This is a genomic window from Streptomyces flaveus, assembly GCF_014647675.1.
Taxonomy (GTDB): Bacteria; Actinomycetota; Actinomycetes; order Streptomycetales; family Streptomycetaceae; genus Streptomyces; species Streptomyces flaveus.
Map to the genome: position 1 here is coordinate 45606 of NZ_BMPQ01000019.1, position 55015 is coordinate 100620.

The following is a 55015-nucleotide window of genomic DNA, read 5'->3' on the forward strand; positions in this document are numbered from 1 at the left end:
AGGAGCGCGCCTCCGCCGGGCAGCCGCGATCACCCCACCCGTTCCCACTCCCCCGCAACGCTGTCAGTCCCGGCGGAAGATCGTGATCGAGTGGCCGACCTCGTCGATCGGCCTGCTGGACTCGATCAGCGCCTCGAGCGGTCCTCCGGGCTCGGCCTTGGCGACCGCCGAATTCGAGACGAGGAGCAGCCCGCGCACCTCCTCCGGCTTCGCCCTGAGCGGATCGCGGGCGTCGATGCCGTAGTACGACGGGACCCCGCTGCCCTTGTAACCGAGCCAGACCCGCTCATCGGGGTAGCGCTGCCGGAGACGCTCGGCCAGCCGTCCCAGGTCCTGACCCCAGTCGACGTTCGAGTCGTGCAGGTGCTGGCGGGTCTTCGAGGGCCCGCCGAACGCCTCGTTGGAGTACGGCAGGTAGTACGGGAAGGTCCGCAGCGAACTGACCGCGACGAACACGACCAGCGCCGCCGTCATCCCGTACGCCCACCATGTGCGGTGGATGAGTACGCCGGCCGCGGCGACGGCCAGGAACATCGGCAGGAAGATGGCGTACCGGACCCCGAAGCCGCGCGATCCGTCCAGGAGCACCGCAAGCAGCACCGCCGGGAGCAGCAGCAGGTACGGCGCCGCGGGCCGCAGGCGGCGAGCCGTCAGCAGGGTCACGGCACCGGCCGCCCACAGGGCGAGCATGCCCAGCGGTGTCTTCACCAGTACCGCGGCCGGCAGGTAGTACCAGAGCGAGCCGAAGTAGCGCCGGCCGAACAGGAAGCCGCCGCCCTTCGTCGAGTACTCGATGCCGAACTGGATGCGCATACCGTCCCGGTACGGCTCCGGCACGGGCAGCCAGGCGGTGACGAGGCCACGCTTGCCGCGGATGTCCGGCACGTTCCTCGGAGTCGTCCAGGGCGGCCGGGGGTCGACGGCCAGGTAGGTGGCCCACACCACGGCTACGGCGACGAGCGCCACACCGGCCGCCGCCAGGGCGCTGTACGCGATCAGTCGCAGCGTCCCGCGTCGGTCGAGGCCGGGTGTGCGACGGGCGGACCAGTACGACACAGCGGCCAGGAGCAGCAGGACGGGCGCCGCCGCCAGGGTGTTCATGCGTGTCGCCAGGGCCGCGCCGAGCGCCAGCCCGGCGAGCGGGAGGTAGCGGAGCGGCTGCCCGCGGGCCCGCCGGAGCAGCCACACCGAGGTCAGCAGGAAACCGGCCGCGGGTACGTCGAGTGTGGCCAGCGATCCGTGCGCGATGACGTCGGGCGAGAACGCGTACAGCGCGAGCGCCGCCACCCCGCCCGCCGCACCGACGAGATCGCGCGCGAACGCGAAGACGACCAGGCCGAACAGCAGGGTCAGCGCGATCATCGGCAGTCGCGCGAACAGCATCACGCGCCACGGATCGTTGCCCGATTCGTACAGCACATGCCGTCCGAGCGCCGTCTGGTCGCCGGTGAAGTCGGGGTCGAGGTGCACATCGGTGAACGCCAGACCGGACGCGATGATCAGCTTGCCCAGCGGCGGATGCTCGGGGTTGAAGCGCAGGTCGCGCTGGGCCAGGTAGACCTCGGCCGTCCCCACGTACACGGGCTCGTCGATGGTCGGCGTCTGCTGCACGGCCGTGGTGATCATCGCGGCGGCCATCTGGCCCAGCAGTACGGCCACGACGAGCGGGAGCAGCCATCGCCGGTGCCGCCGCAGCACCTCGATGCGGCTGCGCAGGCTCCCGACGGCCGCCGGGGCAAGGCCGTCGGAAGCGGGCGCGGTGGCGGCCGGCGCGGTGCGCCTGATCGCCATGAACAGCGGCATACCCATGACTACGTCCGTCCCGTACGGGCCTGCTCATCCCCGCGCGTGTCGTCCCGGCCATCGCCTCGTACGGAACGCCCCATCCGGCCTGGAAAGACCATCGGGATCAAGTCACTTGTCGGTTCCGGACACGGCTGTCGTCGGCGTGGACTAGATTTCAAACGCTCTCGGCCCCAAGCCTCCATCCCCGAGGGCGCTGTGAGAAGAATGCTGGAGCGGCGCATGCATGTGTCCGAAGTTCCGTCCTCGGCTCTGCCCTTGATGCAGGGAGGACTCGCCGACTCTCTCTTCGACACGGCGGAGCGCACGCCCTTGCTTCCGCAGATCGCGCGCCGTTCCGAGACCTCCCCGCCGACCTGGTCGCCGGTGACCGCGGTCGAGTTGCGGGACGAAGTGATCGACCTGGCCAGGGGGTTCATCGCGTCCGGGCTGTATCCGGGGCATCGCGTGGCCATCATGGCCCGTACGCGCTACGAGTGGACCGTGCTCAGCTACGCGCTGTGGGCGGTGGGAGCCGAGATCGTCCCGATCTACCCGACCTCCTCGCACGATCAGGTCGCGTGGATCCTGCGCGACGCGAACTGTGTCGGTGTGGTCGTCGAGGACGAGCAGGGCCTCATGACGGTCGGCTCGGCGTGCGCCGCGCTGCCGCAGCTGCGTCACGTCTGGCAGTTGGACGCCGGATCCCTCGCGCAGCTCGTGGAACTCGGCCGGTCGGTACCGTTCTCGGCCGTCGAGTCGATGCGCCGGATCGTGTTCCCCGACTCGACCGCGGCCATCGTGTACACGTCCGGCACGACAGGGCACCCCAGAGGCTGTGCCGTGAGCCATCGCAATCTGGCGAGCCCCTGCGACTCCCTGCTGGCCGGCTGGGCGCACACGACGGCGCCGCCCGGCCGGCAGCCGGCCATCCTCGCCTTCCTGCCCTTCTCCCATGTGTACGGCCTCATGGTCCAAGGGATCTGTGTACGCGGCGGATTCCTGATGGGCCATGAGTCCGAGATGCACCAGGAGGCACTGTCCGAGGCCTTCCTGTCGTTTCGCCCCACATTCATCTTCGCCGTCCCGTTCGTCTTCGAGAAGATCTACAAGAACTTCCTGCGCAAGGCCCAACAAGCAGGCCACGGCGCACTGTTCGACCGCGCGGCGCGCATCGCACGGCGATTCGCCGGCGCCGTGGAGCGGCAGCAACTGGGCACGGGCGCCGGGCCCAACCTCGAACTGCGCGCCCAGCACGCCTTCTACGAACGGACCGTCTACCGGAAGCTGCGAGCCGCACTGGGCGGAAGAGTGTGCGGCGCGTGTTCGGGCGGCTCGCCCCTGAACCGGCAACTCGCCCTCTTCTACTCGGGAATCGGGATCTTCATCCACGACGGGTACGGGCTCACGGAGACGAGTGGCGGGATCACCGCGCAGCCCGTCGGCCGGCAGAAGTTCGGCACCGTCGGACGCCCCGTGCCGGGCATGGAGGTCCGCGTGGCCGAGGACGGGGAGATCCTGGTGAACGGCCCCTCGGTCTTCCAGGGTTACGTCAATGACGTGCCCGGCACTCGGGAGGCGCTCCGCGGCGGCTGGCTGGCCACGGGGGACATCGGGCGGCTCGACAACGACGGGTATCTGGCCATCACCGGCCGTAAGAAGGACATCATCATCACGAGCAGCGGCAAGAGCGTGGCTCCGGCGGCCCTCGAAGAACGTCTGCGGGTCCATCCGCTCATCCATCAAGCGGTCGTCGTGGGTGACAACCGCCCCTGTGTGGGGGCCCTGATCACCCTGGATCCGGAGTTTCTCGCCCACTGGCGCGCGAACCTGCCCCTGGGGGGCGCGTCGAGCCGGGACGTACGGGAGCAGAACGCCCTGCGGGAAGAGGTCATGCGCGCGATCGCGGCGGCCAACAGCACGGTGTCCCGCGCCGAATCCATCCGCGTGTACCGCATCCTCCCGGAGCCCATCGACCCGGCCACCGGGCTGATGACACCGTCGATGAAGCTGCGCAGGGACGCCATCACGCACCACTTCGCGGCCGAGATCGACGCGATGTACGCGACATCGCGAGCCGCGCGACGCAGCCCGGCCGTCGAGTCCTTCGCCTGGGAGGACGACAACGTGTTCCGGTGAGGCGTCCTGGGGCGGCAGCGCACTGGTGCTCGGCATGGCCGGTCTGCTCGCCGCGGCCGGTGTCACCGCCCTCTCGGGGACGGCCGAGGCGGCCAGTACGCTCGGCGCCGCGGCGGCGGAGAAGGGCCGCTACTTCGGTGCCGCGGTCGCGGCGAACCACCTGGGCGAGTCCGCGTACGCCTCGACGCTCAACACCGAGTTCAACTCGGCGACGGCTTCATCGAGGAGGCGTTCCGCACCGCCCGGGCCGCCGATCCCGCGGCCAAGCTCTGCTACAACGACTACAACACGGACGGCGTCAACGCGAAGAGCAATGCCGTCTACAACATGGTCAGGGACTTCAAGGCACGCGGCGTCCCGATCGACTGCGTGGGCTTCCAGTCGCACTTCAACAGCGCGTCACCGGTGCCCGGCGACTACCAGGCGAACCTCAAGCGCTTCGCCGACCTCGGCGTCGATGTGCAGATCACCGAGCTGGACATCGAAGGCTCGGGCACGGCCCAGGCCAACAGCTACAGCAACGTGGTCAAGGCCTGCCTGGCCGTCTCGCGCTGCACCGGCATCACCGTCTGGGGCGTCACCGACAAGTACTCCTGGCGCGCAAGCGGCACTCCCCTGCTGTTCGACGGCAACTACAACAAGAAGCCCGCGTACAACGCCGTACTCACGGCACTCGGCGGCTCCGGCTGAGGATGACCGTTTCAACGGCAAGGAGCGCGTGGCGTGGCGATCCCGGTCGCCACGCCACGCCGCCGAGTGCGAGACCACCTCGAGAACGGAATGCCTCGGCAGGTCCCGGGCGTTGAACAGCGCATGCCCCACGACACGAGCCAGGACGCCCTGCTCAAGCTGCTCAGTGAGTACGACGGCGGGGTGCTGGTCACCCTCAAACGCGACGGACGACCTCAGCTGTCGAACGTCAACCACGCGTACTACCCCGACGAGCGGACCGTGCGCGTCTCGGTCACGGACGACCGCGCCAAGACGCACAACATGCGCCGGGATCCACGGGTGTCGTACCACGTGACCAGCGAGGACCGCTGGGCCTACACCGTCGTCGAGGGCGTCGCCGACCTCACTCCCGTCGCGAGGGATCCGCACGACGAGACGGTCGAGGAACTCATCCGGCTCTACCGCGACGTCCAGGGCGAGCACCCCGACTGGGACGACTACCGCACCGCCATGGTCCGCGACCGCCGCCTCGTTCTGCGTCTGCGGATCGAGCGGGCGTACGGAGCGCCTCGCGCCCGCTGAAGAACGGGCGCGCTCGGCACCGGCGGGGCTCAGGCTCGGATGGAGGTACGCAGCACGGTTCCGCTCGGCGAGCCCGCCGGATCCCGGGAGCCGGCATCGGCCGCCGCTGCCGTGAGCAGGCTCGCAGGCGCGGAGCCTGCCAGGGCGGGCACCGGCGCCTCGCGGGGCATCGGACGTGCCACGCGCAGACTGGGGGCGGGGGAGGTCGGGACCAGCGGAGCGCGCTCGACGGCGCGGGCCCGGCGCGAGAACCAGATGATCCTGCCGCCGGTTCCTGTGGCGCAGCAGCCCCAGCCGTCGCTCACGGCGACGATGTGGGCGAGGCAGCCCGGTTGGGCGTACTTCGCGTGCAGGTCCGCGTCGTTGTCCGCGATGGCGGTGATGAGGTGCTGGCCGGTCCACCACATCTCGATGGTGGTGTTCTTGTCCGCGGCGTGCTCGTCGATCGTGTGCAACAGCACCTCGGCGCAGTGACAGACGGACTCGACGAGGTCCTCCAGGTTCCAGTACCGGAGGTGGGCGGCCAGAATGCGCCTGACCTGTGCAACCCGTTCCGGGCTGACCTCCACGTCGAGGTGGTAGTAGCAGGGCACTACGGTCTTCATCGTCGTTGACTCCTCACCGGCGAAGCTCTCGCTCCCCTAGCCCCCGCGGGCCGAGCCCCGAGCACGAAGCGTGAGCGCTGATCGCTCCTGAGTCACTCCAGGGTGAGAGTGCTACTCCGTTCGTGCAACACGAGAGGCAGGAGCGCCCTGTCGTTCAGCCGTGTCGTTCAAGGGACAACAGGACGTTCTGTGGCGCCGCAGGCACCATGGGTGAAGGCTTCGGCCGCTGTGACCGGTCGGCGCCGCTCCGTGCACGGCCTTCACACACTGGCCAGGTGAACCGTGCGCACTCGCGAGGAGGAAGGTGACCAGTGAGATGCTGCTGCCTGCCAAAGCCGAAGTCGCCAGGCATCTGGAGCAGTACCGGGCCTGGGAACGCCTGATGCTCGCCGCCCCCACCGACCGCGCGGCGCGGGACAACTTCGAGAGCACGGGCTACACCCTGTGCGTGCTGATGAGGAAACGCTGCGCCCGCGAAGCCGCTGACGCCGCCGAGCGCTATCTGGGCGCCGATTTAGCGGTGTATTTCGGAAGCCGGGACGGCAGGACCCGCCGCCGAAACGGCGGCCGCAGGACGACCGGCGCATGTCCGACCGGGCTCGCGACGGTACCGGGGCACTAGGTACCGCAGACGCCGGCGCAGCAGGGACACACCGCCGGAACCGCGAGCGAAGGCGAACTCAAGGACGGTGTAGGTGAGACCCATTCCGCCTGCGCCGGGCGGTCCCCACCAGTCGCTCGGGCTGCCGGCGGTGGCCGTCGTGCATCGCGGCGACCGCCAGGGTCCGGGGACGCGCGGGCTCACGCCCCGGCGAGCAGCGTGGCGCCGAGGGCGATCATCGTCACGGCGACCAGGCCGTCCAGTACGCGCCATGCCGACGGCCGGGCCAGGAAGCCGCTGAGCAGCCGGGCACCGAAGCCCAGCGCGACGAACCAGCACAGGCTGGCGAGTACGGCGCCGAGGCCGAAGGTCCAGCGGAGCGGGCCTCGGTCGGCCGCGACGGAGCCGAGGAGGAACACGGTGTCGAGGTAGACGTGCGGGTTGAGCCAGGTCATCGCCAGGCAGGTGAGTACGGCCCGCCGCCGCGAGCCCGCCGACCCGGCTTCCACCCGCAGGGCCGAGGGGCGGAAGACCCGACGGGCGGCGAGGCAGCCGTAGACGAGCAGGAAGACGCCGCCGGCCAGCGCGACCACGGTGAGCGCCGACGGCCAGGCCACCACCACGGCGCCGACCCCGGCGACACCCAGCGTGATGAGGGTCGCGTCGGACAGGGCGCAGATGCCCACCACCGCGAGCAACGCCTCCCGGCGGACGCCCTGGCGCAGCACGAAGGCGTTCTGCGCGCCGATGGCGACGATGAGCGAGAGGCCGGTGCCGAATCCGGCGGCCGCGGCGGTCAGGGCGTTGGTCACGGCGTCGACGTTAGGAAGCCGGGCGGCAGGAGTACAGCTAAAGATTCTTACGTATCATTAGTGTTCGTGATGACGGAGCTTCCTCTGGACCAGGTGCGCACCCTGCTGGCCGTCGTGGACGAGGGCACGTTCGACGCCGCCGCCGCTGCTCTGCATGTGACGCCGTCGGCGGTCAGTCAGCGCGTCAAGGCGCTCGAACAGCGCACGGGACGCGTCCTGTTGATCCGTACGAAGCCGGTGCGGCCCACCGAGTCCGGCGAGGTCGTCGTCCGCTTCGCACGCCAACTGGCCCGGCTGGAACGGGAAGCCCACACCGAACTCGGCATGACCAGCTCCGAGGAACCGACGCGTCTGTCGATCGCCGTGAACTCCGACTCGCTGGCGACCTGGTTCCTGCCGGCGCTCACACGGGTACCCGAGGAGCTGCGGCTCTGCTACGAGTTGCGCCGCGAGGACCAGGACCACACGGCCGCGCTGCTGCGTGAGGGGCTGGTGATGGCGGCGGTGACCTCGTCGCCGGACCCGGTGGCCGGGTGCAGCGTCCGCAGTCTGGGCCGTATGAGCTATGTCCCGGCGGCGAGCCCCGGCTTCGCGGCACGCTGGCTCGGCGACCCGCCGGACGTGCCGTTGCGGGATGTCCTCGCCGACGCGCCCGTGGTCTGCTTCGACCGGCGCGACGACATCCAGGACGGGTTCGTACGAGGGCTCCGGCGGGGCCGGGGCGGCGCGAGCTCGCTGCGCCACCTGGTGCCGACCTCGGAGGGCTTCGTCGACGCCGTCGCCGCCGGGATGGGCTGGGGCATGGTGCCCGAGGTTCAGGCCGCGCCCCTGCTGGACGCGGGTCGACTCGTCAATCTGGCGCCGGACCGGAAGGTCGACATTCCCTTGTTCTGGCAACAGTGGAAACTCGACTTTCCGGCGCTCGCGACCGTCGCGGAGATCGTCGCGGCGACAGCCTCCGAAGTTCTTGATACGGCATGACGCAACTGTCCGGACAAATCGCCGCTCATGAGGAATCTGCTGGAAATCCGGGAAAAGAACGACGCGATCGCCAAAGACGTACATGAATTGTCAAGAGTGAGGGAATTCCCTTTTCTGGATCCTCACAAGTCCGGGACGATCCATCCTCACAAGTGCCCGATAATCTGGGCCGTCCGGCGTCAAGCGGTCGGCCCTTGCCCCGTTTCCTTCTTGAGGAAGCTCGTCACCTGGGCGGCCAGGCTGTCCCCGGCGCCCTCGGGGCGGGCGCCGACACCGACGGCCGGCTCGCGCAGGTCGACGCCTCCGGACCAGAGGTACCTGTGGGTCCACTCGTCGTCGACCTTCAGCTGGACCTGGATGTCCACCTGGCCCAGGCAGGCCTCGTCGGCCGCGGCGTACAGAACGGCCGTGACCCGGCGCAGCGGATAGACGTCGAAACCCTCGATGAACTGCGAGTTCCGCCAGTCGAGGAACGCGCTCTCGCCGTCGGTGCCGACCCGGATGTCGAGCTGGCCGTCTTCGAGGTGGATGCCGAAGTACGCCGTCGTGCGGTTCTCGACGGTCACCCGGAATCTGACGTAGGTCAGGCCCTCGGCCGCGTCGTCACGCCCCCGCGGCGGCTCCGCCTTCTCGAGGCCGTGGACGCGGACACGCAGGCCGGCATGCTCCTCGCCGTACTCCTGCCAGTCGCCCACCACGTTCGGCTCGTACACAGTCCACCTCTCCGCCTCAGAGAGCTGCTTCTTATCTGTGCGCGCGACGACGTGTCAAATGAGCGGAATGGGCTGTGGCCAGGGATTTTGCCCCACTTGATCGGCGATCAAGCCGTGGCAAGGCACGATCCGCGTCACCGGCTCCGCGGGCGGCGGTACACGCGTGCTGCACATCACGTCCCACACACGCCTCGCCCCCTGTGCGGAAGAGCCCGTGAACGACGCGCGACGAAGGGGCGGAGGCAGGGAAAGTGACGTGCGTTGAATTTGAGTCACCGACGGCCAATAGCAATGATGCGGTTGATAGTTGAAACGCTGTAATGCCACAATCCGATGCGGCCGCGCTGACCACCCCACCAGCGGGGCCGCCCGGCATGGTCGAAGCAAGGCTTCAGTGGCATTTCGGGCGAATTCCTGACCTGCGCGAACCGAAAACGTGATACCTGTTCAACAGTCGTCCCCCGCATATTCAGTGAGCAATTTCCGCGTTCAGACCGCGAACACAAGGCCTCAGACAAGGCACGGTATGCCAAGACACTCCAACTCGCCTTACAGCTCCCCACCCGGGCCATACAGCTCCCCACCCGGACAGATGCCGCCCGCCCCGGCAGCGGAGAACAGAGTCGCCTCGCATCCCGACTTCCGCTCCATACGCGGAGCCCACCGCTCGTTCGGGATCGTGGCGCTGCTGATCTCGGTCGGCGGCTTCCTGCTGCTCGTGCTGCTGTCGGGCTTCGCACCCGGAGTGCTGAACCAGGAAATGTTCGGCCATGTGACGGTGGGGCTGGCGGGTGGCATCGGCCAGTTCGCCGTGATGGCCCTGACCGCGTGGCGGTACACGGTCCACATGGAGCGGCGGATCGACCCGGCCGTCGACCGTCTGCGGGCGGAGATCGCCCGCGACGAGGCCGAGCAGGCTCGTGTCCAGCAAGCTCGTGGCCCCCAGCAGAGGCGGTTCGGTTCGTGGTGACTTACTCCGACGGCCGCATGATGACTCTCTCCGAGGGCGTCGTCGGCGGCACCAGTCTGAAGCTGACCTTCGTCCTGTTCGTGTCGGTCGTGGTCGTCAGCATGTTCTCGGCCCTCATCACCGCTCCGCAGGGCGACGAGATCAGCGACTTCTACCTGGGCGACCGGACCATGTCGCCCCTGCGCAACGGGCTGGCGATGTGCGGCGACTATCTGTCCGCCGTCACCCTCCTGGGCAGTACCGGACTGGTCGCACTGACCGGATACGACGGTCTGCTCTATCTCGTCGGCACCGTCGTCGCCTGGATGATGGTGATGCTGCTGATCGCCGAACCCCTGCGCAACTCGGGCAAGTTCACCCTCGGAGACACCCTCGCCCTGCGGCTGCCCCGGAGCCAGCGCTCGGTACGCATCGCCCTGGCCGCCTGCACACTGATCATCTGCGTCCTCTACATCGTCGCCCAACTCGTCGGCAGCATCGCCCTGTTGACCCAGTTCATCGGCGAGCCGAGCGCCACCGTCCGCACCATGTGCGTCGTACTCATCGGCACCCTGATCGTGCTGTACGTGGCGCTCGGCGGGATGCCCGGCGCGACCTTCCTCCAGATCGTCAAGGCCGTCATGCTGATCGCCGGCGTCGCGGTGACCGCCATCATCGTGCTGCACCGCTACAGCTGGAACATCGACGGCCTTCTCGGCGCCGCAGCCGACGGCAGCGGCATGGGGCAGCGGTACCTGGAGCCGGGGCTGCGCTACGGAGGCAGCACGACCAGCAAGCTCGACTTCTTCAGTCTGCAGATCGCCATCGCGCTGGGCCTGGCGGCACTCCCCCACATGACGATGCGTCTGCTCGCTCCCCGCGCCACCCGTGTTCTGCGCCGATCGGTGCTGTGGGCCACGGGCCTGGTCGGCTTCGTGTGTCTGGCGGCGGGCGTGCTCGGCCTGGGTGCGACGGCGATCGTCGGCCGCGACTCCATCGCGGAAGTCGACGCCAAGGGCGACGCGGCGGTACTGCTGCTCGCCAACTCCATCGGCGGCGCCGTACTCACCGCACTCATCTCCTGTCTGGCGTTCATCACCCTGATGGCCGTCGCGGCCGGACTCATGCTCGCCGCGGCATCCTCGCTCGCACACGACCTGTACGGGCAGGTGATCCGCAAGGGCAAGGCGAGCCAGACCGAGGAGCTGAACGCGGCCCGGCTGTCCGCCGTCGTCATCGGGGTCCTCGGCATGCTCCTCGCGCTTCTGGCGTGGGGCACGAACACCGCCAGCCTGGGATTCCTGGCCTTCGCCATCGCCGCGTCAGCCATCCTGCCGACCATGATCTACAGCCTGTTCTGGCGTCGCTTCAACGCACGCGGCGCCCTGCTGAGCCTGTACGGAGGTCTCACCACCTCCGTGCTGCTGGTCATCTGCTCCCCCGTCGTCTCCTCGACGCCCACCTCGTTCTATCCCGACGCGGACTTCGCCTTCTTCCCCCTCCAGAACCCGGGCATCGTCTCCGTACCGGCCGGGTTCCTGCTGGGCTGGCTCGGCACCGTGATGAGCCATGGCGAAGAAGAGGCCGCCGACGTGTACGAGCAGTTCGAGGTCCGCGCGATGCTCGGTACCGGCGAGCAGGAGGAGGTGCAGCAGGAGGAGCCGGTGGGCGCGCGACAGTGACGCCGGCCGGGCAACGCCCGAGCCTTCCGCCGTGACGGGTGGGGCCGGTGCCGTGCGGCACCGGCCCCACTCGTCGCCCGCGGTACACCTCGTGCCGGTTGACGAACCGGGCGTCCAAGTGCGGAGATGCTCTTGCGAGCTGACGGACGACCGCGAGGCGAGGGCCCAAGAGCAATGGCATTGCACATCAGCGCCACCAACCCGGAGCATCCCGCGCTGCTGCTCGAACTGCCCTGGGATCTGCCCCTGGAGGACTGGCCGGAGCGCCACCTGGTGCCACTGCCGCGCGGCATCTCACGGCACGTGGTGCGGTACGCGCGCGCCGGCGACGAAGTGGTGGCCGTCAAGGAGCTGGCCGAACGGCCCGCCGTGCGGGAGTACGAGCTGCTGCGCTCTCTGCACCGGCTCAACATCCCCGCGGTGGACCCGCTCGCCGTGGTCACCGGCCGCACCCGGGACGACGAGGCTCCCCTGGAGCCGGTGCTGATCACCCGGCATCTGAACGGCTCGATGCCCTACCGGTCGATGTTCGAGACGACGATGCGGCCCGCCACCATGCACCGGCTCATGGACGCGCTCGCCGTGCTGCTGGTCCGGCTCCATCTGGCCGGGTTCGCCTGGGGCGACTGCTCCCTGTCCAACACGCTGTTCCGGCGCGACGCCGGAGCGTTCGCCGCGTACCTCGTCGACGCGGAGACCGGCGAGCTGCACCAGAAGCTCAGCGACGGACAGCGCAGTTACGATCTCGATCTCGCGCGCGTGAACATCAGCGGCGAGCTGCTCGACCTGGAGGCGTCGGGGGCGCTGCATCCGTCCGTCGATCCGATCGACTTCGGTACGGAGATCTGCGGCCGTTACCAGAGCCTGTGGCAGGAGCTGACCCGTACGTCCGTGTATCCGGCGGGCAAACACCACTACATCGACCGCCGGGTCCGGCGGCTCAACGAACTCGGCTTCGACGTCGCCGAGATGCAGATCGCGCACTCCTCGAACGGTGACAGCGTGACCTTCGTGCCCAAGGTCGTCGACGCGGGCCATCACCAGCGCCAGCTTCTGCGGCTGACCGGGCTCGACACCGAGGAGAACCAGGCGCGCCGGCTCCTCAACGACCTCGAGAGCTGGATGGCCACCCAGGAGGACTACGCCCCCGGCGACCCCCTCGCCGCCCGCCCCGAGGTGCTGGCCCACCGCTGGGTGCGCGAGGTGTTCCGGCCCACCGTGCGCGCCATACCGAAGGAGCTGCGCGGCTCCATGGACGCGGCGGAGCTGTACCACGGGCTGCTCGAGCACCGCTGGTATCTGTCCGAACGGGCGCAGCACGACATCGGCCTGGACACGGCCGTCGAGGACTACGTCAAGCACATCCTGCCGAAGCTCCGGGCGAAGCTGCCGGCGCCGGACGCCGCCGCGTCGCGGGCGCCGTCAGCCTGAGCGCGGCGCTCAGGACGGCGGGACGACCGCCACCGGGCAGGGCGCGTGACGCATGACCGCGTGCGCCACCGAACCGATCCGTGATCCCACGGCCGAGCGGTGGGCGCGCCGTCCGACCACCATCAGCTGGGCCCGGGACGCCACCGACAGCAGCACCTCGCCCGCGCTGCCGATCTCGACGTGCTCGGTCACGGGCACCTCGGGGAAGCGTTCCCGCCAGGGCTTCAGGGCCTCGTCGAGGGCCTGCTTCTCGTACGGTTCCAGGCCGCCGGCCTCGTCGAGGGTTCTCAGCAGGCCCGGGCTGTACGAGTAGAGCGCAGGCAGGCTCCAGGCCCGTACGACCCGTACGGTCGCGCCGCGTGCCGCCGCGGTCTCGAAGGCCAGCTCCAGGGCCGTGGCGCTGTCGTCCGGGCCGCCCTGCTGTCCGACGACGATCTCGCGGCCCGCCGCTTCGTGTTCTGCGTGGTCGTCGGCGCGTACGTGGACGACGGGGCGTCCGGTTTCGGCGGTCACCTGCTGGCCGACGGAACCGACAAGGAAGCCGACGATCGCTCCGTGCCCGCGCGAGCCGAGCACCAACATCTCGGCGGCCGACGCCTCGGCGACCAGTGAGGGGACCGGGGCCGCGTCCAGGAGGTCGGTGGACACCGGCAGCTGCGGGTGCCGCTCGGCGAGGCCGCTCGCAGCCTCCCGCAGCGCGTCCCGCGCCTTCGCGTCGTGCTCGCCCACGTCGTCGCTCTCCCAGGCCTGCACCAGACGCAGTGGCAGCTCGCGGCGGACGGCTTCCCGGCCGGCCCAGGCCACGGCGGCCAGGCTCTCGGGTGATCCGTCCACTCCCACGGTGATCGGGCGGGTCATACGGGTGTCCTCCTGCGTTGTCCTGCGTCGCCTGCCGGCACGGAGTCGCCGGCCGGACTGCCGACAGTACACAGGACGCGGCCGGTGTGATCATCACCAGCGCACAGGCAGCTTCCGTACGCCCCGGATCAACAACCCCGGCGTCCACGGCAGTTCGGACTCGTCCGCGTCCGGCGCCAGGTCCGGGCAGCGTTCCAGCAGGGTGCGGAAAGCGATCCGGCCTTCCAGCCGTGCCAACGGCGCGCCCAGGCAGTAGTGCAGGCCGTGGCCGAAGGCGATGTGACCGCGGGAGTCCCGGCGGATGTCGAATCGGTCGGGCTCCTTGAAGCGCTCCGGGTCGCGGTCGGCGTCCGCCATGGCGATCAGGACGGTGGAACCCGCGGGGATGGTCACCCCGCCCATCTCCACATCCTCCAGGGCCAGGCGGTCCGTGCAGGTCTCCACCGGGCCGTCGTAGCGGAGCATCTCCTCGATCGCCCCGTCGAGCAGGCCGAAGTCGGCGCGCAGGTCGGCGAGTTGGCCGGGATGTGCGAACAGCGCCCGCAAGCCGTTGCCGATCAGATTGACCGTGGTCTCGTGACCGGCGATGAGCAGCAGATTGGACATGCCGATGAGCTCGTCCGGCGAGAGCCGGTCACCGCCCTCGTCCGCGGTGTGGATCAGCGCGCTGAGCAGATCCTCACCGGGCTTCGCCCGCTTGGCCGCGATCAACTCGGCAAGGTACGCCGACAACTCCTGGTAGGCGAGCGCCTCCGCCTCCGGGCTGGTGCGCGCGACCATCTCGTTGGACCAGCGGCGAAAGGCTTCCCGGTCCAGCCCGGGGACGCCGAGCAGTTCGCAGATGACGGTCATGGGCAGCGGAAAGGCGAAGGAGGCAATCAGATCGGCCCGCCGCTCCTCCACTGCCAGCATCCGGTCCAGCAGCTCATCGGTGACCTGCTGGATGCGAGGAGCCAGTGACTCGATACGTCGCGGGGTGAATTCCCGGGCCACCAGTCGCCGCAGCCGGGTGTGGTCCGGCGGGTCCGACATCAGCATGTGCATGAGGGCCGGCTGGCTCTGCTCGGTGTTGACGATCTGTTTGATGTTCCCGGACCTCAACCAGTCCCGGCTGAGCCGTGGATCGGTGAAGGCGGTACGGCACGCCTCGTGGCCGACGACGAGCCACACCTCCTCGCCGTCGGGGTCATACACACGGTGGACGGGCCCTTCGGAACGGAGCCGGGCGTAGACGGGATACGGATCACGCAGAAAATCCGGACCGAGCTGCTTCAGATCGACGATGGACCGGGCCACCATTCAACTCCCCCAGTTCGTAGGCCGAAATGGCACGCTAACCCGCCTTCGGTGCAGATGAACGCCGGTTTCCGGACAGTTGCGCCCAGCCGTGCCGGCCGGGATGCGGGTCCCGGGGAGGGGCGGTCGGCGGCCCGGGCTGGGAGTTGAGGGGAGGGTTGAGCGCCGAGCCGGAAAAGGACCTGCGTACCCGTGCCCTCCTCGGGTAAATGATCACTCGGTGCACAACACGGCGGGCAGGCGACGGCCCGCCCGACTTCACAACGGGGAGACATCCGAGCCCATGGGCCACCCGCCGACCGGTCCCTCATCCTCGCCGTCACCGCCACCGACCCGCTTCGACGAGACCTTCTGCGAACTCCTGCCCCGGCTCTACCGAAGAGCCGTCATGCTGGCCGGGACGAGATCCTGGGCCGAGGACGCCGTGCACGAGGCCTACCTGAAGCTGGCCGCACGGCCGCAGCGATTCCTCGACCACCCGGAGCCGTACGCCTATGCCTTCACCGCACTGCTCAGCGTCGTACGCGACACCCATCGCCGCGAGCGCCGTCAGGTCCTGGTGGATGATGTGGAGGTGTCGGGTGCCGCCGACGCCGCCGGGCAGGCGGGCCGGCTCGGCTCGATCGGGCCGGTGGTCGCGGCGGGCTGGGACGGCGGAGTGGAGCGCCGCGACGCCGAGATGGAGGCGGTTCGGCTGCTGGGAAGGCTCTCCGCCAAGCAGGCGGGTGTGGTGATACTCGTCGATCTGGACGGTTACACCATCGATCAGGCGGCCCGGATCATAGGGGTGCACCGCGGAACGGCCGCCCGGCATCGCACGCGTGCGCTTCAGAAGCTGCGGTCGCTGCTGGACAGAGGTGAGCGGGAACGCGCGGACCGTTCAGGAAAGGAGCCGGGGCATGAGGCCTGACGCAGAGCCCGACGACCGCGTTGCCGCGCTGCTGCGCGACCGGCTCAGGGCCGCCGACGAGGAGATCGAGACGCCACCCGGGCTGTGGGAGCGCGTCCGGTCCGCCGACGCTCCGCCCCGCAGGGCGGCCATCGGTGCGCGGCTGCGGACAGGTTGGGCGATCGCGGCCGCCGCCGTCCTGGTGTGTGCCGTCGCGCTGGGCGCCTGGTGGCTGGTCCGGCCGACCGCCGACACTCCTCCTGCCGACCGGGGGCGGTTCGATGCGTCGGTGACGGTGTTCAACGCCGAAGGGCCGTGCCGTCCGCTGCGCACGCTGGAGTGCGCGCTGCGGCTGGCGAAGGACCCGTACGCCGAGTACGCGGCGCCGGGGAACACGGCCGGCCGCGTATGGCACGGAGACCGGCTGGCCGCGGCGTGTGTCGTCACCCGCGGCACGATGGTGACGGACGAGAGCGGGATCAGCTCGACGCGCTGGTACCTGGTCAGGAACCGTGAGGGAGCGGAGGGCTGGCTGCCGGGTGTCCGTACCCGCAACACGGCCGAGCTGCGCACGTGTTCGGCGGACGAGGCGCGTAACTCGCCCTGACCGCCGTCTTGGCGTGCCTCCTTGGTGTGTGACGAGCGTCACTCGACCCCGTGTCATACAGGGCGGCCCCTGTCTTCGTGTGCCGTGCGTAAGACAGGCACGACCAAGCCGAGCACGACAACACGGGGAGATCTCATGCGACTTCGTACTGCCCTCGGTGCGGCCCTCGCCGCCACGGCCCTGACGGCGGGACTGACCGGTTCGGCCGCCGCGTCGGCCGGTGACACCTCGGACAGCGCCTCCGCCCGGGCGAGCTTCACGGTGTGGGCGACCGACGTCAATGTCCGCGACAACCCGGGCAACCCGGGCGCGTGCGACGCGTTCCCGTCGCCGGGCAACTGCCCTGTGGTGGCCGGGCAGTTGCAGCCGGGCCAGGCCTTCGAGGCGGTCTGCCAGAAGCAGGGTCAGAACGTCTCCGGCAACCCGTGGTGGGTCTACATCACACGTGGTGACTCCCGCGGCTACATCGCGAGTTACTACGTCGACCACCCGGACAACCAGCTGCCCGGCGTCCCGGTCTGCGGCGCCTGAGCCGCACGAAAGGGCTCGGAAGGGCCGGGCGCGTCCCAGCGCCCGGCCCTTCCGCTCGGCCACGTTCAGGCCAAGTTCAGGGCATGTCCTCGGACTTGGCCAGGACCGTGGTGACCCCGCGGCTGTGCAGCTCGTCGAGGACACGGGGGTCGGCCGCGTCGTCCGTGACCAGGGTCCAGCCCGCGGGCAGGGTGGCCCAGGCGTGGAAGGGGCGGCGGCCTATCTTCGCGGCGTGGGCGAGGACGTAGACGTGGTCGGCGCGGCGCGCCATGAGTTCCTTCAGGCGGGTCTGGCGCAGGTCGGCCTCGCAGATCCCGTGCTCCGGGGAGACGCCGTCCGTGCCGAGGAAGACGCGGTCGAAGGTGAGCCGTTCGAGGGCTGCTTCGGTCAGCGGGCCGACGAAGCCCTGGCTGAGCGGGCGGAGGGTACCGCCGAGGCACTCGACGTGGACGTTCTGGACGTCGGCGAGTTCCTGGAGCGCGGTCAGGCCGGTGGTCGCGACGGTGACGTTCTTGGCCGTACGCAGTTCATGTGCGAGCGCGCCGACGGTCGAGCCCGCGTCGAGAAGGAGCGTCTCGCCGGGCTGGATCTGGGCGGCGGCCCAGCGGGCGATGGCGCGTTTGGCCTCGAAAGCCTCGCCCGTGCGCTGCCGCAGTGAGGCCTCGGGGTGCGCGGACAACGCCATAGCGCCGCCGTACGTACGGGCGAGGCGTCCATCCGTGGTGAGCTTCGCCAGGTCGCGGCGGATGGTGGAAGCCGTGACGCCGAACAGCTGCGAGAGTTCGTCCACGCTGGTCAGGCCGGTGGTGGTGGCAAGCTGGACGATCCGGTCGCGCCGGGACCTGGATCCGATCGCAGACATCAGTCCTGTGTCCTCCGGGTGTGCGGTGGTGTCCTCCGGGACCCACGAGAGCGGGGTCATCGGGCGGCCGAGGCGGATGACATCTCGGCGGCCTGCCGCAGCGCCTCGACCATGCTACCGGCCTCGGCTCGGCCGGTTCCGGCGATGTCGAACGCGGTGCCGTGGTCCACGGAGGTGCGGATGACGGGCAGTCCCACGGTGAGGTTGACGCCCGTTTCGATGCCGAGGACCTTCACCGGGCCGTGGCCCTGGTCGTGGTACATGGCGACGATGAGGTCGTAGTCGCCGCGGCCGGCGAGGAAGAAGGCGGTGTCGGCGGGGATCGGCCCGCGGGCGTCGATGCCGTCATTGCGTACGGCCTCCAGGGCGGGGACGATCTTCGACTCCTCCTCGCCGTAGCCGAACATGCCGTTCTCGCCCGCGTGCGGGTTGATGCCGCAGACGCCGATCACGGGGGTGTCGACGCCCGCACGGACCATGGCTTCGTGGCCGCGGCGCACGGTGCGTTCGACGAGGCCGGGCTCGATGCGGTTGACGGCGTCGATCAGGCCGAGGTGCGTGGTGACGTGGATGACCTTCACCTTGGGCGTGGACAGCATCATCGACACCTCGTCCACGCCGGTGAGGTGGGCGAGGAGTTCGGTGTGGCCGGGGTAGAGGTGCCCGGCGGCGTGCAGGGCCTCCTTGTTGAGGGGGGCGGTGCAGATGGCGTGAACCTCGCCGTTCACGGCGAGCTGGGCGGCGACGCGGATGTAGTGGTACGCGGCGTCGCCCGCCGCTGCGTCGAGGGTGCCCCAGGGCAGGTCGGCCGGGAGCAGTCCGAGGTCGACGACGTTGATGCGGCGGGGCGTGAACTCGGCCTGGGCGGGGGCGTCGACGGCAACGATGTCACAGCTGATGCCGAGGATGTCCGCCGCCTGGCGCAGGCGGTGGGCGTCGCCGATGACGACGGGTCGGCAGCCGCGCAGGGTGTCGGGGTGCAGCAGCGCCGGCACGATGACCTCCGGGCCGATGCCGGCACCGTCGCCCATGGTCACCGCGATGATCGGGAGCCGATGTCCGGCGGTGCCGGACTGCTCGGCGGACGCGGCGGTGCGGGCTGCGTTCACGTGGGTTCTCCTTGCGGGGCGAACGACGGGGTCAATGCGGCGGCGTGGTCGGGGCGCAGCGCGCGGGCGATGCGCAGCAGGGAGTCGGTGTCGCCGAAGCTTCCGGGGCGGGTGACGACGGAGCGGCCGTCGGCGGTGCGGGAGTGCACGGCGCCGTGGTGGATCTGCCCGACGGGCAGCAGTTCACGGATGCCCAGGGCGTCCAGCACGCGGCGTGCGGTCTCGCCTCCTGTCAGGACCAGGTCGCTGTCGAAGGCGGTTTGGGCGACCGTGCGGGCGAGACCGGTCACCAGAGCGCGGGCGGAGCCGGGCTCGAGGGGACCGCTGCCGTCGATGCTGACGATGGTGATGCCGTCCGGCGCGGCGGCGAGCGGGTGCGGGCCGCCGTGGTCGGTGAGCAGGTGCGCCGGTACGGGTATGTGGTGCGCGCCGGAGGCAAGCAGTTGCGCGATCTGCGCAACGGCGCTGGGCTCGGTGGTTCCGACCACGACGAGCAGCGGTCTGTACGGTGTGGGCCCCGAGGTTTCCCCGAGCTCGGCCCCGTCCGCTCCCGCCAGTTTCCGGCCGAGGGCGGCGGCCAGCCCGCCTGCCCCCAAAAGCCGTACGCCGGGGCCGAGTTGGAGAACTGCCTCGGCGATCGCGTCGAGGTCGGCATCTGTCTCGGTGTCGCACACCGGGTGGTGCCCCTTCGCGATGAGGGTGCGCAGCCAGCCGGACAGCGCCAGGACGGGCGAGCGCACCACCGACAGCGGCACCGTCCACGTCGGCAGGTCACCCAGCGCCGCCCGCACCGATTCCGGCGCCGGGCCCCGCTCGGCGCGCCAGGCGTCCGTCGTGTGCAGCGCGGTGCCGTGCAGATGGACGACGCCGTCGCGCACGGTGCGGCCCGCGACCGGCAGGGCGGGGGCGATCACGACGCCCGCGGCGCCCTCGGCGTAAGCGGCCGTCTCCGAGGCGAAGTTGCCCCGCAGCAGCGAGTCTGCCTTCTTCAGGACCAGGCCGCCGTCGGCGTACGCCATGACGTCCCGTACGGCGTGTGCGGCCTCGTCCGCGGTGAGCTGCCGGGTGTCGAGGTCGAGTACGAGCGCCTCGCCGTCCGGCGGGGGTGTGGTGGGCGGGCCCAGCAGGATCCGGCCGGGCAGACCGAGGGCGGCTGCGGTCTCGGCGGCGCCGGACAGGTCGTCCGCGAGCGCCAGTACGCGGGATGGGCGACTGGCGAATGTGGTGCGGGACACGAGTACCTCCTCGGGCCTGTGGGTGATCGGCCCCGGACGCCGATGATGGCACGGTTGCGCGAAGTGCGCGAGACTCCTTGCGCACTTCGCGCAACCGTGCCACCTTTTTCGGCGCGACACTTGTTCGCCGTCCGCTGCCCGGGCGGCGTCAGCGAGAGCCGGTCGCCCTCAAGAACCGAGAAGGCCGACATGACCCCAACCCCGCATCGTGTCCCCCCGCCCGGTCACCTCACCCGCCGCACCGTGCTGCGCTGGAGCGCCCTCGGCGGTGCGGGCGTCGCCCTCGGTCCGCTGTCCGCCTGTGCCGGACCCACGGGTGCGCCCGGCCCCGGAACCCTCACCCTCGGTCTGAACCGCTCCCTGGTGAGCCTGGACAACAAGCTGAACCAGTTCGAGGCGGCGGTGACCGTGCAGCGCGCCGTGCGGCAGGCGCTCACCCGTATCGGCCCGGATCTGGAGCCCCAACTCGTCCTGGCCGACCGGTTCGAGATGACCGAGCCCACCGCGTGGACGGTGCGGCTGCGCGAGGGGGTGTGCTACTCGGACGGCAGCCCGGTCACCGTCGAGGACGTAGCCACGGCGTTACGCATGTACGGCAAGGTCCCCGGTTCGTTCCTGCTCGGCCTCTTCCCGGAGCTGCCCACCGTCGAGGCCACCGGTGAGCGGACCTTCCTGCTGCGCACGGAGCGACCGCTGCCGGTGCTCGACCGGCTCATGGCCAACATCCACATCACCCCGGCCAAGGCCAACCGGCCCGAGGAACTGCGCTCCGGGCTCGGCTCGGGCCCGTACCGCGTGGTCCGCGCGAACAGTGGAGCCGGCGAGTACACCCTCGCCCGCAACACCAGGTACTGGGGCAGGCAGCCGTCGGTCGAGAAGGTCCAAGTCCGGTTCGTGCCGGAGGAGTCCAGCCGTGTCGTCGCCCTGCGCAGCGGCGAACTCGACGTCGTCGACACGCTGACGCCGGACTCCGCGGAACAGCTCATCGGGCTGCCGGGCGTCACCGTCCAGGAGAACGTCGGCGTCCGCATGTGCCAGCTCTTCTACAACTTCCGCAAGCCCAAAGGGCATCCGCTCGCCGACCCCCGAGTGCGGCAGGCGCTGACGTACGCGATCGACGGCACCGCCCTCGTCGACGATGTGCTGACCGGGACGGCCGAGGAGGCCCGCGGCGTGGTCCCGCTCGCCCTCCAGGGTGCGGTGCAGACAGGAACGTACGCCTTCGATCCGGGGCGGGCCCGGCAACTGCTGCGGTCGCTCGGCGCAGACGACCTGCGGCTGAAAGTCATCTGGGAATCAGGGGAGTTCGCCGGCGACACCTCCGTCATGGAGGCCCTGCTCGACATGCTCCAGGACGTCGGTGTGCGCGCCTCGCTCCAGCAGTTCCAGCCCGGCGGCGACATCCTCAAGTGGCGCCAGGGGCGCGCCGGCAACTGGGACGTCATCGGCAACGGCTACAGCAGCCCGACAGGGCAGGCGCTCACCATGCTGCAGGGGATGTACGGCGGTACGGCCGAGAAGGAACGTACCGGCGACGCGTTCATGGGCTATGTGATCCCCCGGATAGAGCGGCAGCTCTCGGCCGCCGCCACCGAGGTCGACGACGCGGAGCGGGACCGGCGGCTTGCCGAGGTGCAGCACGCCGTCTGGGACACCTGGCCGAGCCTGTGGGCCTTCGCGCCCAAGACGCTCCTTGCCCGCCGCGACCGCGTCCAGGGGCTGGCGCTCCAGGCGATCAACTCCTACGACCTGACCGCGATTCGTCTGGAGGGCTGAGCCGTGCCGAAGTACCTCGCCCGCCGCATCGGTCAGAGCCTGCTGACCGTCTTCCTCACGCTGACCACCGTCTTCCTGCTGGTGCGCCTCGCGCCCGGCGATCCGGCCTCCGCGTACGCGGCGCCCAACGCGACCACGGCCGAACTGGCCCGCATCCGCGAACAGTTCGGGCTCGACGACCCGCTCCTCGTCCAGTACGGACTCTTCCTGCGCGACCTGTTCACGGGGGACCTCGGCACGAGCTACTCCTTCAGCTCCCCCGCCTTCGACGTGGTCCTGGACCGGATGCCGTACACCATCACGCTCGCCGTCTCCGCCATCGCGGTCACGACCGTGGTGGCCGTGCCGCTGGGCGTGTGGATGGCCCGCCGCGCCGACACCCGCAGGGAGCTGGGCGCCAATGTGCTGACGATCGCCGGGCAGTCGATGCCGGACTTCTGGACCGGTGTGATGCTGCTGACGGTCTTCGCGGTAGTCCTTCCGATACTGCCCGCCTCCGGCTTCACCACCTGGAGCGGCCTGATCCTGCCGACCGCGACCGTGGCCGTCCTCCAACTCGCCCTGGTGTCACGGCTGGTACGGCGCGAGATGACCACCGCGCTGGCCTCGTCGTACATCACCGTGGCCCGCTCCCGCGGGGTCTCCGAGTCCGCGCTGACCTGGCGCTACGCGCTCGCGAACTCCGCCGTGCCGCTGGTGACGGCACTCGGTACGCGCTTCGCGGCGCTGCTCAACGGTGTGGTCGTGGTGGAGGTCGTCTTCGGCTGGCCGGGGGTCGGCTCGCTGGTCGTACGCGCTCTGGAGACCCGCGACTATCCGCTGATCCAGGCCACCGTCCTGGTCACCGCGACCCTCGCGATCCTCGTCCAACTCCTCGTCGACCTGGCCTATCCGCTGCTCGACCCGCGGGTACGCCTCGGAAAGGCGGCCTGAGCCATGACCACAGCCGTCAGCGCCGGCCGGCCCAGCGCCGTCACCGCACGCGATCTCGCCCGGGCCACCGCGACCCGGCAGCGGCGCGGCGCCCGCCTCAAGCTGTGGGCCGGGGCGATATGCACCGCACTCGTCGTGCTGCCCGTAACACTCGCCGGTGTGCTGCCCCTGCCCGGCGCCAACACCCAGGACCTCTCCCGGCGCAGGCTGCCGCCGCTGAGCGAGGGGCATCTGTTCGGCACCGACCAGTTGGGGCGCGATCTGCTCTCCCGCGTCCTGCACGGCGGCCAGGTGTCCCTCGCGGTGGGTGTCCTCGCCGTCCTGGTCTCCGGTCTGATCGGTATCGCGGCGGGCGCGGCGGCCGGGTTCTTCGGCGGCTGGATCGACGCGGTCGTCTCCCGGTTCCTGGAGGCCCAACTCGCCCTGCCGCTCCTGATGATGCTGCTCCTCGTGGTCGCCCTGTTCGGCCCGTCCGTCACCGTCATCACCTGCGTGATCGCCCTCGCGCAGTGGCCCGAGGTGGCACGGCTGACCCGCTCGCTCGTCCTGGTCGAACGCGAGAAGGCGTACGTCGCCGCGGCCCGCGTACTGGGGCTGCGCTCCTGGTCGGTGCTCGCGCGCCACGTGATCCCCAACGTCGTACGTCCCGCGAGCCTGGTCGTTCTCCTGCTCCTCGCGCAGGCCGTGCTGCTGGAGAGCGCGCTGAGTTTCCTGGGCGCGGGACCTCAGCGGCCGTTCGCGACCTGGGGGCGGATCATCTCCGACGGCCAGGACTACATCACCACCTCCTGGTGGCTGGTCACCCTGCCCGGGCTGGTCATCGCATTGCTGGTGGTCGGCGTCAACCTGCTCGGGGACGGGCTGCGGGACCGTACCCGGCCGCGTTCAGGGAAGGGAGCGTGAGGCATGGCCGAGGAAACCCCGGTCACCGCCGGCCCACCGCTGCTCGAGGCGACGGATCTGCAGATCGAGCTCATCACCGCGCACGGCGTGGTGCGCGCGGTCGACGGAGTGAGCTTCACCGTCCGCCGGGGCGAGACCGTGACCCTGATCGGCGAGTCCGGCTGCGGAAAATCGACCACGGCGATGGGCGTACTGCGACTGCTTCCCGAAGGGCTCGCCGTGCTGTCGGGCAGCGTACGCATCGCCGGGCGGGACATCGTCGCCGATCCGGACGCCGCACGCGCGGTACGCGGGCGAACCGTTTCGCTCATCCCCCAGGATCCGATGACGGCCCTCAGCCCGGTGCACACCATCGGCCACCAACTGGGCGACGCCCTACGCCTGCGCCACCCCGGCATGACGCGAACAGAAGCACGTGACAAGGGAGTTGAACTGCTCGCGCAGGTACGCATAACCGAACCTCGGACCCGCTGGAAGGCGTACCCGCACCAGTTCTCCGGCGGCATGCTGCAACGCATCCTCATCGCGACCGCGCTGGCCGCCGAACCGGAACTGCTGGTCGCGGACGAGCCCACCTCCGCGCTGGACGCGACCGTGCAGGCGAGCGTGCTCGACCTGCTGATGGAACTTCAGGAACGCACGGGCATAGGCATGTTGATGATCACCCATGACCTCGGGGTGGCCCGGCTGGTCTCCGACCGGATCCACGTCATGAAGGACGGCCGTTTCGTCGAGTCGGGCTCCGCACAGCAGATCGTCGAGCGGCCCGCCGAGCCGTACACCCGTGAACTCCTCGCCGCCGTGCCCCGTGTGGGTACATGGGACGAGGACGGCGACGGCCGGTCCGAGCCCGTCGCAGAGGAGGCGGCGTCATGACCGAACTCCCCACCGCCACAGGGCCGGTGCTCCTCTCCGTCGAGGACCTCGTCGTCGAATACGCCACGTCACGCGGCCCCTTCCGAGCCGTCGACCACGTCAACTTCCGCATCCCCCAAGGCGGTTCACTCGCGATCGTCGGCGAGTCCGGCTGCGGCAAGTCGACGCTGGCCCGAGCCCTGGTACGGCTGCTCAAGCCGGAAAGTGGCCGCATCATCCTGGACGGGACGGACATCGCCCAGCTCCCCGAACGACGACTGCGCCCCCTGCGCCGCCACGTACAGATGGTCTTCCAGGACCCGTACGGCTCGCTGGACCCCCATCTCACCGCCCAGCAGATAGTCGCCGAACCTCTACATGTGCACGGCCTCTCCGACCGAGCCCAACGCGCCAGGCGGGCAGCCGAGTTACTCGACCAGGTAGGCCTGCCACCCTCGGCCCTGGACCGCCGACCACCCGAGTTCTCCGGCGGCCAGCGCCAACGCATCGGCATCGCCCGCGCCCTGGCCTCCCGCCCCGATCTCCTGGTCTGCGACGAGGCGACGTCCGCCCTGGATGTCTCCGTACAGGCCCAAGTCCTCGACCTCCTGAGTGAGTTGCAGAAGGACACCGGCATCGCCTACCTCGTCATCGCGCACCACCTAGGGGTAGTCCGGGAGATCAGCACCGAACTGCTGGTGATGCGCGCGGGCCGGATCATCGAGTCCGGCCCGACGGCCACGGTGCTCACCTCGCCCTCCGACCCCTACACCCGCGCCCTGCGCCGCGCCGCTCTGGACCCCACCACCATCCGGGGCGTGAAACCCCGCCACCTGCTCACCTCCGCCCCGGAAGGAACCCCCACGTGACCCCCGGCATCGACCTGCCGAACATCCCCGTCCCGCTCTCCCGCCTGGTACTGGGCACCATGACCTTCGGCGACACCGTCGACGCCTCCTCAGCAGCCAACATGCTCGACGCCGCACTCGACGCGGGCATCACCGGCATAGACACGGCCAACGGCTACGCGGGCGGCGAGAGCGAGCGCATCCTCGCCGCCCTCCTGCCAGGCCGCCGCGACCAAATCGTCTTGGCGACCAAGGCCGGTATCCCCCACCCCGACCAGGGCGACAACGCCCCCCTCTCCGCAGCCGGCCTGCGAGCCGCACTGGAAGGCAGCCTGAAGCGCCTCGGCACCGACTCGGTCGACCTCTTCTACCTCCACCAGCCCGACCGCAAGACACCCCTGACCGAAACCCTCACCACCGTCGCCGAGTTCGTGGCCGAGGGAAAGATCCGCGCCCTCGGCGTCTCCAATTACGCGGCCTGGCAGATCGTCCAACTAACCCGTACCGCCGATGAGTTGGGAGCACCACAGCCCGCCATCGCCCAGCAGATGCACAACCTCCTCGCCCGCCGCATCGAGGAGGAGTACATCGAGTACGCCGCAGTCACCGGCCTGCGCACCATGGTCTACAACCCCCTGGGCGGCGGCCTCCTCACCGGCCGCCACCGCTTCGAACACCCCCCGGAATCAGGCCGCTTCGGCGACTCCAAAGTCGCCGAGATGTATCGCCAACGCTATTGGGACGGACGCCTCTTCACCGCAGTGAACCAACTCTCCACCATCGCCGAAGCCGCCGGCATCCCCCTCACCGACCTGGCCCTCCGCTGGCTCCTGGACCGCGACTCGACCGACGCCCTGCTCCTGGGCGGCTCCAGCACCACCCACCTACTGGCCAACATCACGGCCGCCAACAACGGCCCCCTCCCCACCGACGTAACGGCGGCCTGCGACGAGATCGGCAAGGCACTACGCGGCCCAATGCCCGCATACAACCGCTGAAAAGGAGCCCACATGACCACACCCCCGGTGCCACCATGCACCCGCACTCTCCCTCCGGCGGGAGGGGTCGTGGGCCGGTGCGTCGTATGCCCGTCGCTTAGCTCCGGTCTCGGAGAACCCGCACCTTGTACCAGGCCAGAGCCGTACGCCCGCCCTGCGACGGGCTGACGCACCGGCCCACGACCCCGCACCCCCCACCCACCCCAGGGGCGCGGGGAACTGCGCGACCAGCCACCCACACACCCGCACCCGTCCAACCGCCGGAGGAGCACCCCCCTATGACCCCCACCACCTTCGCGGCAGCGATCCGCGCACGCGACCCCCTGGTCGGCTACTGGTCCGTCCTGGACTCCCCCGTCTCCACCGAACGAATAGCCCGCCTCGGCTACGACTACGTAGCCCTGGACGCCCAACACGGCCTGATCGACTACGCCGGAGTACTCGCCTCCCTGACCGCCATAGACACCAAGGGCTCAACCGCCGTAGGCCTGGTACGAGTTGAGGCCAACGACCCCATGCCCATCGGCAAGGCCCTGGACGCAGGTGCGGCCGGTGTCATCGTCCCGCTCATAGACACCGCACAGGACGCCGCCGCAGCGGTGGCCGCCGTACGCTACCCCCCACTCGGCAGGCGCTCGTACGGCCCGATGCGCTCAGCCCTGCGCATCGGCCCCGACCCCGCCGACGCGCACGAGCAAACCGTGGTGCTCGCGATGATCGAAACCGCCGAGGGCCTCAAGAACGTAGAAGAGATCTGCGCCACCGACGGCGTCGACGGCGTCTACATCGGCCCCTCCGATCTACGTATCGCGCTGGGTGGAGCCAGCTCCACCGACCCGACGGTCGCGGACGAGTTCGAGGCCGCACTGGTCACCGTGCGCGAAGCGGCAGCCGCCGCCGGGACAGCCGCCGGCATCCACAACGCGGACGGCGCGAGCGCCGCCAAGCGCCTCACCGAGGGCTTCACCTACGTCACGGTCGCGAGCGACCTCGTACACCTGGAGCAGGTGGCGTACCGCCACCTCACCGCCGTACGCGCGACAGGCCAGGTCCGGTGATGCCGGGCCCGGCCGTCGCCGACGGCGTCGTACGCCCGCACCCCACCGAGACGGGTCGCTTCGAGTCGTGGCTGTCGGCACCGGCCGTGCAGAACCATGCCGCCAATCTCACCGTGTTACCCGACGGTGAGCTGGGCTGCGTCTGGTTCGGGGGAACGCAGGAAGGTGTCGCGGACATCTCTGTGTGGTTCTCCCGGCTGCCCGCGGGCGGTGACACCTGGTCCCGCCCGGAGCGGCTCTCCCACGACGACACCCGGTCCGAGCAGAACCCGCTGCTGTTCACCGACCCGTCCGGCGACTGGTGGCTGCTGCACACCGCGCAGCGGGCCGGGCGCCAGGACACCGCCGAGGTACGGCTGCGCGTCAGTCACGACGAGGGAAAGACGTGGGGCCCCTCCCGCGTGCTCTTCGACGGCGGAGTCTTTGTACGCCAGCCGGTGACCGTGCTGCCGTCGGGCCGCCGACTGCTGCCCGTCTTCCGCTGCGTCGCCGCGCCGGGCGAGCGATGGTCGGGCGGGCGGGACACCAGCTCGGTGATGGTCAGCGACAACGAAGGGGTGAGCTGGCGCGAGGTTCCGGTGCCCGGCTCGACCGGGCTCGTGCACATGAACGTCCGCCCGCTGCCGGACGGTTCGCTGCTCGCCCTGTTCCGCAGCCGCCGCGCCGACGCCGTGTACCGGAGCGTGTCGTACGACGACGGGGAGAGCTGGACCGAACCGCGCCCGCTGGACCTGCCGAACAACAACTCCTCGATCCAGTACACCCCGTTGGCCGACGGCCGTCTCGCGCTGGTCCACAACCACAGCAGCGCCGCGGACGCCGTCGCCCGCCGCGTCTCGCTGTACGACGAGATCGACGACGACGGGCCGAGCGCGGACGGCGAGCCGAGCGCGGACGCGCCCGCTGCCACCCCGGCGCCCGCCGCCGCCCCCACGACCGGAGCCGCCTTCTGGGGCGCCCCGCGCGCGCCGCTCACCCTCTCCGTCTCCTCGGACGGCGGCCTGACCTGGCCGGTGCGCCGGGACCTGGAGACCGGTGACGGCCACTGCCTGACCAACAACTCCCGCGACGGCCTCAACCGCGAGCTGTCCTACCCGTCCGTCGTCCAGACCCCGGACGGTGCACTGCACGTCGCCTTCACCCACCATCGCCGGACGATCAAGTACCTCCGCCTGAGCCCCACTTGGGCTGACCGGGAGATCGCATGACCACGACCCCCATGACCACGACCCTCATCACCACGCCCACCTTCTCCCGCTACTCCGCCGAGCCCTGGCGGATCCTGGAGCGAGCGGGAGCGGGCCCCCTGCGTCCGTACGAGGACGAGGCGCTGCCCGCCGACGAGCTCCTCAAGCGGATCCCGGAGACCGACGCCCTGATCGTCGGTATGGACCTGATCACCGCGGACGTCATCGACGCGGCGGACCGCCTCAAGGTCATCGCCAAGCACGGCGTGGGCGTCGACACCATCGACCTCGACGCCGCACAGGCCCGTGGCATCCCCGTGGTGTGCGCGCCCGGCAGCAACTCCCGGGCGGTCGCCGAGTTCACCTTCGGCCTGATCCTGGGCGCCACCCGTCGTATCACCGATGCGCACCAGAGGGTGGCGGACGGGGAGTGGCCCAAGCTGTTCGGGCCCGAACTCGCGGGCAGAACCCTGGCCGTGATCGGTTTCGGGCGGATCGGACAGCTCGTGACCGGGTACGCCCGGGCCTTCGGCATGACGGTGCTCGCGCACGACCCGTACGTCGACCCGCGGGACATGTGCGCCCTCGGCGCCCGCTCGGCCACCCTGGACGACTGCCTGGCCCGCGCCGACGTCGTCAGCCTCCATCTGCCCGCGACCCCCGGCGCGGGCCCGCTACTGGACCAGGCGCGGCTCGCCGCGATGAAGCGGGGCGCGCTGCTGGTGAACACCGCCCGCGGCGGTCTCGTCGACGAGGCGGCCCTCGCGGCGCTCCTCGAGGACGGTCACCTGGGCGGCGCCGCCCTCGACACCTTCGCACACGAACCGCTCGGCGACAGCCCGCTGCGCAGCGCCCCGAACGTCCTGCTCACCCCGCACATGGCGGCCTGCGGCCAGGACGCCAACCGCATGATGGGCGCCATGGTCGCCGAGGAGGTCGTACGCGTCCTCGCGGGCGAGCCCCCGCAGCACCCCGCCCCCTGACCGCCTCCCCTCAACTGCCGTCCCCCTCTCCTCCTCAACTCCGCTCCCCAACTCCCTTCCCTGTCCCCCGAGTCCGGCGACGAAGCCGGACGCGTTGACAAGCGCTTCCGGGCAAGAGCATCACCGACGAAGTTCAAAGATCCTCATCAGCCTCGCGGGGTCCTGAGTCGGCCGGGTGCGGTCGGGGTACCCGGGGGCTGCGAGACGGTGCCGGCCCGCTGGAGCCGTGGGCCGGGGGAAGGAGCCGGACGTGGCTGAGAAGGACCGACTGCGGACCTACCGCGGCAAGCGCCACTTCGACCGGACCAAGGAGCCTCAGGGAACCAAGGAGCCTCGCGGAGCCGGGGAAAGCCGCGGTCAGGACGTGTCCTCGGACGACGGGTGGCACTTCGTGGTGCAGATCCATGACGCGAGCACCATGCACTTCGACTTCCGGCTGCAGGTGGACGACGTACTGAAGTCCTGGTCCGTCCCCAAGGGCCCGTCCGCCGACCCGCAGGACAAGCGGCTCGCGATGCCCACGGAGGATCATCCGCTGGAGTACGAGGAGTTCGAGGGTGTGATCGCCGAGGGTGAGTACGGCGGCGGAACGGTCATCGTCTGGGACCGCGGCACGTACCGGCCCACGAGCCATGACCGGCGGGGACGGCCCATGCCCTTCGACGAGGCGCTGGAGAGCGGTCATGCCAGGTTCTGGCTCGACGGCTCGAAGCTGCACGGCGTATACGCGCTCACCCGGTTCCGCGGCGGCGAGCGCGAGGCGTGGCTGCTGGTGAAGACGGACGACGAGCGGGCCCGGCCCGGTGACTCCGGTACGCCCGATCCGCGTCGGGCCCGCTCGGTGCGCAGCAGGCGCACTCTGCGGCAGGTCGCCCGGGAGGAATGAGCGGCGGTGACCGATCTCCTGGGCCCCTGTCCGTCGACGAGAGCCGACGGCTGCGCGAGGCACGCGGGGGCCGACAGCCGCTACCAGCCGCGCCGTTCGCCGGGCTGCTGAGGGTGGTACTAGTGCCGCATCAGGCAACGTTCGCCCCGTTGACGACCTCGAGGCGGTCGTCGGCGGCATGCTTGTTCCGCCAGCTGATGTATCGGCGGATCATGCTGCCCTGCCTCTTTGTGGCTGGCATGGTCGGTGCCATCGAGTGCGAAGTAGCGCAGGGCGGTGAACTGGGCCTCGATACGGTTGAGCCAGGAACTGTTGGTCGGGGTGTAGGCGATGGACCCGAACGATCTGGTCCTGGCTGTCCAGCTCAGCGGGGAACTTCACCCTGTCGACCGGTGCCGGGTTTGCCGGCTCCGTGAGTCACAGGAACTCGCTCCGGTAGGTCGAGGCCAACTCGGCCGCACGGCGGCGGCGTTCCGCGAGCTCGTCCTCCGACAGTTGTGGCGGTGGCGCGTCCATACCCGCGACGACATCGCCGATGCGCGTGAAGTACTCGTCCTGGCCGGCGGGGGTGCACATGCACAGCATGCGGGCCGGCGCACCCGAAGCGTTGCGGAAGTTGTGCGGGGCGTTGGCCGGGATGTTGACCGTGGACCCGGCCCCTACGGTGTGCTTCTCGCCGCGGAAGGTGAACTCGATCTCGCCCTCGAGGATGGTGAACATCTCCTCGAAGTCGTGCCGGTGCGGCGGCGGGCCGCCGCCGTCGGGGACGCGCATGTCGATCAGGCAGTACCGGCCGTCGGTCTGCTCGCCGGTGACCAGCATGGCGTACGTGTTGCCCACCAGAGAGATGTACGTCGTGCCGGGATCGTCGGGGTCCGCCACGGTCAGCGAGCGGGACGGGTCGTCGTCGGGGATCATCGGAATCGTCTCCTTCAAAGGTCAGTCAGGTGAGGATCAGGTGCCGGGCGGGTCTCATGCAGTCCGGCAGTCTCCCGGCCGTCGATGCGCATGCTGCCCGAAGTGGGAGTCCGGCCCGGCCGCGCGGTGCTTCAGTGTGTTCTTGCCGGTGTCCGAGGGGCCCCATTGCGGCGGGCAACGGGGCGAGGGGCCACCTGTGTGGAGCGCTTGCATACCCCTCCTGCGGCACGGGGTGAGCGCGCTCGGTGCCGGCTCAGATCGACTTGAGGACGCGGATGCGGTCGGCGATGGCGCGGCGGGCGACGTCGGAGGTGAAGGCGATGGAGTCGAACTCGTGCGGGGCGCCGGGGTGCAGGTGGAATTCGACCGGCACGCCGGCGCGGCTGAGTTTGGTGGCGTAGGCGGTGTCTTCGTCGCGGAAGACGTCGAGCTGGCCGACCTCGATGTAGGCCGGCGGCAGGCCGGTCGCGTCCTCGAGCCGGGCTGGGGCCGCCGTGGCCGGGACGTCGGGCCCGCCGGCGGCCTCGCCGAGCAGGGCCGGCCATGCGGTGAGGCTGTCGTCGTAGGACCACAGCAGGTAGGGCGCGATGTGTGGATCGGGGGTGGTGGTGCGGTCGTCGAGCATCGGCATGAGAAGGATCTGCCGGGCGATCTTCGGGCCGCCGCGCTCGCGGGCGAGGATCGACACGGCTGCGGCGATTCCGCCGCCGGCGCTGTCACCCATCACGCCGATCCGGTCGGTGTCGACGCCGAGTTCGGCGGCGTGTTCGTGCAGCCAGCGCAGTGCGGTGTAGGCGTCCTCGAGCGGGGTCGGGAAGGGGTGCTCGGGGGCGCGGCGGTACTCGACTGACAGCATCGGTACGCCGCTGGCGGAGACGTAGCGGGCGAGCGGCCCGTCGAACAGGTCGATGTGGCCGAAGATGTATCCGCCGCCGTGGAAGAACAGCACAGCCGGGCCAGGCGCCGCGCCGTCCTTGGTGTACCAGCGCATGGTGATCCGCGCGCCGTCGCCGGTGGTCGTGTAGTGCTCGCTGGTCTTCACGTCGGCCGGGACCGGCTGGGCCGTTCCCGCGGCGCCGATGATCGGCTCCCACATGGCGCGCCGCGCCGCGATGTCCCCCACGGCCGGTGGTGTGGCGTCCGCCATCGCGCCGGCCATCGGGGCCAGCGCCTCGGCGATTTCGGGATCCAAACTCAGTGCCATGGCCTTTTCCTTTCGGTGGAGGATCGGCGTCAGGCGACGGGCGGGACGACGATGACCTTGCCGTGCACCGCGTTTTCGGCGGCCCGGGCGTGGAGCGCCGGCAGCTCGGCCAGCGGCACCCGCTCGGCGACGTCGACGCGCAGCTCGCCGCGGTCGATCAGCGCTACCAGCTGCGACAGCTGGTCGGCGTCGCTGCGGACGAACAGGTCGATGCCGCGCACGCCGCGCTCCTGGTCGGAGGGCGCGGGCATCCATACCGTCGTGTTCACCACGACCCCGCCCGGACGGACCAGTGTGACGAGCGCGGCCAGCTCGGCCGGGTCGACCGGCGCGAGGTTGAGCACGACGTCGACCGGCTCGGTCACCGCCGCGCTCACGCCGGTGGTGGTGTGGTCGATGACCTCATCGGCGCCGGCCGACGTGACCGCCTCGCTGCTGCGCGGGCTGGCCGTGGCGATCACGTGGGCCTCGGCTCCCTTGGCCAGCTGCACGGCGTAGCCGCCGACCGCTCCGCCGGCGCCGTTGATCAGCACGCGTTGCCCGGCCGTCAGCTTGCCGTGGTCGAACAGCGCCTGCCACGCGGTGAGGCCCACGAGTGGCAGTGCGGCGGCGTCGGGCAGGGGGATGCTCTTGGGCGCCGGCGTCAGGACCTCGGCCGGCGCGAGGACGTACTCCGCGGCGGCGCCGTTCCCGTCCATCGGCAGGAAGCCGATGACGTCGTCACCGACCGCGATGCCGTCCACGCCCTCGCCCAGCGCGTCGATGGTGCCGGCGACGTCGATGCCGGGAGTGTGCGGCAGCACCACCGGGATGGGGCCGCGCATGAAGCCGCCGCGGATGTTGCCGTCGACGGAGTTGAACGACGTCGCGGCGACGCGGATACGGACCTCACCGGCCCCGGGGACGGGCTGCTCCACGTCCTCGTAGCGCAGGACGTCGGGGTCGCCGTACTCGTGGAAACGTACTGCCTTCATTTCGGTTCTCACCTTCACTGCGGTCGATGTTACTTCGAATTCGAAGCAACTGTGATGACGATACCTCTGCTTCGAATTCGAAGCAAGTGTTGTCGGTCACTGCCGGTGCGAGCGCATCGCCACGGCGAGTTCGGCGGCGGCTTGGTCGATGCAGGCGCGCAGTCGTGCCGCGTCGCTGTGAGCCGTGGCCGACCAGTCGGCGGGGTCGGCGACGACGATCGTGGGCACGGGGTCGGCGTGCACGCCGGCCAGGCGCCTGCGTAGCACCTGCGCGAGGTCCGGCGGCTGCCGGCGGGAGCCGCTGTTGAGCGCCAGCAGCACCGGCATGCCGGAGAGGACACCGTCCCCGAGGACGGCGAAGAACAAGTCGAGCACCTCGCTCGGGGAGGCGGCGAGCACCGGGGTCGCCACCACGAGCCCGTCGGCCGCCACGACCGCCGCGATCGCCTCCCGCAGGTCGAGGCTGACGCGGTCGTGGGTGGAGTGCTGGGCGAGGTCGGCCGCCAGCCGGTGCAGCTCCAGCACCTCCACCTCGGCGCGCGCACCACCGACCGCCAGTGACCGGCACACAGCCTCCGCGACCCAGTCCGCGAGCAAGCGGGTCGGGCGCCCGTAGCCGACGCCGGCGCACAGGACGGCCAGAGACACCGGGCTCCACGCGGCGGTGTTCATCCCGGCATCGTGTTCATGGCTTCCTCCCCGCGGCCGGGCTGTCGTGCCGTCACCGGGGAGGGCCGCGGACGACGTTGCGCGAGGTAAGGGATGTTCATGGCCGGTCCTCGAGATCTGTGGGCGGCGGCGCCGTCCTTCTGCTCGCAACCCTGCGCCGCACCACTGCCCGATCTCCATGTTCTGCGGTGCTCAGCCGGGCCCAACACTGCCCACACCGTGCGCGCACGAGGTCACGACATCAGACCCGTGAGACCCTCGCGTCCGGCTCAATACACCCGGCCGGGATGGCATCGAAACACGCGGAGAAGTTCGGTTCCAGCGCCGCCTGCGGTAACTGGAAGTCGGCACCCCACACTCTTCGAATTCGAAGCAGTAGACTTCGGTCATGCCTGATTCACCGCCGTCGCTCGACCCCGTGCAGCTCGGCGCTTACTTCGACCTCATCGAGGTGACCAGCCTGCTCCGGCATGCCGTCGAGCAGCAGCTGCGCGAGGCCGGCGATCTCAGTTATGTGCAGTTCCAGCTGCTGGCCCGCCTCGGGGACTCGCCGACGGGCAGTCACCGCATGACCGACCTGGCCGACGGCGTCGTCTACAGCCGCAGCGGCCTGACATACCAGGTAGATCTGCTCGAGAAGAAGGGCCTGGTCGTCCGCGCTCCCTCGCCGGACGACGAGCGGAGCATCACCGTCACCATCACCGATGCCGGGCGTGCGCTGCTTGCGAAGGTGCTGCCGGGTCACGTCGAGGTAGTCAGCGGCCTCCTGTTCGAGCCGCTTTCGCGCGACGACGTCAAGGCTCTCGCCGGCCTGCTGGCGCCGGTGCGCGACCACATGCGCTCGACGCCGTCTCGCTCGGCCGCACCTCGCCGCCGCAAAGGCGGAGCATAAGGATCCGACCCAGGCCACGCAGAAGGGACCACGACACGTCCCGCTCGACGTGGGGCCAGTGGAAGAAGCGACGTGCCACGCCGAGGACAGGGACTGTGGCGTAGCACCCGGACGACGTCGAGTCGGTGCTGCATACATGCGAGCAGCACTCTCCGTCCCGGGTGCTGCCCCGCGCTCGGTGCTACTCACGTCGAAAGCGCTTCATCAATCGGATCTTCGACGGCAAGATGGGCCTGACGAGAGGAGCCCGGATTGGGTGCGAGGGGCCTGGCGGGCCGGCTGGCCGCGGCACGAGCCGGTGCGCTGGTGGGCAGGGAGCCGGAGCGGGCGGTGCTCGACCGGATGCTCTCGGGCGCGGCGCAAGCGCCGTTTGTGGCGTACCTGCACGGCCCCGGTGGCATCGGCAAGTCCTCGCTGGTGCGCTACGCCGCCCGGCAGGCGGAACTCGTCGGCCGCCGCGTGGTGCACGTGGACGCACGGTTCCTCGACGCCGATCCGCGCCGACTCGAGGAGGCCGCCGCCCCGGCGTGCACCGAACCCGGCACGGTGCTGCTCATCGACACCTTCGAGCAGTGCCAGCCCCTCGAGACGTGGCTGCGCGAAACCTTCCTGCTCCGGCTCGCCGACCATGCGATCGTGGTTGTGGCCAGCAGGACCGCCCCCGACGCCGAATGGTCGCTGGACCCTGGATGGGCGCAACTGTTCACCGCACTGGCCGTGCAGCCGCTCGACGCCGCCCAGTCCGACGCCCTGCTCGCCGCCCGGGGTGTCCCCGCCGAGCAGCGCGGCGCCTTCGTCGCCTTCGCCGGAGGCAGCCCGCTCGCCCTCTCGCTGGCCGCTTCCGTGCCCGCCGCGGCACCCGGCACACCGTGGTACCCCACCGGCGACATCCTGACGACCCTGGTCGAGCGGCTGGTCGGCGACCTGCCCGGCGCCGTCCACCGACGCGCCCTCGAAGTCGTCGCGCAGGCCTACGTCACCCGCGAGCCCCTGCTCCGCAAAGTGCTGGGTGACCAGGACACCAACACGGTGTTCTCCTGGCTGCGCCAGCTGCCCTACATCGAGGCCACGCCTGAAGGGCTGCACCCGCACGACGCGGTGCGGGCGACCCTCGAGGCCGACCTGCGCTGGCGGGACCCCGAGCGCTACGACGACGTCCGCGCCCGCATCTCGCTCGCCGGCCTGCAAGCCGTGCGCTCCGCCACCGCCGACGACGCGCTCTTACGAGTCGCGGAATGGATGTTCCTCTTCCGCGACCAGGGCGGCCCGGACAATCTGTACAACTACCGGACACACCCCCACATCGAGGACACTCCGCTCCGGTCCGAAGACGTGCCCGGCGTGCTGCGCATGGCCGAGGAGGCCGAGGGCCCGGCATCGGCAGCCGCGGTCGCACACTGGCTGCGCCGCCAGCCGGAGGCCTTCCGCGTCCACCGCTACGCGGGCTCTTCCGCACCCGTTTCGTTCATGGCCATCCTGCGGCTGGACGCACCGCTGCCCGAGGACCGCGCCGAAGACCCGGTGATCGCAGCAGTCTGGGACCTCGTGGAGGCGGCCGCTCCCCTGGGACCGGGCGAGCACCTGGGCATCCGCCGCTTCGCGGTGCAACCCGGCGGGCACCAGCGGCCCTCACCCCTGATGGAACTCATCAGCCGGCGCACCATCGCCGAGGAGATGACGAGCCACGGACGCGCGGTGACCTTCACCGTCTTCGAAGACGCCGACCGGTGGGGACGCTACCTGGCCAAGGCCGGGATGCCGGAGGTCGCGGCCGTGGACGTCGGCGGCCTGCGACAGCACGTCTTCGGCCGGGACTGGCGACGGCAAACAGTGGAACAGTGGGTGCAACACCGGGCTCGCACCGCGGTCACGCCCGTAGCGACATGGCCTGCAACCGCCTCCACGAGCGGCCCAGGCGACCAGCTGCCGCGCGCCGCGTTCGAGGAAGGCGTGCTCGAGGCGCTGCGCACCTGGCAGACCCCACGCGAATTCGCGACCAGCGTCCTGCTGCACTCCCATCTCGTGCCGTCGGGCTCACCCGACCCGGTCGCGGACCTGCGCGGCGCCATCACCACCGCCCTCGACGCGATACAGATCGACCCCGCGGGCGTCAAAGCCCACGAGGCTCTCACCGCCACCTACATCACGGCCTTGCGCACCCACAAGGCCGCCGCCCGGCGACTGGGGGTGCCCTACGGCACCTACCGGCGCCACCTTGCCCTGGCCAAGGAACGCCTCATTGAACAACTGCTGCGTCAACCGGCCACGACATCCACGCCGACCCCGCCACACTCGTCCCCGGAGGAGTGAGGCCACCGCGGTACCGCGGTGCAACGTCCTCCGCGAGAAGCGCGTACTGCCACTCGTTGTCGTTCAATGGCCACAACAAGAAACTCCTTCATCCCTACCCTCATCTGCCTCCCTCGAGGCGTTGGTCCGCGAACCCGGCGTGCTGGCCGGGGCAGTTGCGCTCGAACATGACCACTCTGCGGGCGGTTTCACCCGGGCCCATGACGCCTGAAGGTCTCGGCGCAGGGCCACGGCGACAGCGCCGGTACCCGCGCCGGCCGAGGGCCCTGCTGCTGGACCGGAATCCAAGCCACACCAGAGGTTCCCGTGGGCAGTGCTGAGCACGATTGAGCAACACCGGCGGCCAGCGACCGGGCAGCGGGGCGGCGCAGGGTCTCCAAGCAGGAGGACGGCGCCGCTGTCCGCGACGAGGCCCGGTGCGGCCGCGAGGCCGGCGATGGAGTTGACGTTGACGATCGCGCCGCCGCCGGCCTGGCGCATCGAGGGGGCGGCGCGCCGGAGACGCCCTCCTCGCGGAGCAGGATGCGGATGATCCGCAGCAACCGCCTGCCCCGTCGTCATCAATCTCCCGAACCCGCACGCGTTCAGCCACCTGATCATTCTGGCCGTCCGATGCTTCCTCGCGCAGGAAGTGGGCGGCACATCACGACAGGGCGAACCTTGCCTGATGCGGCACTAGCTCTGCTGGACGTCCTTGACGAACACGATGCCGTCGCTGTCCGCCAGGTGGGCCGGGTCGAGCGGGGCGTAGCCGAACCAGGGGGATACGCGGGGCGCGGGCCGCGTGTCGCCGAGGGCGGTGGCCAGCCTCGGGGCGTTGATGACGTAGCGGTCCTCCGGGAGCGCGTACAGGAGTCCTTCGAAGGTGTCCGGCGGCGGGGTGCCCACTCCCTGGTGCCGGATCGTGCCGAGGGCCGTGGCCAGGAAGGCGTACTCCTCTCCGAGCTGGGCGCTCACCAACGCACCGGCGCTCCACCACTCCACCGGGCCCTCCCACATCTGCATCGTGCTCTTCTTCCGCTGGAGATGGGAGTTGTTGGCGTGGATGAGTGCCGGGCCCCGAGCGCCGACGGCAAGGAGGTTGTGGGCCATCATCAAATCCCGCAGCGCGCACAGCCGCGTCATGCGGGCCGGTGAGGTGTCGGCCATCCAGTAGTGGTACTGCAGCAGGCCGGTGGCGGTGCGTCCGTACAGGCGTGCCCGGTCCCAGTCGTCCCGCGAGGTCGCCGTGATCAGGTGCGGTGTCTGCGCGTCGAGCAGCGCCACCAAGTCATCGGCGAGCAGCCGCAGTTGGCCGGCCTCGGCCGACTGCCCAACAGACTGGGACGGGTCCATCATCGCGGCGGGATCGGTCCACCGGTCGTCGGTGCCGAGCAGGCGGTCGAGCGTGTCCGCGGTGCAGGGGAGCAGGTCCGCGTCCACCTGGGCCGAGAGACAGCCGTGGAGTGCGGTGAGGGCCTGCCGGGGACTCGCGGCGTGGGTGATCTCCAGCGGACCGTCGAAGCCGGCGAAGCGGACCTGCTCGGACGCGGGCCGGCCGTCGTTGTACTCCCTTATCCAGTGCACGAGTTCGCGGTTGGCCGCGAACGCGCCCCACCCGTGGCTGAATCCGCGCTCCATGACCTCGTCGAGGGTGCCCGTGCCCGAGGTGACGTAGGCGTCCACGACCAGGCCCATCATGCAGTCGCTCTCGATCGTGATCGTCCGGTAGCCCTCCTGCTCGACGAGCTGCCGGAAGAGCTCGTTGCGCAGGTCGAGCAGAGTGTCCTCGCCGTGGGTGGGCTCGCCCAGGGCGAGCAGCCGCGGCCGGGCCGGAAGCAGCTTCATGACGGCGGTGGCTTCGACGGCATGGGCGATGTCTTTGATGTCAGTAGCCATGCCTTTAACGGTATCGTTGAACCTTTGGTTGAAACTTTCCCGCGATATCGGCAGGTTCATGGGACGAAACCTTCAAAACGGCGAGCGGCTCAGGCCGGTTGACCTGGCGCGCGGGCACGGTCTGTCCACGCAGGCGATCAGGAACTACGAGGAAGCCGGCATCCTTCCGGCCGCCGGTCGCACACCCCACGGCTACCGCACCTACACCCCGCTGCACGCGCGGGCCCTGCGCGCGTTCCTCGCCCTGGTGCCCGGCCACGGCCACCAGACGGCGATGTCGATCATGCGGGCCGTGAACCAGGGCGCGGTCGATGAGGCGTTCCGCCTCATCGACGAGAGCCACGCCCAGCTCCTCGACGACCGCCGGACCCTCCAAGCCGTGGAGAGCGCCCTCCGCGACCTGGAGCCCACCTCGGCGCCCGAGCCCGGTGCGGGGTCCGGGCCGGCCGCGGTATCCGGGCCCGGCGGCACGTTCATCGGGCCGCTGGCAGACAAGCTCGGAATCCGGCCCGCGACGCTGCGCAAATGGGAGCGCGCCGGGCTGGTGCGCCCGCGCCGCGACCCACTGACCGGGTACCGCGTCTACGACGAGGCCGACGTACGGGACGCCCGGCTGGCCCACCAGCTCAGGCGGGGCGGCTACCTGCTGGAGCAGATCGCCCCGCTGATCGCCCAGGTGCGGGCGGCCGGCGGTCTTGAGCCGCTGGAGGCCGCGCTGTGCGACTGGCACGGTCGGCTGTCCGCCCGCGGGCGGGCGATGCTGACCGGGGCCGCAGAGCTGGAGGCGTACCTTCGCGAGCGTGGATGAGACTTCGGTCGCCGGCCGCCGGAGAGAACAAGAGGCATCAACGGTTCCGGCTCGGCTGGAGCCCTGCTCACTTGACTCACTTGCAGACCCGGATCGTGCACAGCTCCGGGTCCGACGCGTCCGGGAGGTTCATGCCTCCCCGCAGGCCGGTGCGCAGGTAGCGCAGGACGGGCTCGGTGAGCCGTTCTCCCGGCAGGACGGCCGGGATGCCGGGCGGGTACGGCGTGATCATCTCGGCCGAGACGCGGCCGGCCGCCCGCTCCAGGGGCATGGTTTCGGTGGGGCCGAAGTACGCGTCGCGGGGCCGTAAGGCCTGCTCCAGCCGCATGTCCTGACTACTCGGTACGTCGATGACCGGCAGCCCGGCCGCCAGTTCCCCGGCATGCTCGGCGAGGTCGCGCAGCGCGTCGGTCAGAGGCTGGGTGGTGGCGGTCGAGTCGGCGTGGGTGAGCTGGGCGTTGATGCGCCGGTGGTCCGCGAGGTGCACGTCGATGTGGTGCTGGGTGCGCAGCCAGTCGGCCGCGCGGTAGCCGCTCGTACCGAGACCGCTGACGTCGACGACCACGGGCAGCGGGTCGAAGTCGACGGACAGGCCGGGGCCCACGAGATCGTCGCGGCCGAGGACGTGCAGGCCGGGAATCTCGTCGATGGCGCGGCGGACGTCCGCGGCGAGACGCAGCGCGTCGTCCAGGAGGTCCTTGCCGTGGAGGACCATCTGGCGGCGCCAGGCGTCGAGTCCCGCGTAGATGAGGACCGAGGGGCTGGTGGTGCCGAACAGGTCGGCGCGCGACTGGAGGGTGCTCGTCTCGATCAGGGAGCCCTGGAGGTGGTAGACGGAGCCCTGTTCCAGTCCGCTGCCCATCTTGTGGATGCTCGTCACGCAGACGTCCGCGCCGGCGTCCATCGCCCAGGACGGCAGGTCCGGGTGGAAGGGCAGATGGGCGCCCCATGCCTCGTCGACGACGAGGGGCAGATCGCGTGCGTGGAAGATGTCCGCGATGTCCCGCAGGGCGGCGCAACTGCCGTACGGGGTGGGGCTGGTGACGAGGGCGCCGCGCGCGTCCGGGTGACGGGTGAGCGCCTCCTCGAAGGCTTCCGGGCCGGGTGCGTGGGCGAGGCGTTGCTTCTCGTCCCATTGGGGATCGACCCAGACCGGTTCGATGCCGGAGAGGATCAGTCCGGAGATCACCGACTTGTGGGCGTCGCGGCCCACGATGAGCTTCTCGTTCGGGCCCGCCACGGCGAGCATGGCCGCCTTGACGGACAGGGAGCTGCCACAGGTGGTGAAGAACGTGTGCTCGGCGTGCACCGCGTCCGCCATCAGCCGCTCCGCACGTAACAGCACATCGCCGCTGGTACGCCGGTCGTCGAGGCCTCCGGACGCCAGGAGGTCGGTGTGGTAGACGGCGTCACCGAGGATCGCCCGGGCCTGGGGGTCGGCGCCTCGTGCCTGCTTGTGGCCGGGCGGAGTGAAGGCGAGTTCGCCGTGCTCGTGATGGCGCCGCAGGGCCTCGAGTACGGGGGCTTGCGTGTGGTCCACGGTCGTCGGCCTCCCTCCGACAATGACATCGGGCGTGGGGCGTACTCCGGGGCTCCGAGGCGGGGTTCCGAGACTTACCGGCTCGGATGCTTACTGCCTAGTCGGAGCCGTCCACCTCGGTGGCTTCGCGGTTCGCTCGGGTGCTCGGGGTGATGGGGTCGCCCGGTCCGCGGTCCCGTCCCTCGGTGGTGTCCGTGTCGTCCTCGTGCCCCTGTTCCTTGACTTCCTCCAGGGCCTCTTCGGTCGCGGTGCGGGTCTCCTTCTTGCGCCCGGACGGGCGCCGCATGATCTTGCGCATACGTGGCGGGTACCCGGTGCGCCGACGGGCAGTCAGGTCCGGCGCCCGTCATGGAGAACGGCCACGGAGAACCCTCGCGGAAAACGCCTCCGGCGACCGCACGGGCCGAGCCCGATACGGCCGCCGGAGAGGTATCGCGCCGGCGAGCCGGGCCTACCGACCGGTCTGCTTCTTCACGCGGTCGGCGGCCTTCTGCGCGGCTTCCTGCGCCTGGCCCGACACCTGCTCGCTCCGGCCCTCGGCCTCCTGTGTCCTGTCGCCCGTGGCCTTGCCGGCGGCCTCCTTCATCTTGCCCTTCATCTGCTTGGCCTTGCCCTTTGCCTTAGCCATGGTGATCCGTCCTTTGCGGAAAGGTGGACTGGCGTATCCACCCTGCGCCCCTGCCTTCACCTTCGCAATTCGTGAACCCTTCGCCACGGCGAGTGAGCGAGTACGGATCCGGCGGCGCCCGCATTGGCACACCGCCGGGCAAGTGGCGACGATGGAGAAACACGTCAGCGCTCCGATCCGGAGGGGACGATGACCTCACACACCCGTTCGGGAGCTGTCGAGCCGACCGGTGACCCACAGGAGGCGACCGTGCCTGACGAAACGGCCCAGATCGTCGCGTTGCAGGAGCAGGTCGGCCAGTTGAAGGAAGCCGTGACCTCGCATGCCGTCGTGGACCAGGCGATCGGCATGATGGTCGCGCTGGGACGGGTGGCACCCGACCAGGGCTGGGCTGTCCTGCGGGAAGTTTCCCAGCACACCAACATCAAGCTGCGGAATGTCGCGGAACTGATCATTATCTGGGGGCAGAAAGGAGATCTCCCACCCGATATCCGAGCCACGCTGGAAGACACGCTCGATCGTTACGGGCCGACACAGATTCCGGGCGTACCACCACTGGGGTAATCGCCCCGCCCATCACCTCCGGAAATCAAGCCGCCGGACCCGTTGGCCATTCTTCAACATTCCCCAACAGGGCAGGGCAACCGCTTTGTTCGGACGGATCCGAAGCGTTTCGGATCCGTCCGATTGGTTAATTCGGACAGCGGCGGCACACTGGCAAACCGCTCCCGGGAGGGTTCGGCAGTGAGCCCGCCGCTCGGTCGTCCGGCCCGGGGGCATCCCCACCGGGCGACTGGGTTTGTCCGCTCCGGGGCACCGGCGCGGACGTTCCAGGACGCCTGCGCGGACACGACCGCGGGCCGGATATCAAGCGGCCTTCTCCGAGAGGGCCTTCTCCCTCAGTTCGGCGCAGCAGGCGCTGAGCAGCCGGGACACGTGCATCTGCGAGATACCGAGCTGATGCGCGATGCGACTTTGGGTCATGCCTCCGAAGAAGCGCAGGTAGAGGATGGTCCGTTCGCGTTCGGGGAGTTCCTGCAGGCAAGGCTTCACGGCCTCGCGGTCGACGACCAGATCGAATCCGGCGTCGGGCTCGCCGAGGACGTCTCCCAGTGCGTAACCGTCGTCGCTGCCCGGCAGTTCGGCGTCCAGTGAGAGGGCGGTGAAACTGTCGAGGGCTTCGAGACCGACGCGTACGTCGTCCTCGCTCATCCGTGCGTACTCGGCGATCTCGGCGATGGTCGGCTGACGGCCGGACGACGTCTGCGACAGGTCCTTCGCGGCCGTACGGACCCGGTTGCGCAGGTCCTGGACCCGGCGCGGTACGTGAAGGACCCACATATGGTCCCGGAAGTGGCGCTTGATCTCGCCGGTGATCGTCGGGATCGCGTAACTCTCGAAGGCGCAGCCACGGTCCGGGTCGTAGCGGGCGACCGCCTTGACGAGGCCGAGTGCCGCGACCTGGCAGAGGTCCTCGACCGACTCGCCGCGCCCCCGGTACTGGGTGGCGATGCGGTCGGCCATGGGCAGCCAGGCCCGGACGATCTCGTCGCGGAGGGCGTCGCGCTCGGGCCCTTCAGGCAGAGCGGCGAGCCTTTCGAAGGCCGCGGCCGTGTCGGGGGCGTCGTCGTGCGGGTGTTGCTTCGATCTGACGGTGACTCGCATGGTGCGTGCATCTCCCTCAGAAGGTGCCGAGACAGTCACCGTGGGAGCAGGTACGCACGAACCGTCCGGAACACACCCGCGATCTGGCGGACCAGCTCCCACGGACGTGCCTCCTGTCCGAAGCACTTATACGCATTTGCCCCATATTCAGTCACCCAAACCCAGCCAGTCACACCGGGACGGTCCACCAATACGGGAATGGCGTGACGCTGAGCCATCGAATGATTTCGAAATGTGACGGTCGCCGCGGAATACCCGGAATTCGCGGCCGGGAAATACCGAACGGGAGCAGCGGGCGGCTGTTTCGGTCGGTCGCGCCGGGTACTCGCGGGTGATGGACATCGTGACGACACGACTGGCCGTCTCCTCCGCGGTGACGGGCGGAGTGGTGCCGTTCCTGGTGGGGCTCGTCATCGTCGGCGCCCTGATCTGGGCCGTGTGGCGTGGCCGCCGGATCCGCGCCCGCGAACCCGCACCGCCGCGCCCCGATGAGCAGCCCAGGATGCCCGACTCCGGCCCCGTGCACGAGGTCCGCGAGCGGCGTGAGCCCGCCGAGGTGCCACGCGACCGCCACCGGATCACTCCGCACCGGCTACGGGGGCACGGCAACCTCCGTACCCGCCGCGCGGCGGACCAGAAGGCGCCGAAGTGGGACGAGAACTCCAGCGGAGGTTTCGGCAGCGGTGGCCCCGGGCGGACCTGATCCTTCGACGCACGGGATCCCTCGACGCCCGGGTGCGCCGCCGCTCAGGAAGGAACGGGAAGGAACACGCACATGAGTCACACCGACCGCGACACCCTGCCCCTGCCCGACTTCGACCATCTGCCACTGGGCGGCCTGCGGGCCCGTATCCGGTCGCTGTCCACAGACGAGGTCGAGCAGATACTCGCCTACGAGCGCGCGCACGCCGACCGTACGCCGGTGGTGGAGGTGATCAAGGCCCGGCTGGCCGAACTCGCCTCCGGGGCCGAACCCACGGGCGGCGACCCCACGGCCGTACGCCCCGAGCAGTCCCCGCACCGCGCGGGCCGGTCGGTGTCGCCCGCCACCGCCGCGGAGGCGACCCACCCGCCGCCCCACGGAACTCCGGACCAGCGCGGCAGGCCGAAGGGCAACCAGACCTGAGGATCAGACCTGAGGCCGGGACTTGAGGCCGACTCCGTATGGGCCGGACTCCGCTGGATACCCGTCGTCCCCATGAAGGCACTGATCATCAACTGCACCCTCAAGGCCTCCCCCGAACCGTCCAACACGGAAGCCCTCGCCACCGTCGTCGCCGAGCAGCTCGCGAAGGACGGCGTGGACGTCGATTTCGTACGGGCCGTCGACCTGGACATCAAGCCCGGCGTCACCAGTGACGCCGGGGCCGGTGACGAGTGGCCGCCCGTACACGAGAAGCTCCTCGACTCGGAGATCCTGGTCATCGCTTCTCCCACCTGGCTCGGCAGGCTCTCGTCGGTCGCGCAGCGGGTGCTGGAGCGGATGGACGCCATGATGACCGAGACGGACGAGGAGGGACGTCCCGTAGCCTACAACCGGGTCGCCGGAGTGGTGGTGACCGGCAACGAGGACGGTGCCCACCATGTGATCAGCGAGATCTCGGGCGCGCTGGGCGACATCGGCTACACCGTCCCGGGCCAGGCGTGGACCTACTGGCACCTCGGTCCCGGCCCGGGCCCCGACTACGTCGACGACGAGCGCGGCCACGACTGGTCGCACAAGACGGGCCGCGCCATGGCCGCCAACCTGCACAGTGTCGCCCGGGCTCTGGCCGACCGGCCTCTCGGATCGCCTCCGGGCTGAGGCCGGACCGCGTGGGTGCTCTTCTCGCGCTGGCTTCGGCGGCCCTCTACGGCGTCGTCGACTACGCCGGCGGGCTGCTGTCACGCCGGATGCACTTCGCCGTGGTCACCTTTCTCGGGCAGATCGGCGGGCTGCTGCTGGCGCTGGCGGTGGCTCTGGCGATGCCCGCGGAGGTGGTGCGGTCCGCGGATGTGGTGTGGGGAGCGCTGTCCGGGGTCGGCAGCGGCTCAGCCATGCATTTCCTCAACCGGGGGCTGAGCCGCGGGGCGATGAGCATCGTGGTGCCGGTGAGCGCCGTCACCGGGGTGGCCCTGTCCGTGCTGTGCGGCGTCTGCTTCCTGGGCGACCGGCCCACGCTCCTGGCCTGGCTCGGCATCTGCGTCACGATGCCCGCGCTGTGGCTCGTGTCCGGTGGAGAGGCCCACCACGGCGCGGGTACGACCCCGGCGACCATGGACGGTCTGCTCGCCAGTCTGGGCGTGGCCGTGCAGTACATCGGGCTGGCACAGGCGGGCGCCGAAAGCGGAGTGTGGCCGGTGGTCGCGGGACGTGTAGCGGCGGTCGTTGTGGTGCTGCCCGGCGTCCTGCGGAATGTCCCGCAGTTCCGGCAGTCCCCGAAGCCGCTGGTTCAGGCGGTCGTGATCGGAGCGGGCGCCGCTCTCGGCCTGATCCTCTACCTCTGGGCCACCCGGTTGCAGATGCTGGCCCTCGCCGTCGTACTGGCCTCGCTGTATCCGGCCATTCCGACGGTCCTCGGGCTCTCGATGCTGCACGAGAAGGTCAGCCGCAGGCAGCTGGTCGGCCTGGTGAGCGCGGGCACCGCGATCGTCCTGCTGACACTGGGCTGACAGGGCCCAGCCCCAGCACCGCTCGGCCACAGGGACCTGATCGTGATGGGCGACTCCTGCCGGCATGCCTGGAAACACGCGATCCCCAAAACCACGCGGGCGACCGGGCCCGGATCAGCGTCCAGTCCCGGCCGCACGGCGTGCACTGACCGAACCCGAGGCCCGGCGCTTCAGCGAAGGTCGCTCGCCTTGAGGTAGTCCGAGTCGATGAGCACCTTCTTGTAGTTGCCCTTGTCGACGCTCACCGGTTCCAGAAGATACGCGGGCACGACCTTCTCCCCGTTGTCGTACGTACTGGTGTCGTTGATCGCCGGACGCTTGCCGTGGACCACCGCGTTGACCATGTACGAGGTGATGAGCGCGAGTTCGCGGGTGTCCTTGTAGACGGTCTGCGTCTGCTCACCGGCCATGATCGACTTCACCGAGGGCACCTCGGCGTCCTGCCCCGTGACGATGGGCAGGTCCCTGCCTCCATCGCCGCCGTAGCCGTGCGACTTCAGCGCTTTGATGATCCCGAGGGACATGCCGTCGTACGGAGAGAGGACCGCGTCGACGCGCTCGTTCGTGTAGTGGGAGTCGAGCAGTTTGTTCATGCGCTTCTCGGCTCTGACGCCGTCCCAGCGCAGGGTCGTGACCTGGTCCATCTTGGTCTGCCCGGATTTCACGACGAGCTCGCCGCTGTCGATGTAGGGCTGCAGAATCTTCATCGCGCCGTCGAAGAAGAAGCCGGTGTTGTTGTCGTCGGCCGAGCCGGCGAACACCTCGAGGTTGAACGGGCCCTTGGCGCTGCCGTTGGCCAGCCCCAGCTGCTCGATGAGAAAGTCGGCCTGGAGCTCGCCGACCTGCTCGTTGTCGAAGGTGGCGTAGTAGTCGACGTCGTCGCTGCCCAGGAGCAGGCGGTCGTACGAGATCACGGGAATCTTCGCGGACTCCGCCTTGCGCAGCACATCGGTGAACGCGCGTCCGTCGACCGCCGCGATGACCAGGGCGTCCACACCGTCGTCGATCATCGCCTCCACCTGCTCGACCTGGGTCTTCGGGTCGTTCTCGGCGTACTTCAGTGTGGCGCCGTAGCCGAAGCCCTTGACCTGGTCGACCATGCTGCGGCCGTCGCTGATCCACCGCGGGGAGTCCGTGGTGGGCATCGCTATGCCGACGGTTTCGTCTCCTGAACTGCCCACGTCGCCGCTCTCACCGCAGGCGGTAAGGGACAGGGACAGGGCTGCGGACAGGGCCGCGGCTACGGTGATGCGGACGCGCATGGTCATCTTCCTCGTAAGTGACAAGTCACCGCACCGGACTGGTTCGTACGTCTCGTACGTCCGGTGAGGTGCATCAGGTGAACCGGCACCCGGGTGCGGGAGCTTTCCGGGGCCGACTGGCCCCACCGGGTTCCGGTGAGGCGGCACTGCGACAGACCGTTCGGTATGTTTCTAGGGGCGGTTTTCCGTTGAACCCGCACGCGAGCAGGCCGGGTGACCGGCCCCCAGGCGGGCGACCTCGAACGCGGGGTGCCGGGAGCGTATACCGATGCGGACGCTCTGTGGTCGTCTTTCGTCACATTCGTTGCGGCAGCGCACGACCATCGATCAAGCATGCAACAGAATACGTCGCACTCCGAACGCGGACCTGCCTACAACCGACACCGGCGTTCCTACGCGTTCAGTCGGGCAACCAAGTGATCGGCCAGCGCGCTGACCTGCGGCATCAGGCCGTCCCAGGACTCCTTCTCGTGCCCGAGATAGCCGGACCGCGCGCGGGCCAGTACGGGCCGGTGCCTCGCCGGCAGGCGCTCGAGCGCCCAGGCGGCCGCCGCGTCCTTGGATGTGATCGTTCCGGTCTCCAGGGTCGTCCAGACACGGGCGAGCGTCAGCAGGACGTTGCGGGTGTCCGACTCCAGCTCGGCGAGCAGCTCCGGCACACCGGCGACGATCGCCCGTCGCAGGTCCTCGTGCGGGACGGGATCGAGAACGTCCGCAGGCGGCGGGCCGGACAGCGGGGCGTTCCCGAGCAGCACCATCGTGATCAGCGGCGCGAGATCGGGCGTGGGCGCCGGAGCGGGCACCACCCCGCGATCGAACTCGTCGCGCAGCCACTCGCCGTAGAGGAACTCGCAGCGGGGCGGATAACGCCAGGGACGGACGTCGTCCCTGGCGACGACGGTGAGCTCGACGGGGCGGCGGCCGGGTCCGCTCCGGGCTTGGCCCTCGGAGACCTCGAGCAGGCCCTGGACCAGGGCCCGCCGCTCCTGCTCCGTGGTTCGTCGTCGCGCGACGACGAACACGTCGAGATCGCTGCCCGGTCGCAGGCCGCCGAGGACGGCGGAACCGTGCTGGTAGACGCCGAGGACGTCCGTGCCGAGTACGCGATGCACCAGGCGCAGGACGTCATGGGTCTGGGAGACGGACCGGGGTGGCGGCGTGCGGTCGTTCACGGTGGGGATCGTAGGGTCTCGGCCCAGGGTCGCAGCACCCTTTCCACCGGTCCTTTGCCGGTCAGCCGCGCCTCGCGTGCAGGGCCCGCGCGAGCCTGGGACCGAGCCAGCGCTTCAGTCTGCGCAGCGCCTGGAGTTGTTCCGCTGCCCGGTCGATCCGGTAGTAGAGCTGCGGCGGGACATGCGGCAGCAGCGGGGAGTGCCGCTGGCCGAGGAGCGCGAACATCCGGTGCGGCGGGAGGTGGATGTAGCGCGGCAGGTTCTCGTACCACTGCGCGCTGAGGCGTGCCGCGCTCTGCACGGAGAGCAGGGCCGACTTGCGTTCCTTCTCGTACGCGGCGAGGGCGGGGGCGAGCCGGTACTGGCCCGGCTCGGCCCCGCGCAGGGCGTCGGCCAGGGCGATGGCGTCCTGGAGGGCGAGCGTGGTGCCCGCGCCGATGGAGTAGTGCGTGGTGTGGGCGGCGTCGCCGAGCAGGACGAGGTTGCCCCGGGACCAGGTGCGGTTGGTGAGGGTGGGGAAGTTGCTCCACCGGGCGCTGGTGCCGCCGCCGGGGTGTGCGCGGCCGATCAGCCGGTGCCCGTCGAGCAGCCTGGCGAAGAGTCCTTCGAGGAGCGCCAGCCCTTCGGCCTCCCCCGCCCGGTCGAGGCCGAGCCCGGTCCAGGTCTGCGGCGAGCACTCGACGACACAGGTGCTCGCGTCCTGGCTGAAGCCGTACGCGTAGCACCAGATCCAGCCGTACGGCGTCTCGACGAAGGCGAACGTGAACGAGTCGAAGACCTTGGTGGTGCCGAGCCACAGGTACTTGTTCCGACCGTGGGCGACCTCGGTGCCGAAGTGGCCGGCGTGCCGCTCGCGCACCGCGCTGCGGACGCCGTCGGCGGCGACCACCAGGTCGGCTTCCGGCAGTTCCGCCTCGCCTGCGATCTCGTGACCGAACTCGAGGCGTACGCCGAGGGATTCGGCCCGCTCGGTGAGGAGTTCCAGCAGTCGGCGGCGGCCGATGCCGTAGCCCTCGTCGCCGTGGTGCGTGGTCGTACGGTCGCCGATGTGGGCGGTCCCGTCGCTCCAGCGGACCGAGCTGTCGCGGATGGCACGTGTCGACTCCGGGTCGCCGGCGTGCAGTTCGTGGAGCAGATCTCCCCAGTACGTCACACCCCAGCCGTACGTGGCGCCGGCCGGGTTCCGTTCGTAGACGGTGACGTCGTGCGACGGGTCCTGCCGCCGCATGAGGATCGAGAAGTACAGGCCGGCCGGGCCACCGCCGACGCAGGCGATCTTCATGGGCGCACCCCAACTGTTCGCTGGTTCTCTCCAGGTGATCAATCGACAGCACAGGGTAGGAGCGAGGCGGGCGGCGTTCCGGACTCACCACGCCGCGTGGCGGGCCGGTGAACCGGGAAAGGTGAACGGGAAGAAGCGCACTCGCGGACGAACCGAGGCAGGACGCATGGACAGCAGTACGTGGATTGTGGTCCTCCTGGTCGCCGTCCTGCTGGCCGCGGTCCTCGCGGTGGCGGTCACGTTCCTCGTACGGCTGATCCGGACCCGGCGCGCGCTCCGTCGCGCGGGGCTCCCGACGGGCTCGCCCTGGGTCTTCTGGGGAGCCGTCGCCTACGTCGTGCTGCCCACCGACCTCCTGCCCGATCCGGTCTACCTCGACGACATCGGCGTCCTGCTCCTGGCCCTGAGGTCACTGCGCGCTTCCGCGGACCCGCAGCGCTGACCCGGCCGGGCTTCTGCTTGGCTTTGTCCGGCAGGCAGGGGCCCGAGGTCAGGATGATGATGCAGGCATATATGCGCCAAGTCGCCGACAACGTCCATCTGGTGCACGGCAGCAACACCAACTGGGTGATCCTCACCGAAGGTGACGCCGTCACCCTGATCGACACCGGCTATCCCGGCGACCGCGCGAAGGTCCTCGAATCGCTGACGGCCGTGGGCAGTTCGCCCGAGGCGGTCGCGGCCGTGCTCATCACGCACGCGCACAACGACCATCTCGGCTCGGCCGAATACCTCAGCCGTACGTACGGCACGCCCGTCTACGCCCATGAGGCCGAAGTCCCGCACGCGCGCCGGGACTTCCTCCACCAGGTGACCATCGGCGAGATCCTCAAGAACGGCTGGCGCCCAGGCGTCCTGCCGTGGGCGGTGCACGCGCTGCGCTCCGGCGGCACGACGCCCGTACCGGTGACGAGCCCTCAGCCGTTTCCCCCCACCGTCGGTCCCCTGGACCTCCCCGGCCGCCCCGTCCCTGTCCACACCCCCGGCCACACCGAGGGCCACAGCGCCTTCCACCTCCCGGAGGCGGGCATCGTGATCTCCGGCGACGCCCTGGTCAGCGGCCATCCCACCTCCCGCGTGGAGGGCCCGCAGTTGCTGCCCGTCATGTTCGACCACGACCGGCGCGGGGCGCTCGCCGCGCTGGACACGTTCGAGGCGCTCTCCGGTGACGTACTGCTGCCCGGGCACGGGCCGGTTCACCGGGGTTCCGTACGCGAGGCGGCCCGGCGCGCCCGGGAGCCGGCCTCCTGACGTCACAGGCCCGGGAACCGCCGCTCACCGGTGAGACGTTGTCCGGGCAACGCCCCTCGGGGCGCGGACAGCGGATTCAGCATCCCGACAGGCGGCGGCACGATGAGCGAGTTGGTTCCCGGAGGCAATCTGGCCCTGCCGGGTGGCACCCTGACGCTTCAGGTACCGGGGCCGTTCGACGTGTCCGCGCTGATCACCGATGACAGCGGCAAGGTGCGCTCGGACGGCGACTTCGTGTTCTACAACCAGCCGAGCGCGCCCGGTGCGCGCCTCACCGGCGAGACGATCAGCGTCGACCCGCCCGCGCTGCGGCCGGGGGCGAGCCGCGTCACCGTGGTCGTCTCTCCCGCCGAGCCCGGCACCCCGCTGGGCCGGCTCCCCGCCCCGAGCCTGCGCGTGACCGGACCGGACGGCCGTGTCCTCGCCCGGTTCACTCCGCCGCGGCCCCAGCAGGAGACCGTGCTGCTGCTCGCCGAGATCTACCGTCGCGGCACGACGTGGAAGATCCGCGCATTGGGGCAGGGGTACGCGGACGGACTGGCGGGCATCGCACGGGACTTCGGCGTGGACGTCAGCGAGGACGCCGACGCGGGCGGGGGCGCGGTCCCAGGGGGCTCCCCCGCCTCGGGCTCCAGGGGCACCGGTGTCGCGACGGCTCTGAGCGTCGCACGTGCCGGGCTCGACCGGCTGCGCGGAACCGGGCGCACACCGGCTGCACGCCCGGGCACCGCTCCGGCTCCGAGTGCTCGTATCTCACCTGCCGCACCGGCCGGAGGCCCCCGTGCCGCAGCCCCCGACGGCTTTCTCGGCCTGGTCAACTCCGCGCGCGCCGCCGCCGGTTCACCGCCCGTCTCGCTCGACACCCGGCTCCAGGCCGCGGCCCGCGCCCACGCCGCCGGCATGGCCGCACAAGGGCGTCTGGGCTCCGAGGGTGCGGACGGGCTGTCCGTGTACCAGCGCGTCACCGCGGGCGGTTACGCGTATCTCACCGTCGGCGAACACCTGGTCTCCGGCCCGCGTACCCCGGCCGAGTTCGTGGAGTACTGCCTGTCGGGCGAGCAGTCCCGCGGCACGCTTCACGACCCGGCGTTCACCGAGACCGGCGTGGCGTACGTCCCCGAAAGCCGCTCCGGCACGCTCTACTGGACGGCGCTGTGGGCCCGGCCCCTCACCCCCGGCGGGCTCGCGCAGACGGCCGCCGCCGTCATCGCGCTCACCAACGCCGAGCGTGCCTCGGCCGGACTGCCGCCCCTCGCCCCCGACCCCCTGCTCACCACGGCGGCACAGGCGCACAGCGCGGACATGGTGGCCCGCGCCTTCTACTCCCACACCTCCCCCGACGGCAGCGAACCCTGGCACCGCGCCGCCGCCGCGGGCAGCACCCGCCGCACCATCGGCGAGAACATCGCCTGCGGCCAGCGCTCGGCCGCCGAGGTCGTACGAGGCTGGATGAACAGCCCCGGCCACCGCGCCAACATCCTGAAGCCGGCCTTCACCCACATAGGCATCGGCTTCGCGGGCGGCGGCGCGGCGGGCACGTACTGGACGCAGCTCTTCGGCGCCTGACCGCGCGCCCTCGGCAGCCTTCGGAGCCCCTCCCCGGCGAGAACCATCGGCGCTGGTCAGAAGCTTGCTAACGATGATGACAACGGTCACCGATGCAGCCTTTGCCGATCTCCGCGAGGTGCGCTTCACTGCGTGAGTCAGCCATTGAATCGAGGGGGCAACCGATGACCAGCGCGCACCAAGAACACGGGCCGGGCGGGCACGCCGGGCACGAGGGGCACGCGCACGGTGTGGCCGCGGACGCGGACCGCCGCTGGCTCGCGATCGCGCTGACACTGATCGCCTCGTTCATGGCCATCGAGGTCGTCATCGGCATCCTCGCCCGCTCGCTCGCCCTGATCTCGGACGCGGCGCACATGCTCACCGACGCCGTGTCCATCGTGCTGGCGCTCATCGCGATGCGGCTGGCCGCCCGCCCGGCCCGCGGCGGTTTCACCTACGGTCTCAAGCGGGCCGAGATCCTCTCCGCGCAGGCGAACGGGCTGACGCTGCTGTTGCTCGGCGCCTGGCTGGCGTACGAGGCCGTGCTGCGGCTGATCGATCCGCCCGAGGTGGAGGGCGGGCTGGTACTCGTCACCGCGCTCGCCGGGATCGTGGTGAACGTCGCGGCGGCCTGGTGCATATCGAAGGCCAACCGCACCTCGCTCAACGTCGAGGGCGCCTACCAGCACATCCTCAACGACCTGTTCGCGTTCATCGGCACCGCGGTCGCCGGTCTCGTCGTGCTGCTCACCGGGTTCGCGCGAGCCGACGCGATCGCCACCCTGGTCGTGGTGGTCCTCATGGTCAGGGCGGGCTACGGGCTCGTACGGGAGTCCGGGCGGATCTTCCTGGAAGCGGCTCCCGCGCACCTCGATCCGGACAGCATCGGGGACCGGCTCGTCGCGCACAGCACGGTGACCGAAGTCCATGACCTGCATGTGTGGACCATCACCTCGGGGCAGCCCGCCCTGTCCGCGCACGTCCTGGTCGACCCCGTCGCGGACTGCCACACGGTGCGCCGGGATCTGGAGAGGACCCTCCAGCGCGACTACGGGATCAGCCACACCACGCTCCAGGTCGACCACGCGCCCGCGGACGTCCTCGAGGTCCATGCCGGCGCGTTCGACGACGCCCACTGCGAGAGGCCGCACGGCCCGGTCCACCGCGACGAGCCGCACCCCCACTGACCGGGCCGTCGAGGGGCCCACCGACCGGGCTACGACGCGGACGGTTACCCGCTGGTGCCGCTCAACTTCCGCAGTTCCCCGCCGACTTCGGTGCGCAACTTCTTCAGGAGTGCGGGCTGGGCGCCGATCGCCCACATCGGGCCCACGAGGTACGTACCGCCGTACACGGCGGCGGCATCCAGCCAGGTCTCCTTGAGCTTCTCCTGCGGGAACGTGGTGACGGTCCAGTCGCCGCGCGCGGTCCGGCACACCCCTTCGCGCAGTTCATCCGCCTCGATACGGATCTCCGGCTTGCAGTCGGTCAGCGACGCGATCACCTCGACCTTCGCCGGCGCCGGCGGCGGCGCCGGGGAGTCCGTACTCGGGCTCGGGCTCTGCTTGCTCGCCGGTTCCGCCGACTCGGCCGAACACC

Annotated in this window: 54 protein-coding genes and 3 pseudogenes (1 of these 57 running past the window's edge); 34 read left to right on the plus strand and 23 right to left on the minus strand. The window is 70.3% G+C overall.

Features of this window, described 5'->3' with window-relative positions:
* Positions 1 to 63: 63 nt before the first annotated feature.
* The gene (locus IEZ21_RS30230) at positions 64 to 1803 is read right to left on the minus strand and encodes a phospholipid carrier-dependent glycosyltransferase (RefSeq protein WP_373302336.1); all 1740 of its coding nucleotides are present in this window, start codon (positions 1801 to 1803) and stop codon (positions 64 to 66) included.
* A 222-nt stretch (positions 1804 to 2025) separates the two neighbouring features.
* Between IEZ21_RS30230 and IEZ21_RS30235 the strand changes: the two genes are divergently transcribed.
* The 3 genes and pseudogenes from IEZ21_RS30235 to IEZ21_RS30245 all read left to right on the plus strand — a co-directional run bounded on the left by IEZ21_RS30235 (position 2026) and on the right by IEZ21_RS30245 (position 5175).
* A complete protein-coding gene (locus IEZ21_RS30235; RefSeq protein ID WP_246568274.1) occupies positions 2026 to 3921 on the plus strand; it encodes an AMP-dependent synthetase/ligase in 1896 nt (631 codons plus the stop codon).
* A 34-nt stretch (positions 3922 to 3955) separates the two neighbouring features.
* Positions 3956 to 4608: pseudogene (locus IEZ21_RS30240) on the plus strand (endo-1,4-beta-xylanase); the annotation flags it as partial.
* 126 nt (positions 4609 to 4734) lie between these two features.
* Entirely contained in the window at positions 4735 to 5175 is a 441-nt protein-coding gene (locus IEZ21_RS30245; protein WP_189325038.1) for a TIGR03618 family F420-dependent PPOX class oxidoreductase, read from the plus strand.
* 29 nt (positions 5176 to 5204) lie between these two features.
* Here the strand turns inward: IEZ21_RS30245 and IEZ21_RS30250 are convergent, their stop codons facing one another.
* On the minus strand, positions 5205 to 5780 hold the full coding sequence (locus IEZ21_RS30250; protein WP_246568276.1) for a pep a2: 576 nt from the start codon (positions 5778 to 5780) through the stop codon (positions 5205 to 5207).
* Between the two features lie 316 nt (positions 5781 to 6096).
* Here IEZ21_RS30250 and IEZ21_RS30255 point away from each other — a divergent pair, with 316 nt between their 5' ends.
* Positions 6097 to 6402: a DUF5133 domain-containing protein gene (locus IEZ21_RS30255; protein WP_189325143.1), complete on the plus strand. Its 306-nt coding sequence runs from the start codon at positions 6097 to 6099 to the stop codon at positions 6400 to 6402.
* Between the two features lie 179 nt (positions 6403 to 6581).
* Here IEZ21_RS30255 and IEZ21_RS30260 read toward each other — a convergent pair whose 3' ends face one another.
* Complete coding sequence (locus IEZ21_RS30260; RefSeq protein WP_189325039.1) at positions 6582 to 7193, minus strand: LysE/ArgO family amino acid transporter; 612 nt, start codon at positions 7191 to 7193, stop codon at positions 6582 to 6584.
* 69 nt (positions 7194 to 7262) lie between these two features.
* Between IEZ21_RS30260 and IEZ21_RS30265 the strand changes: the two genes are divergently transcribed.
* The gene (locus IEZ21_RS30265; protein ID WP_189325040.1) at positions 7263 to 8174 is read left to right on the plus strand and encodes a LysR family transcriptional regulator ArgP; all 912 of its coding nucleotides are present in this window, start codon (positions 7263 to 7265) and stop codon (positions 8172 to 8174) included.
* A 179-nt stretch (positions 8175 to 8353) separates the two neighbouring features.
* Here the strand turns inward: IEZ21_RS30265 and IEZ21_RS30270 are convergent, their stop codons facing one another.
* On the minus strand, positions 8354 to 8887 hold the full coding sequence (locus IEZ21_RS30270; protein ID WP_033319821.1) for a hypothetical protein: 534 nt from the start codon (positions 8885 to 8887) through the stop codon (positions 8354 to 8356).
* A 592-nt stretch (positions 8888 to 9479) separates the two neighbouring features.
* Between IEZ21_RS30270 and IEZ21_RS30275 the strand changes: the two genes are divergently transcribed.
* The 3 genes from IEZ21_RS30275 (at position 9480) to IEZ21_RS30285 (ending at position 12949) form a co-directional block, all read left to right on the plus strand.
* Positions 9480 to 9857 carry a DUF485 domain-containing protein gene (locus IEZ21_RS30275; RefSeq protein ID WP_033319820.1) on the plus strand — a complete coding sequence of 126 codons (378 nt, stop codon included), beginning with the start codon at positions 9480 to 9482 and terminating at the stop codon, positions 9855 to 9857.
* A 17-nt stretch (positions 9858 to 9874) separates the two neighbouring features.
* The gene (locus tag IEZ21_RS30280; protein WP_189325144.1) at positions 9875 to 11518 is read left to right on the plus strand and encodes a solute symporter family protein; all 1644 of its coding nucleotides are present in this window, start codon (positions 9875 to 9877) and stop codon (positions 11516 to 11518) included.
* Between the two features lie 174 nt (positions 11519 to 11692).
* Complete coding sequence (locus IEZ21_RS30285; protein ID WP_189325041.1) at positions 11693 to 12949, plus strand: DUF4032 domain-containing protein; 1257 nt, start codon at positions 11693 to 11695, stop codon at positions 12947 to 12949.
* A 9-nt stretch (positions 12950 to 12958) separates the two neighbouring features.
* Here IEZ21_RS30285 and IEZ21_RS30290 read toward each other — a convergent pair whose 3' ends face one another.
* The gene (locus IEZ21_RS30290; RefSeq protein WP_189325042.1) at positions 12959 to 13807 is read right to left on the minus strand and encodes a universal stress protein; all 849 of its coding nucleotides are present in this window, start codon (positions 13805 to 13807) and stop codon (positions 12959 to 12961) included.
* A 93-nt stretch (positions 13808 to 13900) separates the two neighbouring features.
* Positions 13901 to 15106 carry a cytochrome P450 family protein gene (locus tag IEZ21_RS30295; RefSeq protein ID WP_189325043.1) on the minus strand — a complete coding sequence of 402 codons (1206 nt, stop codon included), beginning with the start codon at positions 15104 to 15106 and terminating at the stop codon, positions 13901 to 13903.
* A 280-nt stretch (positions 15107 to 15386) separates the two neighbouring features.
* Here IEZ21_RS30295 and IEZ21_RS30300 point away from each other — a divergent pair, with 280 nt between their 5' ends.
* The 3 genes from IEZ21_RS30300 to IEZ21_RS30310 all read left to right on the plus strand — a co-directional run bounded on the left by IEZ21_RS30300 (position 15387) and on the right by IEZ21_RS30310 (position 17130).
* Positions 15387 to 16013 carry an RNA polymerase sigma factor gene (locus tag IEZ21_RS30300; RefSeq protein ID WP_189325044.1) on the plus strand — a complete coding sequence of 209 codons (627 nt, stop codon included), beginning with the start codon at positions 15387 to 15389 and terminating at the stop codon, positions 16011 to 16013.
* Entirely contained in the window at positions 16003 to 16599 is a 597-nt protein-coding gene (locus tag IEZ21_RS30305; RefSeq protein WP_189325045.1) for a hypothetical protein, read from the plus strand. The genes IEZ21_RS30300 and IEZ21_RS30305 overlap by 11 nt, the downstream gene beginning before the upstream one ends.
* 135 nt (positions 16600 to 16734) lie before the next feature.
* Positions 16735 to 17130, plus strand: a complete 396-nt coding sequence (locus IEZ21_RS30310) for a hypothetical protein (RefSeq protein WP_189325046.1) — start codon at positions 16735 to 16737, stop codon at positions 17128 to 17130.
* A 76-nt stretch (positions 17131 to 17206) separates the two neighbouring features.
* Here IEZ21_RS30310 and IEZ21_RS30315 read toward each other — a convergent pair whose 3' ends face one another.
* From IEZ21_RS30315 to IEZ21_RS30325, 3 genes are read right to left on the minus strand one after another with little or no spacing between them, the layout of a single operon-like run.
* Complete coding sequence (locus IEZ21_RS30315) at positions 17207 to 17992, minus strand: DeoR/GlpR family DNA-binding transcription regulator (RefSeq protein ID WP_189325047.1); 786 nt, start codon at positions 17990 to 17992, stop codon at positions 17207 to 17209.
* Between the two features lie 56 nt (positions 17993 to 18048).
* Positions 18049 to 19101 (minus strand): 4-hydroxythreonine-4-phosphate dehydrogenase PdxA, encoded by a 1053-nt coding sequence (gene pdxA / locus IEZ21_RS30320; protein WP_246568278.1) that lies wholly within the window; start codon positions 19099 to 19101, stop codon positions 18049 to 18051.
* Complete coding sequence (locus IEZ21_RS30325; RefSeq protein WP_246568280.1) at positions 19098 to 20336, minus strand: four-carbon acid sugar kinase family protein; 1239 nt, start codon at positions 20334 to 20336, stop codon at positions 19098 to 19100. The genes pdxA and IEZ21_RS30325 overlap by 4 nt, the downstream gene beginning before the upstream one ends.
* A 189-nt stretch (positions 20337 to 20525) precedes the next feature.
* Between IEZ21_RS30325 and IEZ21_RS30330 the strand changes: the two genes are divergently transcribed.
* The 10 genes from IEZ21_RS30330 to IEZ21_RS30375 all read left to right on the plus strand — a co-directional run bounded on the left by IEZ21_RS30330 (position 20526) and on the right by IEZ21_RS30375 (position 30763).
* Positions 20526 to 22112 (plus strand): ABC transporter substrate-binding protein, encoded by a 1587-nt coding sequence (locus tag IEZ21_RS30330; protein WP_189325048.1) that lies wholly within the window; start codon positions 20526 to 20528, stop codon positions 22110 to 22112.
* Positions 22113 to 22115: 3 nt separating this feature from the next.
* Positions 22116 to 23045 carry an ABC transporter permease gene (locus IEZ21_RS30335; RefSeq protein WP_189325049.1) on the plus strand — a complete coding sequence of 310 codons (930 nt, stop codon included), beginning with the start codon at positions 22116 to 22118 and terminating at the stop codon, positions 23043 to 23045.
* A gap of 3 nt (positions 23046 to 23048) precedes the next feature.
* On the plus strand, positions 23049 to 23948 hold the full coding sequence (locus tag IEZ21_RS30340; protein ID WP_189325050.1) for an ABC transporter permease: 900 nt from the start codon (positions 23049 to 23051) through the stop codon (positions 23946 to 23948).
* A gap of 3 nt (positions 23949 to 23951) precedes the next feature.
* On the plus strand, positions 23952 to 24824 hold the full coding sequence (locus tag IEZ21_RS30345; RefSeq protein ID WP_189325051.1) for an ABC transporter ATP-binding protein: 873 nt from the start codon (positions 23952 to 23954) through the stop codon (positions 24822 to 24824).
* Positions 24821 to 25672, plus strand: coding sequence for an ABC transporter ATP-binding protein (locus IEZ21_RS30350; RefSeq protein WP_189325052.1), 852 nt, complete (start codon positions 24821 to 24823; stop codon positions 25670 to 25672). Before IEZ21_RS30345 ends, IEZ21_RS30350 begins: the two co-directional genes overlap by 4 nt.
* Entirely contained in the window at positions 25669 to 26649 is a 981-nt protein-coding gene (locus tag IEZ21_RS30355; RefSeq protein ID WP_220450457.1) for an aldo/keto reductase, read from the plus strand. Before IEZ21_RS30350 ends, IEZ21_RS30355 begins: the two co-directional genes overlap by 4 nt.
* A gap of 278 nt (positions 26650 to 26927) precedes the next feature.
* A complete protein-coding gene (locus IEZ21_RS30360; RefSeq protein WP_189325053.1) occupies positions 26928 to 27707 on the plus strand; it encodes an HpcH/HpaI aldolase family protein in 780 nt (259 codons plus the stop codon).
* Positions 27707 to 28915 (plus strand): sialidase family protein, encoded by a 1209-nt coding sequence (locus tag IEZ21_RS30365; RefSeq protein WP_189325054.1) that lies wholly within the window; start codon positions 27707 to 27709, stop codon positions 28913 to 28915. The genes IEZ21_RS30360 and IEZ21_RS30365 overlap by 1 nt, the downstream gene beginning before the upstream one ends.
* Positions 28912 to 29877: a phosphoglycerate dehydrogenase gene (locus IEZ21_RS30370; protein ID WP_246568282.1), complete on the plus strand. Its 966-nt coding sequence runs from the start codon at positions 28912 to 28914 to the stop codon at positions 29875 to 29877. Before IEZ21_RS30365 ends, IEZ21_RS30370 begins: the two co-directional genes overlap by 4 nt.
* Before the next feature lie 250 nt (positions 29878 to 30127).
* On the plus strand, positions 30128 to 30763 hold the full coding sequence (locus IEZ21_RS30375) for a DNA polymerase ligase N-terminal domain-containing protein (RefSeq protein ID WP_189325055.1): 636 nt from the start codon (positions 30128 to 30130) through the stop codon (positions 30761 to 30763).
* Positions 30764 to 30893: 130 nt separating this feature from the next.
* Here the strand turns inward: IEZ21_RS30375 and IEZ21_RS48660 are convergent.
* The 5 genes and pseudogenes from IEZ21_RS48660 to IEZ21_RS30400 all read right to left on the minus strand — a co-directional run.
* A pseudogene (locus tag IEZ21_RS48660) lies at positions 30894 to 31095 on the minus strand (transposase); the annotation flags it as partial.
* Between the two features lie 85 nt (positions 31096 to 31180).
* Positions 31181 to 31681, minus strand: a complete 501-nt coding sequence (locus IEZ21_RS30385) for a cupin domain-containing protein (protein WP_165342804.1) — start codon at positions 31679 to 31681, stop codon at positions 31181 to 31183.
* 253 nt (positions 31682 to 31934) lie between these two features.
* Positions 31935 to 32885, minus strand: coding sequence for an alpha/beta hydrolase (locus IEZ21_RS30390; protein WP_033322853.1), 951 nt, complete (start codon positions 32883 to 32885; stop codon positions 31935 to 31937).
* A gap of 29 nt (positions 32886 to 32914) precedes the next feature.
* The gene (locus IEZ21_RS30395) at positions 32915 to 33859 is read right to left on the minus strand and encodes an NADP-dependent oxidoreductase (RefSeq protein WP_165342806.1); all 945 of its coding nucleotides are present in this window, start codon (positions 33857 to 33859) and stop codon (positions 32915 to 32917) included.
* A gap of 96 nt (positions 33860 to 33955) precedes the next feature.
* On the minus strand, positions 33956 to 34531 hold the full coding sequence (locus IEZ21_RS30400; protein ID WP_189325056.1) for an NAD(P)H-dependent oxidoreductase: 576 nt from the start codon (positions 34529 to 34531) through the stop codon (positions 33956 to 33958).
* A 385-nt stretch (positions 34532 to 34916) separates the two neighbouring features.
* Between IEZ21_RS30400 and IEZ21_RS30405 the strand changes: the two genes are divergently transcribed.
* Entirely contained in the window at positions 34917 to 35420 is a 504-nt protein-coding gene (locus tag IEZ21_RS30405; RefSeq protein ID WP_189325057.1) for a MarR family winged helix-turn-helix transcriptional regulator, read from the plus strand.
* A 252-nt stretch (positions 35421 to 35672) separates the two neighbouring features.
* Positions 35673 to 37730, plus strand: coding sequence for an ATP-binding protein (locus IEZ21_RS30410; protein WP_213089370.1), 2058 nt, complete (start codon positions 35673 to 35675; stop codon positions 37728 to 37730).
* A 675-nt stretch (positions 37731 to 38405) separates the two neighbouring features.
* On the opposite strand, the gene IEZ21_RS30415 is transcribed toward IEZ21_RS30410, so the two are convergent.
* On the minus strand, positions 38406 to 39608 hold the full coding sequence (locus tag IEZ21_RS30415; protein ID WP_189325058.1) for an erythromycin esterase family protein: 1203 nt from the start codon (positions 39606 to 39608) through the stop codon (positions 38406 to 38408).
* 58 nt (positions 39609 to 39666) lie between these two features.
* Here IEZ21_RS30415 and IEZ21_RS30420 point away from each other — a divergent pair, with 58 nt between their 5' ends.
* Entirely contained in the window at positions 39667 to 40416 is a 750-nt protein-coding gene (locus IEZ21_RS30420) for a TioE family transcriptional regulator (protein WP_189325059.1), read from the plus strand.
* Between the two features lie 76 nt (positions 40417 to 40492).
* Here the strand turns inward: IEZ21_RS30420 and IEZ21_RS30425 are convergent, their stop codons facing one another.
* The 3 genes from IEZ21_RS30425 to IEZ21_RS30435 form a co-directional block, all read right to left on the minus strand.
* The gene (locus IEZ21_RS30425; RefSeq protein ID WP_189325060.1) at positions 40493 to 41956 is read right to left on the minus strand and encodes an aminotransferase class I/II-fold pyridoxal phosphate-dependent enzyme; all 1464 of its coding nucleotides are present in this window, start codon (positions 41954 to 41956) and stop codon (positions 40493 to 40495) included.
* Between the two features lie 97 nt (positions 41957 to 42053).
* A complete protein-coding gene (locus tag IEZ21_RS30430; protein ID WP_189325061.1) occupies positions 42054 to 42254 on the minus strand; it encodes a hypothetical protein in 201 nt (66 codons plus the stop codon).
* 153 nt (positions 42255 to 42407) lie between these two features.
* The gene (locus IEZ21_RS30435) at positions 42408 to 42584 is read right to left on the minus strand and encodes a CsbD family protein (RefSeq protein WP_189325062.1); all 177 of its coding nucleotides are present in this window, start codon (positions 42582 to 42584) and stop codon (positions 42408 to 42410) included.
* 249 nt (positions 42585 to 42833) lie between these two features.
* Here IEZ21_RS30435 and IEZ21_RS30440 point away from each other — a divergent pair, with 249 nt between their 5' ends.
* On the plus strand, positions 42834 to 43148 hold the full coding sequence (locus tag IEZ21_RS30440) for an ANTAR domain-containing protein (protein ID WP_246568284.1): 315 nt from the start codon (positions 42834 to 42836) through the stop codon (positions 43146 to 43148).
* Between the two features lie 303 nt (positions 43149 to 43451).
* Here IEZ21_RS30440 and IEZ21_RS30445 read toward each other — a convergent pair whose 3' ends face one another.
* The gene (locus IEZ21_RS30445) at positions 43452 to 44249 is read right to left on the minus strand and encodes an RNA polymerase sigma factor SigF (protein WP_189325064.1); all 798 of its coding nucleotides are present in this window, start codon (positions 44247 to 44249) and stop codon (positions 43452 to 43454) included.
* 334 nt (positions 44250 to 44583) lie between these two features.
* Here IEZ21_RS30445 and IEZ21_RS30450 point away from each other — a divergent pair, with 334 nt between their 5' ends.
* From IEZ21_RS30450 to IEZ21_RS47890, 5 genes and pseudogenes are all read left to right on the plus strand, one after another.
* Positions 44584 to 44952 (plus strand): DUF6479 family protein, encoded by a 369-nt coding sequence (locus IEZ21_RS30450; protein WP_189325065.1) that lies wholly within the window; start codon positions 44584 to 44586, stop codon positions 44950 to 44952.
* A gap of 72 nt (positions 44953 to 45024) precedes the next feature.
* Complete coding sequence (locus IEZ21_RS30455) at positions 45025 to 45375, plus strand: DUF8129 domain-containing protein (RefSeq protein ID WP_033319803.1); 351 nt, start codon at positions 45025 to 45027, stop codon at positions 45373 to 45375.
* Positions 45376 to 45447: 72 nt separating this feature from the next.
* Positions 45448 to 46053, plus strand: a complete 606-nt coding sequence (locus tag IEZ21_RS30460) for a flavodoxin family protein (protein ID WP_189325066.1) — start codon at positions 45448 to 45450, stop codon at positions 46051 to 46053.
* Between the two features lie 11 nt (positions 46054 to 46064).
* Positions 46065 to 46901, plus strand: coding sequence for an EamA family transporter (locus tag IEZ21_RS30465; RefSeq protein ID WP_189325067.1), 837 nt, complete (start codon positions 46065 to 46067; stop codon positions 46899 to 46901).
* 3 nt (positions 46902 to 46904) lie between these two features.
* Positions 46905 to 47050 (plus strand): annotated as a pseudogene (locus IEZ21_RS47890) (alpha-ketoglutarate-dependent dioxygenase AlkB); the annotation flags it as partial.
* Between the two features lie 21 nt (positions 47051 to 47071).
* On the opposite strand, the gene chvE reads toward IEZ21_RS47890, so the two are convergent.
* From chvE to IEZ21_RS30480, 3 genes are all read right to left on the minus strand, one after another.
* On the minus strand, positions 47072 to 48169 hold the full coding sequence (gene chvE, locus IEZ21_RS30470) for a multiple monosaccharide ABC transporter substrate-binding protein (RefSeq protein WP_189325068.1): 1098 nt from the start codon (positions 48167 to 48169) through the stop codon (positions 47072 to 47074).
* 386 nt (positions 48170 to 48555) lie between these two features.
* Positions 48556 to 49335 carry an aminoglycoside adenylyltransferase family protein gene (locus tag IEZ21_RS30475; protein ID WP_189325069.1) on the minus strand — a complete coding sequence of 260 codons (780 nt, stop codon included), beginning with the start codon at positions 49333 to 49335 and terminating at the stop codon, positions 48556 to 48558.
* 61 nt (positions 49336 to 49396) lie between these two features.
* Complete coding sequence (locus tag IEZ21_RS30480; protein ID WP_189325070.1) at positions 49397 to 50617, minus strand: FAD-dependent monooxygenase; 1221 nt, start codon at positions 50615 to 50617, stop codon at positions 49397 to 49399.
* A gap of 166 nt (positions 50618 to 50783) precedes the next feature.
* Here IEZ21_RS30480 and IEZ21_RS30485 point away from each other — a divergent pair, with 166 nt between their 5' ends.
* The 4 genes from IEZ21_RS30485 to IEZ21_RS30500 all read left to right on the plus strand — a co-directional run bounded on the left by IEZ21_RS30485 (position 50784) and on the right by IEZ21_RS30500 (position 54603).
* Positions 50784 to 51059 carry a DUF1232 domain-containing protein gene (locus IEZ21_RS30485; protein WP_189325071.1) on the plus strand — a complete coding sequence of 92 codons (276 nt, stop codon included), beginning with the start codon at positions 50784 to 50786 and terminating at the stop codon, positions 51057 to 51059.
* A 59-nt stretch (positions 51060 to 51118) separates the two neighbouring features.
* Entirely contained in the window at positions 51119 to 51868 is a 750-nt protein-coding gene (locus tag IEZ21_RS30490; protein WP_189325150.1) for an MBL fold metallo-hydrolase, read from the plus strand.
* Between the two features lie 102 nt (positions 51869 to 51970).
* Complete coding sequence (locus IEZ21_RS30495; RefSeq protein ID WP_189325072.1) at positions 51971 to 53434, plus strand: CAP domain-containing protein; 1464 nt, start codon at positions 51971 to 51973, stop codon at positions 53432 to 53434.
* 164 nt (positions 53435 to 53598) lie between these two features.
* Positions 53599 to 54603: a cation diffusion facilitator family transporter gene (locus IEZ21_RS30500; RefSeq protein WP_189325073.1), complete on the plus strand. Its 1005-nt coding sequence runs from the start codon at positions 53599 to 53601 to the stop codon at positions 54601 to 54603.
* Between the two features lie 44 nt (positions 54604 to 54647).
* On the opposite strand, the gene IEZ21_RS30505 is transcribed toward IEZ21_RS30500, so the two are convergent.
* On the minus strand, positions 54648 to 55015 hold the 3' portion of the coding sequence (locus tag IEZ21_RS30505; protein ID WP_246568286.1) for a hypothetical protein. It continues 67 nt past the right edge of the window; only the last 368 of its 435 coding nucleotides appear in the window; its start codon lies off the right edge, out of view; its stop codon occupies positions 54648 to 54650.

What these genes read in the sequence shown, in the direction of transcription:
- IEZ21_RS30230 (WP_373302336.1), bottom strand. Translation starts at nt 1,803, where the DNA reads ATGCCGCTGTTCATGGCGATCAGGCGCACCGCGCCGGCCGCCACCGCG.
- IEZ21_RS30235 (WP_246568274.1), top strand. Translation starts at nt 2,026, where the DNA reads ATGCATGTGTCCGAAGTTCCGTCCTCGGCTCTGCCCTTGATGCAGGGA.
- IEZ21_RS30245 (WP_189325038.1), top strand. Translation starts at nt 4,735, where the DNA reads ATGCCCCACGACACGAGCCAGGACGCCCTGCTCAAGCTGCTCAGTGAG.
- IEZ21_RS30250 (WP_246568276.1), bottom strand. Translation starts at nt 5,780, where the DNA reads ATGAAGACCGTAGTGCCCTGCTACTACCACCTCGACGTGGAGGTCAGC.
- IEZ21_RS30255 (WP_189325143.1), top strand. Translation starts at nt 6,097, where the DNA reads ATGCTGCTGCCTGCCAAAGCCGAAGTCGCCAGGCATCTGGAGCAGTAC.
- IEZ21_RS30265 (WP_189325040.1), top strand. Translation starts at nt 7,263, where the DNA reads ATGACGGAGCTTCCTCTGGACCAGGTGCGCACCCTGCTGGCCGTCGTG.
- IEZ21_RS30275 (WP_033319820.1), top strand. Translation starts at nt 9,480, where the DNA reads ATGCCGCCCGCCCCGGCAGCGGAGAACAGAGTCGCCTCGCATCCCGAC.
- IEZ21_RS30280 (WP_189325144.1), top strand. Translation starts at nt 9,875, where the DNA reads ATGATGACTCTCTCCGAGGGCGTCGTCGGCGGCACCAGTCTGAAGCTG.
- IEZ21_RS30285 (WP_189325041.1), top strand. Translation starts at nt 11,693, where the DNA reads ATGGCATTGCACATCAGCGCCACCAACCCGGAGCATCCCGCGCTGCTG.
- IEZ21_RS30290 (WP_189325042.1), bottom strand. Translation starts at nt 13,807, where the DNA reads ATGACCCGCCCGATCACCGTGGGAGTGGACGGATCACCCGAGAGCCTG.
- IEZ21_RS30295 (WP_189325043.1), bottom strand. Translation starts at nt 15,106, where the DNA reads ATGGTGGCCCGGTCCATCGTCGATCTGAAGCAGCTCGGTCCGGATTTT.
- IEZ21_RS30300 (WP_189325044.1), top strand. Translation starts at nt 15,387, where the DNA reads ATGGGCCACCCGCCGACCGGTCCCTCATCCTCGCCGTCACCGCCACCG.
- IEZ21_RS30305 (WP_189325045.1), top strand. Translation starts at nt 16,003, where the DNA reads ATGAGGCCTGACGCAGAGCCCGACGACCGCGTTGCCGCGCTGCTGCGC.
- IEZ21_RS30310 (WP_189325046.1), top strand. Translation starts at nt 16,735, where the DNA reads ATGCGACTTCGTACTGCCCTCGGTGCGGCCCTCGCCGCCACGGCCCTG.
- IEZ21_RS30315 (WP_189325047.1), bottom strand. Translation starts at nt 17,992, where the DNA reads ATGTCTGCGATCGGATCCAGGTCCCGGCGCGACCGGATCGTCCAGCTT.
- IEZ21_RS30330 (WP_189325048.1), top strand. Translation starts at nt 20,526, where the DNA reads ATGACCCCAACCCCGCATCGTGTCCCCCCGCCCGGTCACCTCACCCGC.
- IEZ21_RS30340 (WP_189325050.1), top strand. Translation starts at nt 23,049, where the DNA reads ATGACCACAGCCGTCAGCGCCGGCCGGCCCAGCGCCGTCACCGCACGC.
- IEZ21_RS30345 (WP_189325051.1), top strand. Translation starts at nt 23,952, where the DNA reads ATGGCCGAGGAAACCCCGGTCACCGCCGGCCCACCGCTGCTCGAGGCG.
- IEZ21_RS30350 (WP_189325052.1), top strand. Translation starts at nt 24,821, where the DNA reads ATGACCGAACTCCCCACCGCCACAGGGCCGGTGCTCCTCTCCGTCGAG.
- IEZ21_RS30360 (WP_189325053.1), top strand. Translation starts at nt 26,928, where the DNA reads ATGACCCCCACCACCTTCGCGGCAGCGATCCGCGCACGCGACCCCCTG.
- IEZ21_RS30365 (WP_189325054.1), top strand. Translation starts at nt 27,707, where the DNA reads ATGCCGGGCCCGGCCGTCGCCGACGGCGTCGTACGCCCGCACCCCACC.
- IEZ21_RS30370 (WP_246568282.1), top strand. Translation starts at nt 28,912, where the DNA reads ATGACCACGACCCCCATGACCACGACCCTCATCACCACGCCCACCTTC.
- IEZ21_RS30385 (WP_165342804.1), bottom strand. Translation starts at nt 31,681, where the DNA reads ATGATCCCCGACGACGACCCGTCCCGCTCGCTGACCGTGGCGGACCCC.
- IEZ21_RS30390 (WP_033322853.1), bottom strand. Translation starts at nt 32,885, where the DNA reads ATGGCACTGAGTTTGGATCCCGAAATCGCCGAGGCGCTGGCCCCGATG.
- IEZ21_RS30395 (WP_165342806.1), bottom strand. Translation starts at nt 33,859, where the DNA reads ATGAAGGCAGTACGTTTCCACGAGTACGGCGACCCCGACGTCCTGCGC.
- IEZ21_RS30400 (WP_189325056.1), bottom strand. Translation starts at nt 34,531, where the DNA reads ATGAACACCGCCGCGTGGAGCCCGGTGTCTCTGGCCGTCCTGTGCGCC.
- IEZ21_RS30405 (WP_189325057.1), top strand. Translation starts at nt 34,917, where the DNA reads ATGCCTGATTCACCGCCGTCGCTCGACCCCGTGCAGCTCGGCGCTTAC.
- IEZ21_RS30415 (WP_189325058.1), bottom strand. Translation starts at nt 39,608, where the DNA reads ATGGCTACTGACATCAAAGACATCGCCCATGCCGTCGAAGCCACCGCC.
- IEZ21_RS30420 (WP_189325059.1), top strand. Translation starts at nt 39,667, where the DNA reads ATGGGACGAAACCTTCAAAACGGCGAGCGGCTCAGGCCGGTTGACCTG.
- IEZ21_RS30430 (WP_189325061.1), bottom strand. Translation starts at nt 42,254, where the DNA reads ATGCGCAAGATCATGCGGCGCCCGTCCGGGCGCAAGAAGGAGACCCGC.
- IEZ21_RS30435 (WP_189325062.1), bottom strand. Translation starts at nt 42,584, where the DNA reads ATGGCTAAGGCAAAGGGCAAGGCCAAGCAGATGAAGGGCAAGATGAAG.
- IEZ21_RS30445 (WP_189325064.1), bottom strand. Translation starts at nt 44,249, where the DNA reads ATGCGAGTCACCGTCAGATCGAAGCAACACCCGCACGACGACGCCCCC.
- IEZ21_RS30450 (WP_189325065.1), top strand. Translation starts at nt 44,584, where the DNA reads ATGGACATCGTGACGACACGACTGGCCGTCTCCTCCGCGGTGACGGGC.
- IEZ21_RS30455 (WP_033319803.1), top strand. Translation starts at nt 45,025, where the DNA reads ATGAGTCACACCGACCGCGACACCCTGCCCCTGCCCGACTTCGACCAT.
- IEZ21_RS30460 (WP_189325066.1), top strand. Translation starts at nt 45,448, where the DNA reads ATGAAGGCACTGATCATCAACTGCACCCTCAAGGCCTCCCCCGAACCG.
- chvE (WP_189325068.1), bottom strand. Translation starts at nt 48,169, where the DNA reads ATGACCATGCGCGTCCGCATCACCGTAGCCGCGGCCCTGTCCGCAGCC.
- IEZ21_RS30480 (WP_189325070.1), bottom strand. Translation starts at nt 50,617, where the DNA reads ATGAAGATCGCCTGCGTCGGCGGTGGCCCGGCCGGCCTGTACTTCTCG.
- IEZ21_RS30485 (WP_189325071.1), top strand. Translation starts at nt 50,784, where the DNA reads ATGGACAGCAGTACGTGGATTGTGGTCCTCCTGGTCGCCGTCCTGCTG.
- IEZ21_RS30490 (WP_189325150.1), top strand. Translation starts at nt 51,119, where the DNA reads ATGCAGGCATATATGCGCCAAGTCGCCGACAACGTCCATCTGGTGCAC.
- IEZ21_RS30495 (WP_189325072.1), top strand. Translation starts at nt 51,971, where the DNA reads ATGAGCGAGTTGGTTCCCGGAGGCAATCTGGCCCTGCCGGGTGGCACC.
- IEZ21_RS30500 (WP_189325073.1), top strand. Translation starts at nt 53,599, where the DNA reads ATGACCAGCGCGCACCAAGAACACGGGCCGGGCGGGCACGCCGGGCAC.